At 42.2% G+C, this 47,936-nt stretch carries 41 protein-coding genes (1 of these 41 only partly in view); 11 read left to right on the forward strand and 30 right to left on the reverse strand.

What is annotated here, in order from left to right:
• Positions 1-679: the 3' portion of a glucan biosynthesis protein gene (locus AUR67_RS14020; RefSeq protein ID WP_058585752.1), read on the forward strand. Its footprint begins 1,040 nt before the window's first position; the window shows 679 of its 1,719 coding nt (coding positions 1,041-1,719); the start codon falls outside the window, past its left edge; it ends in the stop codon at positions 677-679.
• A complete protein-coding gene (mdoH, locus tag AUR67_RS14025; RefSeq protein WP_058585753.1) occupies positions 651-2,633 on the forward strand; it encodes a glucans biosynthesis glucosyltransferase MdoH in 1,983 nt (660 codons plus the stop codon). The genes AUR67_RS14020 and mdoH overlap by 29 nt, the downstream gene beginning before the upstream one ends.
• Positions 2,634-2,685: 52 nt before the next feature.
• Here the strand turns inward: mdoH and AUR67_RS14030 are convergent, their stop codons facing one another.
• From AUR67_RS14030 to AUR67_RS14085, 12 genes are all read right to left on the reverse strand, one after another.
• Entirely contained in the window at positions 2,686-3,654 is a 969-nt protein-coding gene (locus tag AUR67_RS14030; protein ID WP_054560880.1) for a PstS family phosphate ABC transporter substrate-binding protein, read from the reverse strand.
• A gap of 91 nt (positions 3,655-3,745) precedes the next feature.
• Positions 3,746-5,077 (reverse strand): phosphate regulon sensor histidine kinase PhoR, encoded by a 1,332-nt coding sequence (phoR, locus tag AUR67_RS14035; RefSeq protein ID WP_058585754.1) that lies wholly within the window; start codon positions 5,075-5,077, stop codon positions 3,746-3,748.
• A gap of 56 nt (positions 5,078-5,133) precedes the next feature.
• A complete protein-coding gene (phoB, locus tag AUR67_RS14040) occupies positions 5,134-5,823 on the reverse strand; it encodes a phosphate regulon transcriptional regulator PhoB (protein WP_054551169.1) in 690 nt (229 codons plus the stop codon).
• 146 nt (positions 5,824-5,969) lie between these two features.
• Positions 5,970-6,920, reverse strand: coding sequence for a porin (locus AUR67_RS14045; RefSeq protein ID WP_058585755.1), 951 nt, complete (start codon positions 6,918-6,920; stop codon positions 5,970-5,972).
• A gap of 402 nt (positions 6,921-7,322) precedes the next feature.
• Positions 7,323-8,387, reverse strand: coding sequence for a class II fructose-bisphosphate aldolase (gene fba, locus AUR67_RS14050; RefSeq protein WP_058585756.1), 1,065 nt, complete (start codon positions 8,385-8,387; stop codon positions 7,323-7,325).
• Between the two features lie 197 nt (positions 8,388-8,584).
• Positions 8,585-9,760: a phosphoglycerate kinase gene (locus AUR67_RS14055; protein ID WP_058585757.1), complete on the reverse strand. Its 1,176-nt coding sequence runs from the start codon at positions 9,758-9,760 to the stop codon at positions 8,585-8,587.
• Between the two features lie 42 nt (positions 9,761-9,802).
• The gene (gene epd / locus AUR67_RS14060; protein ID WP_054551164.1) at positions 9,803-10,819 is read right to left on the reverse strand and encodes an erythrose-4-phosphate dehydrogenase; all 1,017 of its coding nucleotides are present in this window, start codon (positions 10,817-10,819) and stop codon (positions 9,803-9,805) included.
• A 222-nt stretch (positions 10,820-11,041) separates the two neighbouring features.
• Complete coding sequence (locus tag AUR67_RS14065; RefSeq protein WP_058585758.1) at positions 11,042-11,503, reverse strand: methyltransferase family protein; 462 nt, start codon at positions 11,501-11,503, stop codon at positions 11,042-11,044.
• Complete coding sequence (locus AUR67_RS14070; RefSeq protein WP_058585759.1) at positions 11,500-12,123, reverse strand: 3'-5' exonuclease; 624 nt, start codon at positions 12,121-12,123, stop codon at positions 11,500-11,502. The genes AUR67_RS14065 and AUR67_RS14070 overlap by 4 nt, the downstream gene beginning before the upstream one ends.
• 8 nt (positions 12,124-12,131) lie before the next feature.
• Positions 12,132-13,970 carry a DUF294 nucleotidyltransferase-like domain-containing protein gene (locus AUR67_RS14075; protein ID WP_058585783.1) on the reverse strand — a complete coding sequence of 613 codons (1,839 nt, stop codon included), beginning with the start codon at positions 13,968-13,970 and terminating at the stop codon, positions 12,132-12,134.
• Between the two features lie 119 nt (positions 13,971-14,089).
• A complete protein-coding gene (locus AUR67_RS14080) occupies positions 14,090-15,814 on the reverse strand; it encodes a sodium:solute symporter family protein (protein ID WP_058585760.1) in 1,725 nt (574 codons plus the stop codon).
• A 10-nt stretch (positions 15,815-15,824) separates the two neighbouring features.
• Positions 15,825-16,088, reverse strand: a complete 264-nt coding sequence (locus AUR67_RS14085; protein WP_054551160.1) for a DUF4212 domain-containing protein — start codon at positions 16,086-16,088, stop codon at positions 15,825-15,827.
• A 387-nt stretch (positions 16,089-16,475) separates the two neighbouring features.
• On the opposite strand from AUR67_RS14085, the gene AUR67_RS14090 reads away from it, so the two are divergent.
• Positions 16,476-19,916, forward strand: a complete 3,441-nt coding sequence (locus AUR67_RS14090; protein ID WP_058585761.1) for a PAS-domain containing protein — start codon at positions 16,476-16,478, stop codon at positions 19,914-19,916.
• A gap of 9 nt (positions 19,917-19,925) precedes the next feature.
• Here AUR67_RS14090 and AUR67_RS14095 read toward each other — a convergent pair whose 3' ends face one another.
• Positions 19,926-22,529 (reverse strand): DUF2339 domain-containing protein, encoded by a 2,604-nt coding sequence (locus AUR67_RS14095; protein WP_058585762.1) that lies wholly within the window; start codon positions 22,527-22,529, stop codon positions 19,926-19,928.
• Between the two features lie 105 nt (positions 22,530-22,634).
• A complete protein-coding gene (locus AUR67_RS14100) occupies positions 22,635-23,996 on the reverse strand; it encodes a hypothetical protein (protein ID WP_058585763.1) in 1,362 nt (453 codons plus the stop codon).
• Positions 23,997-24,336: 340 nt separating this feature from the next.
• On the opposite strand from AUR67_RS14100, the gene purU reads away from it, so the two are divergent.
• Entirely contained in the window at positions 24,337-25,167 is an 831-nt protein-coding gene (gene purU, locus AUR67_RS14105; protein WP_058585764.1) for a formyltetrahydrofolate deformylase, read from the forward strand.
• A 52-nt stretch (positions 25,168-25,219) separates the two neighbouring features.
• Here purU and AUR67_RS14110 read toward each other — a convergent pair whose 3' ends face one another.
• Positions 25,220-25,870, reverse strand: coding sequence for a response regulator transcription factor (locus AUR67_RS14110; protein WP_054551155.1), 651 nt, complete (start codon positions 25,868-25,870; stop codon positions 25,220-25,222).
• A gap of 96 nt (positions 25,871-25,966) precedes the next feature.
• Positions 25,967-27,907, reverse strand: coding sequence for an acetate--CoA ligase (gene acs / locus AUR67_RS14115; protein WP_058585765.1), 1,941 nt, complete (start codon positions 27,905-27,907; stop codon positions 25,967-25,969).
• 282 nt (positions 27,908-28,189) lie between these two features.
• Between acs and AUR67_RS14120 the strand changes: the two genes are divergently transcribed.
• The 3 genes from AUR67_RS14120 (at position 28,190) to AUR67_RS20940 (ending at position 32,015) form a co-directional block, all read left to right on the forward strand.
• The gene (locus AUR67_RS14120) at positions 28,190-29,356 is read left to right on the forward strand and encodes a DcaP family trimeric outer membrane transporter (RefSeq protein ID WP_054560892.1); all 1,167 of its coding nucleotides are present in this window, start codon (positions 28,190-28,192) and stop codon (positions 29,354-29,356) included.
• Positions 29,357-29,548: 192 nt separating this feature from the next.
• Positions 29,549-31,672, forward strand: a complete 2,124-nt coding sequence (locus tag AUR67_RS14125; protein WP_058585766.1) for a TonB-dependent siderophore receptor — start codon at positions 29,549-29,551, stop codon at positions 31,670-31,672.
• Positions 31,673-31,727: 55 nt separating this feature from the next.
• Complete coding sequence (locus AUR67_RS20940) at positions 31,728-32,015, forward strand: pentapeptide repeat-containing protein (protein WP_082665645.1); 288 nt, start codon at positions 31,728-31,730, stop codon at positions 32,013-32,015.
• A gap of 79 nt (positions 32,016-32,094) precedes the next feature.
• Here the strand turns inward: AUR67_RS20940 and recA are convergent, their stop codons facing one another.
• Positions 32,095-33,141 carry a recombinase RecA gene (gene recA, locus AUR67_RS14135; RefSeq protein ID WP_054560894.1) on the reverse strand — a complete coding sequence of 349 codons (1,047 nt, stop codon included), beginning with the start codon at positions 33,139-33,141 and terminating at the stop codon, positions 32,095-32,097.
• 58 nt (positions 33,142-33,199) lie between these two features.
• Positions 33,200-33,697, reverse strand: coding sequence for a CinA family protein (locus tag AUR67_RS14140; RefSeq protein WP_058585768.1), 498 nt, complete (start codon positions 33,695-33,697; stop codon positions 33,200-33,202).
• A 21-nt stretch (positions 33,698-33,718) separates the two neighbouring features.
• Here AUR67_RS14140 and mutS point away from each other — a divergent pair, with 21 nt between their 5' ends.
• On the forward strand, positions 33,719-36,292 hold the full coding sequence (gene mutS / locus AUR67_RS14145; protein ID WP_055021014.1) for a DNA mismatch repair protein MutS: 2,574 nt from the start codon (positions 33,719-33,721) through the stop codon (positions 36,290-36,292).
• 86 nt (positions 36,293-36,378) lie between these two features.
• Here mutS and rpoS read toward each other — a convergent pair whose 3' ends face one another.
• From rpoS to AUR67_RS14200, 11 genes are read right to left on the reverse strand one after another with little or no spacing between them, the layout of a single operon-like run.
• Complete coding sequence (gene rpoS / locus AUR67_RS14150) at positions 36,379-37,362, reverse strand: RNA polymerase sigma factor RpoS (RefSeq protein WP_058585769.1); 984 nt, start codon at positions 37,360-37,362, stop codon at positions 36,379-36,381.
• Between the two features lie 60 nt (positions 37,363-37,422).
• Positions 37,423-38,247, reverse strand: a complete 825-nt coding sequence (locus AUR67_RS14155; RefSeq protein WP_055021015.1) for a peptidoglycan DD-metalloendopeptidase family protein — start codon at positions 38,245-38,247, stop codon at positions 37,423-37,425.
• 42 nt (positions 38,248-38,289) lie between these two features.
• Positions 38,290-38,868, reverse strand: a complete 579-nt coding sequence (locus tag AUR67_RS14160) for a YqaA family protein (RefSeq protein WP_054551145.1) — start codon at positions 38,866-38,868, stop codon at positions 38,290-38,292.
• An 11-nt stretch (positions 38,869-38,879) separates the two neighbouring features.
• Positions 38,880-39,518, reverse strand: coding sequence for a protein-L-isoaspartate(D-aspartate) O-methyltransferase (locus tag AUR67_RS14165; RefSeq protein ID WP_058585770.1), 639 nt, complete (start codon positions 39,516-39,518; stop codon positions 38,880-38,882).
• Positions 39,508-40,272 carry a 5'/3'-nucleotidase SurE gene (gene surE / locus AUR67_RS14170; RefSeq protein WP_058585771.1) on the reverse strand — a complete coding sequence of 255 codons (765 nt, stop codon included), beginning with the start codon at positions 40,270-40,272 and terminating at the stop codon, positions 39,508-39,510. The genes AUR67_RS14165 and surE overlap by 11 nt, the downstream gene beginning before the upstream one ends.
• The gene (gene truD, locus AUR67_RS14175) at positions 40,273-41,301 is read right to left on the reverse strand and encodes a tRNA pseudouridine(13) synthase TruD (protein ID WP_058585772.1); all 1,029 of its coding nucleotides are present in this window, start codon (positions 41,299-41,301) and stop codon (positions 40,273-40,275) included. It abuts the gene before it with no gap.
• Positions 41,298-41,780: a 2-C-methyl-D-erythritol 2,4-cyclodiphosphate synthase gene (ispF, locus tag AUR67_RS14180; protein WP_058585773.1), complete on the reverse strand. Its 483-nt coding sequence runs from the start codon at positions 41,778-41,780 to the stop codon at positions 41,298-41,300. Before ispF ends, truD begins: the two co-directional genes overlap by 4 nt.
• Positions 41,777-42,478, reverse strand: coding sequence for a 2-C-methyl-D-erythritol 4-phosphate cytidylyltransferase (gene ispD / locus AUR67_RS14185; protein WP_058585774.1), 702 nt, complete (start codon positions 42,476-42,478; stop codon positions 41,777-41,779). The genes ispF and ispD overlap by 4 nt, the downstream gene beginning before the upstream one ends.
• A complete protein-coding gene (ftsB, locus tag AUR67_RS14190; RefSeq protein WP_054560903.1) occupies positions 42,468-42,758 on the reverse strand; it encodes a cell division protein FtsB in 291 nt (96 codons plus the stop codon). Before ftsB ends, ispD begins: the two co-directional genes overlap by 11 nt.
• A gap of 22 nt (positions 42,759-42,780) precedes the next feature.
• The gene (locus tag AUR67_RS14195) at positions 42,781-43,413 is read right to left on the reverse strand and encodes a hypothetical protein (RefSeq protein WP_058585775.1); all 633 of its coding nucleotides are present in this window, start codon (positions 43,411-43,413) and stop codon (positions 42,781-42,783) included.
• Between the two features lie 59 nt (positions 43,414-43,472).
• Complete coding sequence (locus AUR67_RS14200) at positions 43,473-43,955, reverse strand: DUF2947 domain-containing protein (RefSeq protein ID WP_058585776.1); 483 nt, start codon at positions 43,953-43,955, stop codon at positions 43,473-43,475.
• A gap of 78 nt (positions 43,956-44,033) precedes the next feature.
• Here AUR67_RS14200 and AUR67_RS14205 point away from each other — a divergent pair, with 78 nt between their 5' ends.
• Genes AUR67_RS14205 through AUR67_RS14215 form a run of 3 tightly spaced genes read left to right on the forward strand, consistent with a single transcriptional unit; the run spans position 44,034 to position 46,342 of the window.
• Entirely contained in the window at positions 44,034-44,252 is a 219-nt protein-coding gene (locus AUR67_RS14205; protein WP_055021017.1) for a DUF1653 domain-containing protein, read from the forward strand.
• A 52-nt stretch (positions 44,253-44,304) separates the two neighbouring features.
• Complete coding sequence (locus AUR67_RS14210) at positions 44,305-45,153, forward strand: AAA family ATPase (RefSeq protein WP_058585777.1); 849 nt, start codon at positions 44,305-44,307, stop codon at positions 45,151-45,153.
• 1 nt (position 45,154) lies between these two features.
• Positions 45,155-46,342, forward strand: a complete 1,188-nt coding sequence (locus AUR67_RS14215) for a vWA domain-containing protein (RefSeq protein ID WP_054551134.1) — start codon at positions 45,155-45,157, stop codon at positions 46,340-46,342.
• A gap of 208 nt (positions 46,343-46,550) precedes the next feature.
• Here the strand turns inward: AUR67_RS14215 and AUR67_RS14220 are convergent, their stop codons facing one another.
• Positions 46,551-47,723, reverse strand: a complete 1,173-nt coding sequence (locus AUR67_RS14220) for an NRAMP family divalent metal transporter (protein WP_414858341.1) — start codon at positions 47,721-47,723, stop codon at positions 46,551-46,553.
• Positions 47,724-47,936: the final 213 nt, after the last annotated feature.

Genomic DNA, 47,936 nt, shown 5'->3' on the forward strand with positions numbered 1-47,936 from the left:
AGGCCAATGGATTTGGCGTGCACTGAATAACCCGAAGAAATTGAGCGTGACTTCGTTTAGCTACGAGAACCCTAAAGGCTTTGGTTTAGCACAGCGAGACCGAGATTTTAATAACTACCTTGATACCGAGGCGCATTATCACAACCGCCCGAGCATGTGGATAGAGCCAGTGGGTAATTGGGGTAAAGGGCGTGTTGAGTTAGTAGAGATCCCTACAGATACCGAAACCAACGACAATATTGTTAGCTACTGGGTGCCAGAGCAGCCAATGAAAGCTGGTGACAGCTTAAGCTTTAGTTACAAGCTGTCGACTTTCAATGCCACGCTTGCAACTCAAGATAAAGCGAGTGTGTTAAGAACCCGAATTGGTAGTGCAGCATTACCTGGTGAAGACAATCCACCACCAAAAAGCCACCGCCAATTTACCGTTGATTTTAGTGGCGAAACCATTAATCAACTATCAGCTAATTTTGCTATGCAAGCGGATCTTACACTCTCTGCTGGGCAAATAAGCGATAAAACGGTACAGCAATTACCAAACAATCAAGGATGGCGCGTAGCATTTAAAGTTGCGCCAGAGGGAGATAAGCCTGTTGATATGCGCTTATCGTTAAAACTACGTGATAAAGAAATCAGCGAGGTATGGAGCTATGTCTGGTATCCAAACGACGTCCAATAGTAAAGCATTAAAGGCAACAGCAATGCCATTTAAGAAAACCCGCGCTTGGCTTTTTTCGAGCCTAGCACTTGCCATTACCGCCTATGGCGTGTGGATCATGTTCGATATTTTAAATTCTAACGGCATGACACCGCTTGAGTACGCTTTACTGGCATTATTTACAGTTACCTTCGCGTGGATTGTTACAGCCTTTTGTAGTGGCTGTATGGGCTTCATCCTGCAATTATTTCGTATTGACCCGTTGACCTTAAAACGTCAAAAGCCAATCGAGATTAATCAGCATGCCTTGAGCCAAACTAAAACTGCCATTGTTATGCCTATCTACAACGAAGATACAGAGCGTGTCATCGCCGGTTTTGAAGTAAGTTTACGCTCGCTGGCTAAAACAGGGCAAATGCCGCATTACGACTTTTACTTGCTAAGTGATACGCAAAACCCTGAAATTGCACGTAATGAACTTAAAGCGTGGAATGCACTTACTGAGCGCTTAGGTGATTTAGCAAAGCATACTTTTTATCGTCGCCGTGAAGATAATAAACACCGTAAAGTAGGTAACTTAACTGATTTTTGTGAACGTTGGGGCAGCCAGTACGATCACATGATTGTGCTTGATGCCGATAGCATTATGACAGGTCAGTGTATGCTTGAACTGACTTCTAGCATGATCAACAATCCAAAATCAGGTTTGATCCAAACGATCCCTATTCCGGTTCGCCAAGACACGTTTTTTGGTCGCTTTTTACAGTTTGCATCAATTTTATATAGCCCAATGCTGGCAACTGGTTCTGCTTTTTGGCAAACAAACCAAGCAAACTACTGGGGCCACAATGCGATTATTCGCGTTGAAGCATTCACAAAGTGCTGCGGCCTACCTGTTCTAAAAGGTAATGCCCCATTTGGTGGTGAGATCTTAAGTCATGACTTTGTAGAAGCTTCTCTGCTACACCGCAGTGGTTGGGATGTGTTACTGCTTAGCGATGTTGAAGGCAGTTACGAAGAAGTACCAAGTAACATTCTCGATTACGCGATTCGTGATAGACGTTGGGTGCAAGGTAATATCCAGCATTTAGGTTTACTGCCTAAATCAGGTCTTAAGCTAATGAGTAAAATGCACTTTTTATTTGGTGCCACAGCGTATATTTCATCGTTGATTTGGTTATCTATGCTGGCATTAAGTACCTTAGATGCAGTAACTCGTGCACTTAATAGCGACGTATACTTTAATCATGCTTATCAACTTTTCCCAACCTGGCAAATTGCCAAAACGGATTTAATTGATTCGTTGTTATTTATTACAGCTGTATTGTTGTTACTGCCTAAATTAATGGGCGTAATTGTGACTTTAGTGCATCGTAATAAAGCCTTTGGCGGTACGATGAAGTTAATTACCGGTTCACTCATCGAAACTATTTTTGCGATTGTGATTGCCCCTTTAATGATGGTATTTCATAGCTATTTTGTCGTGTGCGTATTTTTAGGCAAAAAAGTTAGCTGGGATGCACAGCCTCGTGAAGGCAGAATGGTGCCGTGGAAAGAAGCGATTGGTTATACGTTATTTTCGACTATTACTGCGATTATTTGGGGTTCGGTTGCCTACTATTACACCCCGACTTTCTTTTGGTGGTTATCACCTATTCTAGTAGGCCTTATTTTAGCAGCGCCAATTGTACGCTACTCAAGCAGCATCGGCTTAGGTATGAAAATGCGAAAAATGGGTTTATTTTTATGTCCAAGTGAAGTTGAAAACGATGATACCTTAGCGGCACTTCGTGCACATGAACAAGAAATTGGCTTGCCAAAAGATGAGCACGCCGACTTTAGTGTGCCTGCACTACCTAATGCATACCCAACGGTAATGCCTATTCAAAGCTTTAAGGCACCCTCGGGTAAAAAGCGCAAGCAAGTACGTATTGCTCAGCAACGTATTAAAGCCAAGCTCTTTGCCAAAAGCTAAACGAAAAAAAACCGCTCAATGAGCGGTTTTTTCATCTATGTCTGTATGGTTGTTACAGAAGGCCTAGCTTTTTAAGTTCAGCCATTGCCATTTTGCCTGAAAGTGGCACATAACCATCTTTCTCAACAATTTTTTGACCATCTACAGAAAGAACCATTTTTAAGAACTCTGCATCGATTGGTGAAAGCGGCTTGTTAGGGTGCTTGTTCACATAAACGTATAAGAAACGAGATAGTGGGTATTTACCTGTTGCTACGTTTTCTAATGTTGCATCAACAAAGTTGTCGCCTTTCTTAGAAAGTGGAACTGTGCGTACACCTGATGTTTTATAACCAATACCTGAGTAACCAATCGCGTTCACTGAAGAAGAGATTGACTGTACTACAGATGCAGAACCAGGTTGTTCGTTTACGTTGTTACGGAAGTCACCTTTACAAAGAGCTTTCTTCTTGAAGTAACCGTAAGTACCTGATACTGAGTTACGACCGTAAAGCTGGATATCTTTTGCAGCCCAATCACCCTCAAGACCTACTTCGCTCCAACGATTAACTTGTTCACTTGCACCACATTTACGTGTAGAAGAGAAAATCGCATCAACTTGGTCAATACGTAAACCTTTGATTGGGTTATCTTTGTGTACGAATACAGCTAGAGCATCGATTGCAACGCGAACTTCAGTTGGCTTGTAGCCGTAACGCTTTTCGAATGCTTCGATTTCTTTTGACTTCATACGACGGCTCATTGGGCCGAAGTTTGCTGTACCTTCAGTTAATGCTGGAGGAGCAGTTGAAGAACCCGCTGCTTGGATTTGAATGTTTACGTTTGGATAGAAGCGTTTGTACTCTTCTGCCCAGAACGTCATCATGTTTGCAAGAGTGTCAGAACCTACAGATGAGAAGTTACCAGAGATACCACTTGTTTTAGTGTACTCAGGCATATCTTTATCAACTGCAGCTGCTTGTGCTGATACAAATGTTGTTACAGCCACACCCATTGCGGCAACGAGATTTTTGAATTTCATAGGGGTTACTCCGATTTGTTCGTCCCATTTCCTAACTGCGGTCTACTCTAATGACACTAGATGACAGTTAGATTACCCTTAAATGACATTTTTATGACTTTGCAGTTTTTTTGGTATTACCTGCAATACGCACGACTTTTTCGCTACCAAATGCAAACGCAAAGGTCGAGCCTTGTCCTAATTTACTGCTGATATCTAAACGACTATCATGCCTTGTAAGTACATGTTTTGTAATTGCTAAACCTAGCCCAGACCCACCTGTCGTACGGCTACGAGCTTTATCTACACGATAAAAACGCTCGGTTAAACGGTTAATATGCTCTGCGGCAATACCATCACCATTATCAGTCACACTAAATGCGGCTTGGTTATTTTTAAGCTGCCAATCAACCACAATCTTGCCACCTGGCTTGGTGTAATGAATGGCATTAAAAACAAGGTTAGAAAAGGCACTACGTAATTCGTCTTCGGCCCCTTTAATGTCTAAGCTCGCATCAACATTAAAAATAAGCTCATGGCCTTTGTCCTGGTTTAATGACTGTGCTTCGGTTTGAATATAGGTAAGTAGCTGCGGTACATTGACAGGCTTATCGTTATCTTGACGACGTGCCCCTTCAATACGCGACAAAGACAGTAATTGATTGACCAAGCTATCCATACGCTTACATTGCTCAAGCATGGTTGTTTGCGCTTTTTGCCACATTGCAGGAGGTGGTAAGCTATCTGAATCAAGCATCTCTAAGTAACCGGTTACCACAGTAAGCGGTGTTCTCAGCTCATGAGAAACATTGGCCACAAAGTCTTTACGCATCTGCTCAAGTTGCTTTAAGCGAGTAACATCACGCACCACCATCATCAACTGTGAACTTGCATAGGGCATAACACGAAACTCTAAGGTTTGATCGTAGCTGTGGCCACCGTCAAGCTCGAGCGGTTCATCGAAACAGGCTTTATGCATGTACTTTGCAAACTTAGGATCGCGAATAAGATTATCTAAGCGTTGTCCATGATCGGTAGGCCACTGTAACCCTAAAACCTTTAAAGCCAATTGGTTACACCAAATAATGCTAAGATCTTTTTGTAATACGACAACCGCATCAGGCACAGCCTCGGCGCCGTCACGAAAGCGGCGTATTAAGTCTGCCAATTCATTGCGTTTTTTGCGGTTGCGGTGTTGTAAATGATAGATCCCTTCAAAGACTTGTTCCCACGCCCCCTCCCCTTCGGGTGGGTTAAAACTACGTTGATTAAGGAGCCAATCACTGAGGCGATATAATTGATGATAATGCCAAATTAAAAGTGCAAAAGAGCCTAAAAATAAAAGCAAAAAAGGCGCACCTACAAGTACGCCAACTAATAACAAGGGTAAGAAATACATAAACAGGCGTTTTGCTAACGCCTGTTTATTCACTACTCGATACATACACTCACTTTACCTTAAGTATGTAAATTAGCTTGTTAAGGTCATTGCTATGACACTTATAATTTACTTGAAAAACGATAGCCTGCACCGCGAACGGTTTGCACTAAACGGTCATGCCCTAATGGTGCAATCGCTTTACGTAGACGACGAATATGTACATCAACAGTACGGTCTTCTACATATACATTTGTTCCCCATACATGATCAAGTAATTGTTCACGGCTGTAAACACGTTCAGGATGCGTCATGAAGAAATGTAGTAATCTAAATTCAGTAGGCCCCATATCTAATTCACTACCTTCTGATGTTACACGGTGTGAGATTGGGTCAAGGCGTAAGCCATGAACTTCAATGGCTTCTTCTAATGAGGTTGGTGAAACACGGCGAATAACCGCTTTAATGCGCGCCATTAATTCTTTAGGAGAAAATGGTTTGGTTACGTAATCATCAGCACCTACTTCAAGGCCGCGTACTTTGTCTTCTTCTTCACCGCGAGCAGTCAGCATAATGATAGGGATCTGACGAGTATATTCGTTTTGCTTAAATTTCTTAGCAATTTGAATACCGCTACCACCAGGTAACATCCAATCTAATAAAACCATATCTGGGTATGGTTCAACCATAGCTTCAATCGCAGAGTCATAATCTTCTGCTTCAATTGCTTGAAAACCATTTTGCTCTAAAACAAAAACCAGCATCTCTCTGATAGGCGCTTCGTCATCGACGACTAGTACTTTACGTGACATTCCAATTTATCTCTTTCGTTAGCGAACTGGTTTCATTATTATGACTAAGTATGACATTTTTATGAAAGTCTAACGAGTAATTGAAAAAGCGCAAAAGAATCAATGCAAAAATAGCTATTTTTTACGCTTAAATAGTAAATTTCGGATTAAAAGTCATACCTTAAAGTGACTGCAAGATGATCTTCATCATCATTATTATCTAGTGAAAATTGCGTATACCACATATACATACGTGCTTGTTTTGACAGGCTTCGTTCAACCCCAATAGAAGTACCACTCCCTGAATCTTTCAACTTACCAAAGCTGCCATCAGTATCTTGGTATTGCGCCAATAATTTATATTTATCGATTTTGTAAGATGCGCTCACTAAAAAGCCATCTTCTTTATCGGAACCTGTAACTTTTTCGCTTTGTTGATACATACCGCCTAAGGTTAAATCGCCTAATTTACCTTGCGCCGTAAACCGCGTTGTATCATAACCGGCTACTTTACTGTCGTGGGCAACACTAACAAAGTAAGGCGTTTTCTTAAATTTACTATCACCATACATAAATGCCGCAGAAACACCGGTTTCTTCATCCTGTTTGGAGTTATCTTCAGCAATGTAAGTGACCACAAATTGCATATTGCCGACAATTGGCGAACTATAATGAACCACATCGCCAAGGCGATTTTCACCATTGAACAAAGCTTTAACATCACCATTAAAGTCGTTCATTAAATCAACCTTACCTTGCGATTTTTTTAACGCGGTATCGTGTCGACCAAGCACTACCTGCCCATAACTGCCTTGTAGACCAACATATTGATTACGAGCGGTAATATTCTCTTCTGTTTTACCATCGCTATCTTGATCAGCCGCATTTACTGCAAATTCAAACTTATATACGGCTTTTAAACCATCACTTATTTCACCGCTGCCTCTGATCCCCATACGTGAGTTATAGCTCTCAATAGAAGTTTCATTACCATCGCCAGTGTCGCTATTAGCAACCCCTAAATGGGCCCGACCATACACATCTACAGCTTCGGCAGCACTATGAAAAGAAATAATGCACATTGCAAAGCTCGACAACATCATGGCAGGTTTATTCATGGTAGCGATCCTCAATTTAAGCAATAACTTAAAAATCGAACATAAAGGGCTTTTGGTCAAGGCGAGGAGGAGATATTTCACATAAAAATCACGGATCACTGATCTACCAACTTAATCAGATCAGGATCAGGTTTTTACTAAGAAGATCAACTTCAGATCAGTTTTTTACTTAGAGAATAAGATAACTTGTTGATTTAATGTTAAGGCGCTCAGCAATTCGTTTAAAAGATGAGCAAAGAAAAGCCTGTGATCAGTATACAACTAGTAAAATAATGATCCGTGAAAGCTAAGGTTAGTAAAACAGTGATCCTGAAAAACACGAGTAAGTATATCGCTGATCCGCCTTGATCGAATCATATAAAAAAACCGGCATAAAGCCGGCTTTTTTCAATTTACTATCAATTACTTGATTTGTGGATCAAGTTCACCTGATAAGTATTTAAGATGCATATCATCTAAAGAGATAGGCTTGATCTTACCTGCTTGACCTGCCGTACCAAATGCTTCGTAGCGAGCAACACAGATCTCTGTCATTGCTTTCGTTGCTTCAGCTAAGTATTTACGTGGATCAAAGTTAGCTGGGTTTAAAGATAAGTGACGACGAATTGCACCTGTTGATGCTAAACGAAGATCGGTATCGATATTAACTTTACGAACACCATATTTAATACCTTCGATGATCTGCTCTACTGGCACGCCATACGTTTCAGGGATTTCGCCACCGTATTGGTTAATCACTTCTAACCATTCTTGTGGAACAGAAGAAGAACCATGCATTACTAAGTGTGTGTTAGGAATACGCGCGTGGATTTCTTTAATGCGATCAATCGCTAAGATATCGTCTGTTGGTGGACGAGTAAATTTGTACGCGCCATGTGATGTACCACAAGCGATAGCAAGTGCATCAACCTTAGTTTTACTAACGAAATCAGCGGCTTCTTCAGGATCTGTTAGCATTTGATCAGTAGACAATTTACCTTCTGCACCAACGCCGTCTTCTTCACCTGCTTCACCTGTTTCCAGTGAACCTAAAACACCTAACTCGCCTTCAACAGACACACCACAAGCATGTGCCATTTCAACTGTTTGACGTGTTACATCAACATTGTATTCGTAGCTTGAAGGAGTTTTACCATCAGACATTAAAGAGCCATCCATCATAACTGATGAAAAGCCTAACTGGATTGAGCGCTGACATACACCTGGTGAAGTACCGTGGTCTTGGTGCATTACAACTGGGATATGAGGCCATTCTTCAACGGCTGCTAAAATCATATGACGAATAAAAGGGGCACCAGCATAGGCACGTGCGCCTGCTGAACCTTGTACAATTACCGGGCTGTTCGTTTTGTCAGCCGCTTCCATAATTGCACGCATTTGCTCTTGGTTATTAACGTTAAACGCAGGTACGCCGTAACCATTTTCAGCTGCATGATCAAGAAGTTGTCGCATACTGATTAAAGCCATTTGGTATTCTCCAAATTGTATCGACAGTAGTTCCCTACTATCTAGTTTGAACGGATAAGTTATTTTTTTGATGCATCACTGCATCACGAAAAGCTCGCGCCTACCGTAACAGCTGTAAATAAAACGAGGGTGAGAGGTATTTTATTAACAGCTAAACCAGCGTAATTACCTAATAACTACGCTGGCATACGCACTAATTACTTAGCACGTTCTTCAAGCATAGCAACTGCTGGTAATTTTTTCCCTTCTAAAAATTCAAGGAAAGCACCACCACCGGTTGAAATGTAAGAAACTTTATCGGCAATGCCGTATTTATCAATCGCTGCAAGCGTATCACCGCCACCAGCAATCGAGAATGCACTTGAGTTAGCAATCGCATCAGCAATAGCACGTGTGCCGTTACCAAATTGGTCAAATTCAAATACACCAACTGGACCATTCCATACAACAGTGCCCGCATTAGCAATGATTTTTGCTAATTGGTTTGCTGTATCAGGACCAATATCGAAGATCATGTCTTCGTCTGTTACTTCATTCACATCTTTTAATGTTGCCACTGCAGACTCAGAGAACTCATTACCTACAACAACATCAGTTGGTACCGGGATTTCACCGTTATTAGCTTTTGCCGCAGCACTTAATTTATTTGCTTCATCAATTAAATCAGCTTCAAATAAAGATTTACCTACTGGGTGACCTGCCGCTGCGATGAAGGTATTAGCGATACCACCACCCGTTACAAGTTGATCAACCACTTTCGAAAGTGAATCAAGTACAGTTAACTTAGTCGATACTTTAGAGCCACCAACGATAGCAACCAAAGGACGAGCTGGGTTATCAAGCGCTTTACCTAGTGCGTCTAGCTCTGCCGCAAGTAGTGGACCTGCACATGCAACATCAGCAAATAAACCCACACCGTGAGTCGATGCTTGTGCACGGTGAGCCGTACCAAATGCGTCCATTACGTAAACATCACATAATGCAGCTAGTTTTTTAGACAGTGCTTCGTCGTTTTTCTTTTCGCCAGCGTTAAAACGCACGTTTTCGAAAACAACCACTTCGTTATCAGCAACGTCTACGCCTTCTAGGTAGTCTTTTTCAAGACGAACTGTTTGCTCAAGGGCATCATTTAAATAATTAACCACAGGGGCAAGTGAGAACGCTTCTTCATATTCCCCTTCCGTAGGGCGGCCAAGGTGTGACATCACCATTACTTTAGCGCCTTTTTCTAACGCTAATTTGATAGTTGGTAATGCTGCACGAATACGCGCATCAGAGGTCACTTTACCTTCTTTTACAGGCACATTTAAATCTTCACGAATTAACACGCGTTTGCCGTTTAAATCTAAATCTGCCATTTTAATGACCGACATGGACTTCTCCTTAGTTAACGATACTAATATTATATTTATAAATTATTGGCTTACAGCCATCATCGCACGCGCAGTGTCGAGCATACGATTCGCAAAGCCCCACTCATTATCGCACCACACTAACAACTTTATCAGTCGTTTATGACTAACACGTGTCTGAGTGCCATCTATGATACAAGAATGTGGGTCATGATTAAAATCTACCGATACCAATGGCTCTTCTGTGTAGCTTAAAATACCGTCAAGGCGGTCTTTTGCAGCTAACTTAAGTGCTTGATTGACAGTCGCTAAATTCACATCGGTATTCACTGTTACACTTAAATCCATCGCCGTCACATTGATAGTTGGTACCCTAACAGCAATGGCTTCAAAGCGACTATGAAACTTAGGCAAAATACGCTCAATACCACGAGCAAGCTTTGTATCCACTGGAATAATAGACTGGCTTGCAGCGCGAGTACGACGTAAATCATGATGATACGCATCAATCACTTGCTGATCATGCATCGAGGCATGAATCGTTGTAATAGCCCCAGATTCAATCGAAAATGCGTCATCCAGCACTTTAATCACTGGCACAATACAGTTTGTGGTACATGAACCGTTTGAAACAATCGTATGTTCAGCTTTTAGCTCATCATCGTTAATACCATACACAATTGTGGCATCAACATCAGCATCTGCAGGCTGTGAAAACAATACTTTTTTTGCACCAGCAGCTAAGTGTAGTTCTGCATGTTCACGAGAGTGATACACCCCAGTACATTCAAGAACCACATCAACATCAAGAGTTTGCCAAGGCAGTTCTGCAGGGTTTTCTTCTGCAAATAAGGCTATAGAGTCGTTAGCAACCGTTAAAGTATCTTCGCCAAGATTAACTGGAAATGAAAAGCGGCCGTGAGATGTATCGTATTTAAGGAGATGGGCAATGCCCTTAGGGTCGGCTAATTCGTTAATAGCGACAATTTTGATTTGATCTTCAAGCCCTGATTCATACAGAGCACGGACGATATTGCGCCCGATTCGACCAAAACCATTAATTGCAAGTTTGATTGCCATGAAGAAGAAAATCCACTCTATTTGCTTGCAGATAAAGGCAGCTGCCTTTTAGATGGCGGTATTGTAATCGACCTGAAGAGTTTTTATAAGAGGTCAGCCAAAATAAAAATTGCTTAGTATGTTTTAGATGGCGCAGTTTTGGTAATCGACCTTAGACATTTTTATAAGAAGGCAAGGTAAGTAAAACTGCTTTAGCGACCTCATATAGCTTTCTGTATTCCTTTATAGCCAACGACGAACAGATTTTTGGTATTGCTGGTAAGCTGACCCAAACTTCTCTGCCATAAACGTTTCTTCTGGCATAATTTGAAATCGGTTCATATAAATAATAAATACCGGCAGCATAATAAAACTCGCAATATTACCAAGATAAATTCCCCAACCAACTAGCATTAATAACATACCGACATACATTGGGTTACGGCTAAATTGATAAACACCACTTGTAACAAGACTCGCTGACTTTTCAGGAATTCGAGGGTCAACAGTCGTACCTTGCTTACGAAATTGATAAACACCTAATAAAGCAAACACCACACCTAAAAATGCAATGAGTAGTGCTACAAAAGATGATGCGAAAAACGAGAGGCTAAAACTCATAAACAAGTCTGCTATGCCCCACATCATCAACGCAATGATCAACAGCAGCGCGACAGGAGGAATTTTTAATTCTAACTGATTCACAATAGCTCCCCTACTTTCAATGCCTTACCACGACTAATTTGATGACATTGGGCTAAAAATAACTCGGCCGTTGCCATGGCATCAGTAAGGGCATGGTGCGAGCTGTAATGCGGTAAGTTGTAGCGTTTACGGCATTCGCTAAGTGTTAAATCATCGTGGCCAATTTCGTGGCCTTGCTGGTGCAGGCGTTTTTTTTCAATAACAAAGGTATCAAGAATTAAACGCGCTTTTGCATCTAAGCCAAGCGTTCTGCACGCCTGTTTTAAAAACCCCCAATCAAGTGCCGCGTTATGAAACACTAAAATACACTCACCAAAATGCTGATGCAGCTTACCAAGAATCCTTTCGAGGCTTTCACCTGTATCTATATCTTGTTTTGCAATACCGTGATAAATCGGGCTTTGCTCTAAGCTTTGCACGTCTTTATTTATTAAGTGCTGCGCACCGCTGAGCTTAATGCACTGATCTTCAATCATTACCCACGCCACCGAGACAATTTCGTGCTGACGAGGGTCAAGGCCCGTTAATTCCATGTCTATCACTACGTAGCGCTCTTTATAGGCATCGGCTGCCAAAAGTTGCTTACGCGCTAAATACCGACTTAACCAGCGTTTAACCATCACGCCTCCTATAAACTACCACGAGCAAACTTAAATGCGGCCGCTTGCTGTGCCTGTTTAACCAAATAAAATGCTTCTTTTAATTGATGTCGCTCCAATGAATTCAACGCATTTGGGTTAATACAGTTGCTAGGCAATCCCTCTTCGTTAATTTGCGTACCTAAACGCAGCTGGGTTAAAAAACGCCAACAGTCTTTTAGGTTATATAAGTCATCTTTGTTGAGTAGCGAAAATTTCATTAACGCATCAATACGCTCTTGCGTATTAGCGCGCTGAATACCCGCTTTAAGGGAATATAAACGTACTATGTCGTTGATGATCACCACACCACGTTTTTTTAAGTCGAGGTACTTATGCTGTTTTTCGTCAGTTTCTAATTTAAATTGATTAAACAAACCAATGGGCACTGGCGTATTTTTAATGTCGCTGGCCATAGCTGCATAGAATAAGTCATTTTTAGAAATGCGCTTTAGCTGCTCACAAAAGCGCGCATATAAGGTGGTTGAGCCTTCAATAAAGCGTAAATCAAAAAATATCTTACAATTGAGCATCGCCTCAGGTGTAGGTGAGGTGATCCACTTATGAAACTTTTCTGTCCAATCGTTAATGCCCATTCGACACGCTGCATTGCTCGCCATAATATTGCCAGGGCAACGTTTTATACCGCACTCAATTAAATGCTCACAGACGTACTCGCCCATGCGCTTAAAGTAATCTTGTTGTTCTTCTGTTAAATCATCAGGTAGCAACAGGCCATTATCTTGGTCTGAATGCAGCGTTTGCTCTTCCCTTGCTTGTGAACCAAAACAAATAAAACTAAAGCTTGTTGGTGCCGCGCCATTATCTTCTTGAAACAAACGGATCAAACGCGAAGTCAGTGCATCAGTTAAGCCACTTAATAATTTACCAATCAAAGAGATATCATCAATATTGTTTGAAAAGCCTTTTAACAAGCCAGGTATCTCTTGCGAATATCGCTTTAAATCAACCACGCTGTGCGCTTTGTATATTCGCCCAATCAATTGTACTGGGTCGCTTTTTTGCTGACGCAGTAAATCAGTACTGGTGAGCATACCAAGCGGTTTGTGATGTTCATCAAGCACTGGTAAATGGTGAATATTGTGCTTAAGCATTAAGTGCAGCGCCGAAAACACGCGGTTATTTTCAAAAATAAACTTGGGTTTACACGTCATGATGCTACTAACTGACTCTTGTGGGTCAACCTCATCGGCCAATACGCGATTGCGCAAGTCTCTGTCGGTGACAACCCCAACGAGGCGATCATGTTCAGTTAGCATAATCGACGAAACACCCTGTTGTTTCATTTTTTTAGCGGTTTGACGAATACTTGCATCTGGTGCCAAGGTAACGGCTTTGCGATTCATCAATTCGCAAATTTTCTTCTCCGACCAACTGTCGTTTTGACTTTTATAATGAGACGACAATAAACGGTTTTTGTGGGCGCGAACAAAGTATTGCTCAAACACTTTATACTCACGGCGTAAGTAATCAAATGCCGCTTGGTTTAGCATGTAAACAATGCCTTCCTTTTGCACTGAAATGCTATTTTGAATCGCTTCGCCAGTTAACAGTGAAGGAAAACCAAAGTAATCACCACTCGATAACTTAGTGATCACATCGCCTTTTGGGTCGACTAAATCATAATCGCCAGAGCGAATTAAAAATAATCTTAGATTATCCGAACTTAACCACTGATTTTGATTCTCACGGGTTAGGTAAATAATATCGAGATGGTTTACAAAATACTCACTAGCAGCGCCATCTAGCTGATTAAATGGCGTTTGCTGCATCACAAATTGGGCGACTTCCTGTTGCTCGGTATTCATGGTCATTCTCGCTATAAAATAGAGACAATATCTACACTACCCCTGTTTGAAATAAATAAAAAGCCCGACTTAAGTCGGGCTTTTGAACTTCAAGAGTGTGTTCTTATAAAATGGTTTTATTAGTGCGCGTGTGCTGCGCTCGAACCTTTAGGGTTACGGATACCTTCAACCATTTCTTGGATTTCAACTGGTGTTTCAGCCGTTAGTTTAAGTACGATAGCTGCAACCACAAAGTTAACAATCATACCGACTAGACCGATACCCTCAGGTGAAATACCAAATAACCAGTTTGCAGGTGCATTCAATTCAGGGCTTACGAACTTGAAGTAGATAATATAAGCCGCTGTGAATGTAATACCTGTCACCATACCCGCAATCGCACCTTCTTTATTCATCTTCTTAGAGAAGATACCCATAATGATGGCTGGGAAGAAGCTCGCCGCTGCTAAGCCGAAGGCGAAGGCAACAACCGAAGCCACGAATCCTGGCGGGTTAATACCAAAGTAAGCTGAAATCACAATCGCTATCATCGCAGCTAAGCGCGCTGCAAGTAGCTCTTGTTTGTCACTTATATCTGGTTTTAAGGTACGTTTTAATAAGTCATGCGATACCGAGGTCGAGATCACCAATAGTAAGCCTGCTGTTGTTGATAGCGCTGCTGCGATACCACCTGCTGCTACTAATGCAATCACCCATGCTGGTAAGTCTGCAATCTCTGGGTTTGCAAGTACCATGATGTCGCGGTCAACTTTAACTTCGTTTGCGCTGTTTGGATCATCAATCTTACCTGCTGAGTAGAACATTTTGCCGTCACCATTTTTATCATTAAAGGTGATTAGGCCTGTTCTTTCCCAGTTTTTAACCCAAGCTGGTGCTTCTGCGTACTCTGTACCGCTACCGTCTTTACCGTTAATTGTATCAATCATGTTTACACGAGCGAATGACGCTACAGCTGGTGCGGTTGTATAAACAACTGCAATGAAAACAAGTGTCCATGCAGCTGAGATACGCGTGTCTTTAACACGTGGAACAGTGAAGAAACGAACGATTACGTGCGGTAAACCTGCAGTACCAACCATTAGCGCGCCTGTGATTGCGAATACATCAATCATGCTCTTCGAGCCTTCGGTGTACTGCGCAAAGCCAAGCTCCGTACTGAGCCCATCTAGTTTATCGAGTACAAACTGTCCTGAGCCATCGCTAAGCGTTGCACCAAAACCTGTTTGTGGGAAGAAGTGACCTGTCATCATCATTGAAATGAAGATTGCTGGAACAAGGTAAGCAAATACTAGTACACAGTACTGAGCTACTTGCGTGTAAGTAATCCCCTTCATACCGCCTAATACAGCGTAGAAGAATACAATCACCATACCAATGTAAACACCGGTCTCAATATCTACTTCTAAGAAGCGAGAGAAAACCACACCTACACCACGCATTTGACCTGCGATATATGTGAAACAGATAAAGATGGCACATAAAATTGCAACAATACGTGCAGCTTGTGAGTAGTAACGGTCACCGATGAAATCTGGCACCGTGAACTTACCGAACTTACGTAGGTAAGGAGCTAAACAAAGTGCAAGTAGTACATAACCACCTGTCCAACCCATTAGATATACACCACCGTCATAACCCGCAAACGAGATAATACCCGCCATTGAGATAAACGATGCCGCACTCATCCAGTCAGCAGCGGTTGCCATACCATTTGCTAGCGGCGGTACACCACCACCAGCAACATAGAATTCATTTGTAGACCCAGCACGAGCCCAGATTGCGATGCCGATATAAAGCGCAAAGCTTAAACCGACGATAATAAACGTGAGTGTTTGAACATCCATTGCTTAGCTCCTATTCGTCTACGCCGTATTTTTTATCTAACGTATTCATTTTGAAAACGTAAACAAAAATCAAAGCAACAAAGGTGTAAATAGCGCCTTGCTGGGAGAACCAGAAGCCGAGTTTAAACCCAAAGAAACGTATCTCGTTAAGTACGTCTACCAGTAAAATGCCGAAGCCAAATGACACGACAAACCAAATTGCTAATAATTTAAATAGCAGTGCGAGGTTTTCCGCCCAATAAGCTTTTGCTTGTTCTTCATCTTTAAAAGCCATTTTTTATCCCCTTATGCATTACAAGAAAGTAATGAGTGGTATTAGTTGTCATTAACTAAGTTAGCAAGGGTTCTGATTTATGGAATTGAGACCATAGTCGTAACAGCCAGCTTACGTTTACGTAAACTGCAAAACACCATTTGTTAACAGATGGTAAAAAACAATATTTAACAATAACTTAACCTACAAAGATAAATTTACGAAATAACGAAAATAGTAAAAACGAATGATCTGCGACATTAGTCTAATAAAGATGCATAAAACACCACTATTTATTAATTATCAATAACTTGCGTTTTATTAATTATTATTGCAAAAAATCTTGCCATCGAAATCGCGCATAATTCTGGTAAGGTAGTGTTATTACAATAATTACTGAATTTAAACATGACAGCTGCGCTTTTATTTGTTGCACTCGCCTATATTGGCGTGTTGTTTTGGTTGGCAAATTGGGGAGACAAAACCACTCCTCTTGCTAAAAGAATTAGTCACCACCCATTTGTTTATTCTTTTTCATTAGGGATTTACTGTACGTCTTGGACCTACTATGGTTCAGTTGGTACAGCAGCCACCAGCAGTTGGAATTACTTACCTATTTTAATTGGCCCTGCGTTGCTTTTTTTCTTCGGCCAAGGGTTTTTACGTAAATTAGTACTGGTCAGTAAAAAGCAAAATATCACGACCATCGCCGACTTTATTTCAGCTCGCTATGGTAAACGGCAAACCACCGCCATTATGGTGACAATTATCGCTTTATTGGCGACTATTCCTTATATCGCACTGCAATTAAAAGCACTGAGTAGCAGCTTCTTACTGCTACAAAACGACGATCGTATTTCTGGCTCTATGTTGGCCCTTTCGGCGACACTCATTATGGCGATGTTTGCGATATTCTTCGGTACTCGTAAAGTCGATGTAACCGAATATCGCTCAGGGCTAATGCTCGCTGTCGCCTTTGAATCTATGATTAAGTTACTGGCTTTGGTGGCCGTTGCTGGGCTTGCTTTATACACATTATTTAATTTAACTACGGTGCAAACCGAGCAGCTAACGGGCTCTATTTGGCAACATTGGCAGAACTTCGACTTTTTTAGCTTTAACTTTATCGGCCAGTCATTAATGGCAGCAGCAGCCATCATCTGTTTACCAAGGCAATTCCACGTAACTGTGGTCGATAACCAAGATAAACGACACCTTTATACAGCCCGCTGGGCATTCCCCCTGTATTTGTTACTAACTGCAGCAATGATTTTCCCTATTGCAACGGCAGCTATTCACCCAGGCATTGGCAGTGGCTTCTCACCAGATAGTTTTGTATTAGCCCTACCGCTGATGCACGAAAACGCCTTTTTAACGACCTTTGTATTTATCGGCGGTCTATCAGCGGCTACGGCAATGATTGTTGTAGCCACACTCACGCTCAGTACCATGATTTCAAACGATGTAGTGTTGCCGTTAATGCTGCGTCGTAAGTTTAAACGTAACCTCATTACTAGCAGCTATAAGTCGCAAATCCTGTTAGTGAGACGCTTCACAATTGCTGGCATTTTGATTTTGTCGTATTTCTACCAGCAATGGTTTGGCCATGGTAAAGCACTGGCTAGTATGGGTTTAGTGGCCTTTTCTTTGGTATCGCAATTACTCCCAGCTATTGTTGGCGGCTTATACTGGCGAAAAGGCCATGCTTATGGGGTTTATGCCGGGTTATTAGCAGGCTTTATTTGCTGGATCTTATTCTTAATGCTGCCAATTTTAGATGCAGGCAATACCTTAAATGCAGAGCTGCAACAAACACTTATTACTCGTGGTACTCTAATCGCCTTATTTGCCAATATTGGCTGTTACATAAGTTTTTCGCTCGGTGCAGATGAACGTTTAATTGATAAAATTCAAGCAGCTGCCTTTGTAAATCCAAAAGAGCAAGCGGTATTCGCCAGACGCTTAAATAAAAACGTAAAAGCCACTGTTTACGACTTTAAAGTACTGCTACAAACCTTTCTAGGTGTTCAGCGCTCGCAGCAAGTACTTGCTCATTTTGCGTTATCGCATAACTTAGATGATAACAACGCGCACCCAGAACCCGAGTTTATTGCTTATTGTGAGCGCGCCTTAACCGGTGTACTTGGCGCTTCTTCAGCACAAGCGCTGATCCACACGGTTGCCTCAGGTAAACGCATGGCCTTTGAAGAAGTGGTTAACTTTTTTGATGAAACCACACAAGCCCTGCAATTTAATCAAAACTTATTATTTACCTCTCTCGAAAACCTCAGCCATGGTATTTCGGTTGTTGATAAAGAGCTTAATTTAGTGGCGTGGAATAAGCGCTACGCAGAGATGTTTGCTTACCCAGATGACTTTCTCGAAGTAGGCCAACCAATTGAAGATGTACTTAGATATAATGCCGAGCGCGGGGAGTGTGGCCCGGGCGAGGTTGAACGTCATGTAGAAAAGCGTGTACAGCACCTTAAAAACGGTACGCCCCATCACTTTATTCGCCACCGCCGTAATGGCCAAGTGTTCGAAATGATTGGTAACCCACTGCCTGATGGCGGCTTTGTGACAAGTTTCTCTGATATTACCACGCATATCGAAACGCAAAATGCGCTTGAAGAAGTAAACATGGATCTTGAAAACCGCATTGAAGCACGTACTCAAGAAATCCGTACTATCAATAAAGATTTACAAGCACAAATCGATAGCCGAGTACAAACTGAGCAAGCACTTACTTTAGCGAAAAAAGAGGCAGAACAAGCTAATGACAGTAAAACGCGATTTTTAGCCTTAGCAAGCCACGATATTTTACAACCGCTGAATGCGGCGCGCCTATACCTTGCAGCTATTGATGATAAAACCCTTTCGAGCAACAACTTAAATAACTTTGAAAAGCTGGGTGCAAGCTTAGATTCAACGGTGCATTTGATGTCGGCGCTGTTAGAAATTGCCAAGCTCGAGCAAGGGGCAATGACCCCTACCCCACGTCACTTTAGTATTGATGACATACTTGCCCCACTGAAAAATGAATACGCCATTATGTCGAGCGAAAAAGGCTTAAAACTGACAGTGCGCTCAAAAGGAGTTATCGTTCACAGTGATATCACTTACTTACGACGAATTATTCAAAACTTGGTGTCAAATGCGGTTAAATACACTGATAGTGGCCGAGTTTTAATTGCTTGTCGCAAACGCAAACATCATTTACGGATTGAAGTATGGGACACAGGCCCCGGCATTACAGAAGTAGAGCAAGCGAAAATCTTCAATGACTTTTACCGTATTGAAGCCGGTGATAACAAAGGGGTTGGCCTTGGCTTAGGAGTTGTAAAACGAATGGCCGACTTACTCTCTTTACGTTTAGATGTAAGTTCAACGCCTGGCAAAGGTAGTCGCTTTAGTATTGAAGTACCTTATGGTGAAAGCCAATTTATTCAACAAAAAGAGGCACCTAAAAAAGGGGTTGAGAATCGAAGTGCGATGAACATTATTGCAGTGGATGATGACCCTGAGAACCTTAATGCCATGGCAAGCCTATTGCAAAAGTGGCAGGCCAATTATCAGCTCTTTGATCAAGTTGAAACCGTGATGGCCTATGCCAAAGAGCACCGAGCGCCCGATGTGATCTTAATGGATTACCAGTTGGGTCATGATTGCGATGGCATAACGCTTATTAAAACCCTAAGAGAAATTTGGCAAAGCCCAGTGCCAGCCATTTTAATCACAGCGGTGCGTGATGAAGCCCTAAAACAGCAAACCAAAGAAGAGCAAATTCATTACCTTAGTAAACCCGTTAAGCCCGCAAAACTCAAAGCACTGCTTAACCACAGTGCTTAACAATACCACTTAAGGCAAAGCTGCAGGCTTTGCCTTAAATTTTTGGAACAACCAGCTAAGTGCCACTAACGACAAGCCTAAGCCGATAAACGAAATAGCTCGAAGTAATCCAGTTAAGTTTGCCATATCAATCAAGAACACTTTTAACACCACCAGCGCCAATAAACCAAGGCCGAACTTTTGTAATACCGTAATGGTTCTTAACTGCCCCACCACAACCACCAAGGCACCTATAACAAGCCAAACTAAAGAATAACTGTAAAGCTCGGCATCTGAGGTTGGCAAAGCAATATTTATAAACTCGCCTTGCCAGTTATGGCGAATTTCCGCATTGATATATAAAACACTCATCACAGCTGCAAGTGCTGTAAACAGCTTTTGTAAATAGTGCTGAGATTTAGTCAGTTGGCTTGCCCAAATTGCAATACAGGCGGGGACTAACCAAAGTAATAGTAACCAGTTAATAATCGGCCAACTGCCTATATTTATCGGCTCAAAAAACGGATTTACAGCGGTAAAGCTTTTAAGTACTAGTAAGCCACTCAATGTTAATAACGCAAAACCTGCTACTTGATAGAGCTTAGCTAATTGCGCAGTAAAGCGTGAACGCAGTAAATAAACACAACCTAATATACCCCAGTTACAGGTTAATAAAATATGCTCATACACAGACAAGTTCTCAAAGTCTGGGTAGTGCCCCACCAACTGATAGCTCGTCTCTGTGGTAATAAATAAAGCAATGCAATGAAGCGTTGCACCTTCTAACCACACCCGAACAGATTGCTGCTGCCAGTGCCTCGCTGCCAAGTAAAATAAGCAAGCGCATACTGGGTACACAACCAAACTCCAGTGCACACCGAGCAGCAACGCATCACTGTAATCAGCTGACCAAGGTGCAAAGCTTAACCTAACAAGTAAAGCGCCAACTAAACCCTTAATCGGCCAAGTAGGAATGCTGAGTGACTGTTTATTGACATAAAAACTGATCAACAGCACTTGCGCAGCAAGCGCCAAGGTTAAACTGCTACCTTCTAATAGCATGGTTAACGCTAAGCTAATATTGGCATTGCCGCCAAGCCAGTAACTAAATACCCGCATTGGATTTGTGCTATTGACTGATAACTTAAATAACCAAGCAGACAGAGCCAATAATACAAAGCACCAAACCGGATACGCCGTCATCAAGGCATGATCGGGAGTGATGACATATAAGCAACTAATAATCACAAAACTTGAAAGTGAAGCGAGTAAAGCAAAACCTAAGCGTTTGGGGTATTTACGACCAAACAAAAACCCATAACCCGCAAACAAAGCAATAAAAAACAGCCCTGCTCCATAATTTTGCCGAAATACAAAAAGCTGCTCAGAGTAGTCAACAGCATTATATTGCCCTGTAAGCAAACACATTACACTGACGACAGCTAGTATCAGCCAGTGATCCCATGCACTGTTTTTTAATACCAAAAATAACAGTAAAGCCACTAACGACAATATACTAAGCTGCCAAGTAAGCAGATCATTATGACTGATGAGTAAAAGGTAAAGTGGCACGACTACAGCTATCAACAGAGGGTTGTCGGGCAGTTTTTTCAGTAGCGTTTTAAAGCGGTGTGGGCGGTGTTCAATTTGCTTAATACTCAGTCCGAGACGCGGAATCGCAATTAACAATACGATGCTAAATAGAGCATAAAGATTAATAAACCAATGCAGGTTTTTAGCTGCACTCATCGCAACTAAGTAATACCAGCCTAAATGACCTGCCCATAACAGATACCACAACCAATGCCGTTTTACGTAATGCGCGACTAGCGAAGCCGATACACTGACAAACGCAACATAGGTTAGCAGTGCTATAAAGTCATTGCTCCCGGTATTGACCCAAACCGGCACACTGTAGGCGCCAATAATACCAATGACCGCAAGCACAGGACCAAAACGCAGTGCCATCCAGCTGGCTGCTATAGAAACTAAGGTTAAAATGCTAAATGCAGGTAAAGCCTGCAGTAAGCCATAATGGCTGTAGGCCAGCAAAGTCAATGCAAAACAACTAATAAAGCCGCCACTTGCCAGCGCCGCGGGAATATAGTTGCTAAACCCATCAAAAATAATACCTTTACGATGTAAAACCTCCGCCGCAACAATTAAGCTCAAACCAAAAATAGCGCCAAGCGTGAGTCGCATGGTTTCGGATAATAAGCCTGCCTCCAGTGAATAGCGAGCTAAAAAGATACCGCCAAAGGCAAGTGCAACCGCTCCTACCCAAGTTAACCAATTGGCTTTGATTTGTGTAACGAGTTGGCTTACTAGCGGATTTAAAGTCGCAGGCTTGGGTTTTGTTTGCTCTGGCTTTTTAGGGATAGCCTCTATCGGCTTACTAATGATTACAGGCTCTGGTTCAAATTTTGCTGTGTCAGTCAGATCGTCGTTTGAATTATCAAACTGGTTTGCAGGATTTGCTTGTGGATGATGACTATATGTCGCGTTAAGTTTGACTCGAAGAGCAGCTACTTCTCGCTTTAAACTAGAGAGTTGAAAAAAGGCAAAAATACCCGCAATTGAGCCACCTACAACAACTAGTGCTAGTAATACTAGTAACGCAATACCGCCATCCATACTCTCTCCTTGTGTACGCTTTAAACAAAAAAGCAAAAGCCTTAATTGTTTATACAATAAACACTTAGCAAGAGTAAATAAACAACGATATTGCGTTTTAGCCAGTTAAGACTGTTCAGTCACCGTACGCTCTAAGGTCATTTTAAAACCTGAGTCTGTGGTTTCATCGTGTTCAATCACTAAGATATAGTTACCTTCTTCGGTAAAATCCATATCGCTTTGTTGCAAGAGCACAATCTGTTGACCATTGTCTTCATAGACCACATAGGTTGTATAAACTTCGTTATCAACCACCTGTTCTTGTTGGTCGTATTGATCTAACCCTTCAACAACATTGCTGGTATCTTCAACCGTTTCACCATTGAGGGTGAAGTACACATCAACTTCGTCAATCTCTTGCCCTGCATAACTATCAATTAAGTTAACCACAGTAACTGCGTGGCTGTAGCTGCTTGGAGTTAGGTTTTCTTCAATGGTCATCATACGAGGCCCGTAATCTTTATCATTGTAGAAAAGACCAACCGCACTTTGCTCACGCTCTAATGTCATTAAGAAGTTATCAACAATCGTGTCACCCGCTTCATCTAACATAGCGACGCTATAACTATTTGGTGACATGCTCATATATTCAGAGTAACTATCGTTGCTAACAACTTCGGTGTTGGTCGCCGTTGTGCCTCGGGTTACTTTAAACTGGGTTTGCGTGTAATCATCGATGGTATTGATAAAACGCAGCTGACCTTGCGCGTCCTGGTGGTTTAGTTGTGTTACTGAGCTACTAGCCGTCACGACATCAAGCGTAATGCCATCTTCTTCTGTTGCATAACTTGGGCGGATCATCGCCATGTACGTTGCTTCATCATTAAAGTACACGGTTGGTGATTCAAAAATCACATCAGTGCTGCCGCTAGCGGTAATATAAATAGTGTAATAACCTTCCTCAAGCGTCGCTAATTCTGGCTCAACGAGGTATTGCGAAGTCATTAATAGCTCAGCGGTATCAAATAACCCGTCATCAGTAGCAACGTATACATCGTAAAGGTTATCTTCACCAACGATATTAAAAAAGCCAACATTGAATTCATCTTCATCGCTTGACGTCGGCACACTGAGCTCAGTAAAAATTGGTTCAGCAAAATCACCATTCATTACTAGCAACTGAGTTTGATCATTTTTAATTTTGATGGTTTCTTCGTCGATGGTGATATAACTATCGTTGGCATCAACATATTCAAAACTGAGATCATACTCCCCCGAACTGTAGTTATGACGAGTTGATACATCACCAAAATCTGCCCCCGAACGTTCAGTGTCATCAACAAATAAACGCGTGTATGGGCTGTTGTAAGAGCCGTTGTACAGTTGCACATAGCCACTGTTGCTACTGCTACTGTCATCGCTTGAACAGGCAGCCAGTACCGAAAGCAAACTTGAGGCAACAATTGTTTTAAGCAGAGTGCTTTTCATGGAATTTTTTCCTTATTGTTTGTAATACCCCATTCTGACTCGAATAGTGCGAAAAAATTCTATGTTTTACAAACTATTACCTTCACTTACAGTTACTTACGATAAGGTTAAAAAGTGTAGGAAATGATGTAGAAAAGCACTTAATTAATCATAATTATGGACAGAAAATCACATTTATAGTGAAAGCAGCTTAATTTTACACGAAAAGTAAATAATGATTACATTTTAGGCGCTTATACAATCAAATCAGATAAATTATTAGATAGTTAAATTTGCGCTATGCAGCACAAAAAAATTAGCAAATAATGGTGTTCACACAAACGGGATTAGAATGAGGACTATGAACACGATTTTAACCACACAATGCGATGATGATGTTGGTCTAATTGCCAAGATCACCGGCCTTTGTCATCAGCATAATTTAAACATTACACGTAATAACGAATTTGTAGATAAAGATGCTAAACGCTTTTTTATGCGTACAGAGTTAAGCGGCGTTATTTCAGAGGACTTTTTACCAAGTCTTGCTGAGCTACTTCCTGATGGCGCAGAGCTTGCCCTGCACAACAGCGAAAAAACGAAAGTGGTATTGCTTGCCACCAAAGAAGCGCACTGTTTAGGTGGTGTATTACTAAAGCAATTCGAAAAAGCCTTAAACATCGAAGTACTGGCTGTGATTGCCAACTACGCCGACTTAGCGCCACTGGCTGCAGGCTTTGATGTGCCATTTCATGTGGTATCGCACGAAGGCTTAAGCCGTGCGGAGCATGATCAACAAGTTGGTGATTTAATTGCCAGCTACCAGCCTGATATCATCGGCCTTGCTAAATATATGCGTATTTTAAGCCCTGAATTTGTGGCGCGCTTTGAAGGTAAAATTATTAATATTCACCATTCATTTTTGCCTGCCTTTATTGGTGCAAAGCCTTACCATCAGGCATTTGAGCGCGGTGTAAAAATTATTGGTGCGACCGCTCACTTTGTTAATAATGAGCTCGATGAAGGGCCGATTATTTTACAAGATGTGACGCATGTCAGTCATGCTGATACCGCAGAGATGATGGCAAAAATGGGTAAAGATGTTGAGAAAACAGTGTTCTGCAAAGCGCTGCAACTCGCATCTGAACATAAACTGTTTATCAATGGTAATCGAACCGTGGTGTTCGCTTAAACAATAAAATGAAGAGGCTGAATGGCCTCTTTATTGTTTTTATTATCTTTTGTTATGCCGACTCAATAGGCTCTAATTGTAACTTAGAGGCAATTAATACCGCTTGAGTACGGTTATACACACCTAGCTTTCTAAAAATTGCTGTAATGTGTGCTTTGACTGTTGCTTCAGAGATATGTAACTCGTAAGCAATCTGTTTGTTTAACAAGCCTTCGTGTAAGTATTGCAACACCTTGTATTGCTGCGGCGTCAGTGAAGCCACTTGCGCTGCAATTTCCTTGTCTTCGCCATCTACGGCAGCCACTTTATCTTTAAGCTCAAGTGGAAGCCAAACATCGCCTTCAAGAATGTGGTTAATTGCTAGCGCAATATCATCTGATGAAGATGATTTAGGAATAAATCCCATCGCACCATAACCCATTACTTTAGAAACTACATTGATGTCTTCGCTGCCAGAAACAACAGCTATTGGTAAGCTTGGATAGTCTTCGCGAATGCGAATAAGGCCGTATAAATCGCCATTACCTGGCATGTGAAGGTCTAGTAGTAAGATATCAAGATCTTCTTGCTCGCTCAGCACCTGCAAGGTGGTATCAAAGTTTTCCGATTCAAACACTTCTAAATCAGCGAACTTAGCACTCAATGCCCCTTTCAGCGCTTCACGAAATAACGGATGATCGTCCGCTATTAAAAACTGACTCATGGTTCACTCCTAATAAATTCGGCTGACACCTATTTCTAAGTGACAGCCGATATACTACGTTTAGAATCAACTTCTAATCAAGTTTTTAACGCGATTTTAACGATTTAATCGGTTTTCGATTAGCTCATCAACAACGCTCGGATCGGCTAATGTAGAAGTATCTCCAAGCTGTTGGTGCTCATTTGCCGCAATTTTACGTAAAATTCGACGCATGATCTTACCAGAACGAGTTTTCGGTAAACCTGGAGACCATTGGATCATATCTGGTGAAGCAATTGGGCTTAATTCTTTACGAACCCAGTTACGTACCTCTTTTGTTAGTTCATCGCTTACTACAATCCCCTCATTTGGAGTGATGTAAACATAGATGCCCTGACCTTTAATATCATGTGGGTAACCTACTACTGCAGCTTCTGCTACTGCTTCGTGAGCAACCAATGCACTTTCGATTTCTGCAGTACCTAGGCGGTGACCTGATACGTTAAGTACGTCATCTACACGGCCTGTGATCCAGTAGTAGCCATCTTCATCACGACGACAACCATCACCTGTGAAGTACACGCCTGGGTATGCTGAAAAATAGGTTTGTTCAAAGCGTTCATGGTCGCCATAAACTGTACGTGCTTGTGATGGCCAGCTATCTAAAATAACAAGGTTACCGTCAACCGCGCCTTCTAGTGTATTACCCTCAGCATCAAATAGTGCTGGTGCAATACCAAAGAATGGACGTGTTGCTGAGCCAGGCTTCATATCTGTCGCACCTGGTAATGGTGTGATCATGATGCCACCAGTCTCTGTTTGCCACCAGGTATCTACGATTGGGCAGTTTTCGTTACCAATATGCTCGTAATACCATGCCCACGCTTCTGGGTTAATTGGCTCACCTACAGAACCCATAACACGAAGGCTGTTACGAGTTGAAGTCGCTGTTGGCTCATCGCCTTTCGCCATTAAAGCACGAATAGCAGTTGGTGCTGTGTAAAGGATAGTCACGTTGTGCTTATCAATCACTTCACCCATACGACCCGCTGTTGGGTAAGTTGGTACACCTTCAAATACGACTTGCGTGCAGCCATTCACTAATGGGCCATAAGCAATGTAGCTGTGACCTGTGATCCAGCCCACATCGGCACTACACCAGAAAATATCGTCTTCTTTAAGATCAAACACATATTCATGTGTCATCGATGCATAAACAAGGTAACCACCGGTAGTATGAACCACACCTTTTGGTTGACCCGTTGAGCCTGAAGTATAAAGAATGAAAAGTGGATCTTCTGCATTCATTGGCTCTGGTTCGCACTCAGCCGGTAAGTCAGCGACAAGCTCATGCCACCAAACATCATGACTATTCCATTCAACTTCACCACCCGTAAGCTGATGAACAATAACGTGCTCAACGGTGGTTACTGAGTCTTGTGATACCGCTTCATCAACATTTGCTTTAAGTGGTACGCAGTTGCCAGCACGGCGACCTTCGTCTGAAGTAATTACCACTTTAGCGCCTGAGTCATTAATTCGGTCAGCAATCGCTGATGGAGAGAAACCACCAAATACTACAGAGTGAATAGCACCAATACGCGCACACGCTTGCATAGCGTAAATAGCCTGCGGTGTCATTGGCATATAAATAGCAACACGGTCACCTTTTGATACGCCTAATTTTTTAAGGCCGTTGGCCAGTTTAGCTACTTCGTCGTGAAGCTGTTGGTAGCTAATATTTTCGTTGTGTTCAGGGTTGTCGCCTTCCCAAATGAGGGCTGTTTTATCGGCTTTAGTGGCAAGGTGGCGGTCAATACAGTTGTAAGATGCGTTAAGTTGGCCGTCTTCATACCAGCGAATACTGATATGACCTTTGTCGAATGAGGTGTTCTTTACTTTGTTATAAGGAGTTGACCAATCAAGGCGTTTACCGTGCTCTCGCCAAAATCCTTCAGGGTCATCAATAGATTGCTTGTACAGTGTATTATACTTATCGTTATCAACTAGTGCTGCATTCTTGATATGCGCTGGTACTGGATAGATACTTTCTGACATTGTTGTCGTCTCCATTTTAATTACTTGCCTACGGCCTGCTTCAAGGATCACTCAGCAAAGCCCCTGAAAGTATTAGACCTTAGTTGTATATCTTGTCATTTAACAAAAAACTTCGAAATTGCCTTCTATAATCTAGTCCAATGTTAGGTTAGATGCGATTTAACTACCCATTCCACCTTAGTCTAATAGACCAATAGATAATTGAGAGAAGTCATTTCTTAAACAACAGTGATACAACAACATTAATGCAATCAACAAGTAGCTTCGACAGGAATACACATTATGACAACAACAAAAGTAACCGCATTAAAAACACTCACAGCTTCAGCTGTTTTATGTGCACTTGCAGGTACCGCTAACGCCGCAACCATTGGTAACACTGACGTCTCTTATGGTGGCTATGTAAAACTTGATGCTATGTGGAGTGATTACTCAGCAGGCGTACCAGCTGGCGGCAGCATTGGCCGTGACTTCTATGTACCAGGTACAACACCGGTAGGCGCAGACAGCGACAGCGATGCAGTATTTGACATGCATGCACGCCAATCTCGCTTTAACCTAGGTACAGCAACAAAATTAGACGATGGTAAAACCATCAAAACTAAAATTGAAATAGACTTTATTGCTTCAGCGCCAGGCGGTAACGAGCGTGTTAGTAACTCTTACGCGCCTCGTATTCGTCAAGCATTTGTGACTTATGATGGTTGGTTATTTGGTCAAGCTTGGTCAAACTTTCAAAACGTAGGCGCATTACCAGAAACACTCGACTTCGTTGGTCCTGCAGAAGGTACTGTGTTCGTACGTCAAGCACAGGCACGTTACACTACCGGTAATTGGTCATTCTCTATCGAAAATCCAGAGAGCACAGTCACAGTTGGCGGCGCACGTGTAGCTACTGATGATGCATCAATGCCTGACTTTACAGCACGTTACGCACATAAAGCTGACTGGGGTGAATTAGTATTTACCGGTCTTGCTCGTCAGTTAACTTATAAACAAAATGGCATTGATGCAGATACATCATCGTTCGGTATCAGTGCATCTGGTAAAGTAAATTTTGGACAAAATAACCTTAAATTTATGCTAACTCAAGGCACAGGTTTAGGCCGTTATGTTGGTTTAAATGTCGCTCATGGTGCTGTGCTTGACGGTGATGATTTAGATGCAATTGATTCAACATCAGGTTTCATTGCCTATCAACAACACTGGAACAGCCAATGGCGCTCAACTTTCCTTTATTCATTCTTTTCAGCAGATAACAACACAGATTTACTAGCTGTGACTGGCGACCCTACAGAAATGAGCCAAAGCTATAGTGCCAACCTATTATATTCGCCTGTTAAAAAGCTTACATTTGGTGTTGAGTTTAAACATGCTGAGCGTGAGTTAGAAAGCGGTGCTGACGGCGATATGGATCGTCTACAATTCTCTGCAAAATACGTGTTTTAAAATTTAAACTTATTTTACTTCCTGAAGCGGCTTCGGCCGCTTTTTTTATATCTCCTTTTTATATTTCTGTGCCCTTTAAACTTTTTTGCAAACAATTACTCACCAAAACAGCAAGACCTAATTGCAAATTATTTTCATTTAGATTAAATTACGCATTAATTTCACTATTCATTGAACTAATTGGAACTTTGCATGTCATCAACAAAATTTTTGCGCTTATCTCAATTAAGCCTTGTGACCTCAGCACTTTTAAGTGGCCACGCTTTTGCAGAACAACAAAAAGAAGAACAAGCAATTGAAAAAATTGCCGTGTATGGCCAGCATCATAAAAACTACATCACTGAAGAAGCACAGTCAGCAACCAAATTAGGGCTAACAATTAAAGAAACACCACAGTCAATCTCTGTTGTTTCACGTGCGTTGATGGATGACTTCTCACTCGATAATCTAAACGCTGTACTTGAAAGCACACCGGGTGTCACTGTTGAGCAAATCGAAACTGACCGTACTTATTTTAAAGCTCGTGGTTTTGAGATCACCAACTTCCAAGTTAATGGCATGGGTATGCCGCAAGACAACGGTTCAATCCAAGGTACTCTAGATACTTCTATTTTCGATAGTGTTGAAATTGTACGTGGTGCCAATGGTTTAATGACAGGTGCTGGTAACCCATCAGCAACAGTCAACATGGTTCTAAAGCGCCCTACTTATCAAACGCAAGTAAATGCGTCTGTATCGTATGGTTCTTGGGACAATAAGCGTTTAGAGCTTGACGCTTCAACTGCTATCAACGAAAACCACGCTGTACGTGCGGTATTTACCAAGCACAAAACTGAGTCATACCTTGACCGCTACGAGCAAGATAAAACAATTTATTACCTAGCCTACGAAGGCCAGCTAACTGACAGCACAGTAGTAACTGCAAACTATGTAAATCAAAAGAAAGATGCTGATAGCCCACTGTGGGGTGCCTTACCGCTTTATTACAGCGATGGTTCAGCAACAAACTTTGACGCTTCAACTAGCACAGCGTCTGATTGGTCTTATTGGAATAACACAACTGAGCAGCTGTTCTTATCAATTGAGCAAGCAATCACCAATACTTGGTTCTTAAAAGCAAGCTACGCGCACTTAGAAAATGAGCAAGATTCTGAGCTTTTCTATGTTTACGGCACACCAGACAGAGAAACAGGTCTTGGCCTAACTGGTTATGCCAGTGAATATGACCACAAAGATAAGCACGACATTTTAGATATCTACGCAACAGGTAAATTTGATTTATTTGGTATGGAACATGATCTGTCATTTGGTGTAAACCAAGCAGATATGGATAACAAAGATAAATCATTATATGACTACACTACAGGCAATGGTTTTCCTGCAATGCCTGAGCTAGGTGGCTGGGACGGTGTTGCGCCAGTACCAACACTTACTGATGGTTTAACAGGAGCTGATATCACTAGTCGTCAACGCTCAGCGTATATTTCAACTCGCATTCGCGCAACTGACGCATTCAGTATTTTAGCAGGTGTAAGCCAAGTTAACTGGGAAACTGAAGGTGCCTCTTACGGCGTTGCTAAAGACAAAGACAGCGACCAGACAGTGCCATACTTCGGTGCTGTGTATGATATCAACGAAAACTTCTCAACTTATGCAAGCTACACAGAAACCTTCGTACCGCAAACAGAGCGTGACATCAATGGTGATTACTTAGATCCAATCACAGGTAAAAGCAGTGAAATTGGTGTGAAAGCACAGCTACTTGATGACGACTTATTTGTAACAGTTGCTTACTTTGACGCTAAACAAGTTGGCCTTGCTGTTGCTATCCCTGATTCATTACCTGATGACACTCGCTACTATGGCGCAGATGGCATTAACAGCGACGGTATTGAAGTAGAACTTAGTGGTCAAATCAACGAAACACTGAGTGCGAGCTTTAGCTACAGTAACCTAAACATTGATGGTGATGAATTAGTAAAAAACTACACGCCTGAAAACCAATTCAAACTTGCTGTAACTCACAAAGTGCCTGAGATTGATGGTTTAACCTTTGGCTTAAACTATCGTTGGCAAGACGATACAAAGCGCGTACAAGTGCGTGATGCGGCTACGAATGCTGCACTTATCACCACAACGCAAGATGCGTACGGCCTATTAAACCTAATGGCAACATACGATATTAACGACAATATGAGCGTTAACTTAAACGTTAATAACGTGACCAACGAAAAGTACATCCACAGTCTTTTCTGGGCTCAAGGTTATTACGGCGCACCGCGTAACTACTCAGTGTCTTTCAACTGGCAGCTGTAAGCTTGAGCTCGAAGCTGTAAATTTTAAGCTTTAAGTACATTAAAAGCCGCATTATATGCGGCTTTTTCATGGAAGAGTTGCAAGAGTAAAGTTTACCTTTTCTAACTTTACCCTCGCTAACTTTACCCTTACTAACTTTACCCTTGCTAACTTTACCCTTGCTAACTTTACCCTTGCTAACTTTACCCTTGCTAACTTTACCCTTGCTAACTTTACCCTCGCTAACTTTACCCTCGCTAACTTTACCCTCGCTAACTTTACCCTCGCTAACTTTACTCTCACTAACTACACTCTTTCTAACTTTACTCTTTCTAACTTTACTCTCGCTAACTTCCACCCATAAAAAAACCGCTAACTGTGTAGCGGTCTTTTTTGTGTTAAGTGCGGGTCAAATCACGCTTAACTGTACTCTTTTGAGGTGTTTATAGCTCGTCTTCAGCTAATAGGCCTGCATCTTCACCATCTTCTGGTTGTTCAGTTGCCTGAAGTAATAGCATCTCACGTAACTTACCTTCGATCTCATCTGCGATCTCTGGGTTGTCTTTTAAGAACTTAATTGAGTTTGCTTTACCTTGACCAACTTTGCTGCCATTGTAGCTGTACCAAGCACCTGATTTTTCAACAATCTTATGCTTAACACCTAGGTCAATTAACTCGCCTTGTTTAGAAATACCTTCACCATACATGATGATGAACTCAGCTTGTTTAAACGGCGGAGCAACCTTGTTCTTAACAACTTTAACGCGAGTTTCGTTACCAACAACCTCGTCGCCTTCTTTCACAGAACCAATACGACGAATATCGATACGTACTGAAGAGTAGAATTTAAGTGCGTTACCACCTGTTGTTGTTTCAGGATTACCAAACATAACACCAATTTTCATACGGATTTGGTTGATGAAAATACATAGTGTGTTTGAGCGCTTGATGTTACCTGTAAGCTTACGTAAAGCTTGTGACATTAAGCGAGCTTGTAGACCCATGTGTGAGTCACCCATGTCACCTTCGATTTCAGCTTTTGGTGTTAAAGCTGCTACCGAGTCAACAATCACAACATCAACAGCACTTGAACGAACTAACATGTCACAGATTTCTAATGCTTGCTCACCAGTATCTGGTTGAGAAACAAGTAAGTCATCAATGTTTACACCCAATTTTTGTGCGTATACAGGATCTAGAGCGTGCTCAGCATCTACGAATGCACACGTTTTACCTTGCTTTTGAGCTTCAGCGATAACTTGTAAAGTAAGCGTTGTTTTACCTGATGATTCAGGACCATACACTTCAACAATACGACCAGTAGGTAAACCACCAATACCTAGTGCGATATCGATACCTAGTGAACCTGTTGAGATTGCTTCAATATCTAGGGCTTTATTGTCGCCCAATTTCATAATTGAGCCTTTACCAAATTGACGCTCAATTTGTGATAAAGCAGCGTCTAAGGCTTTTTGTTTGTTATCGTTCATTCTGTTCTCCAAATCCGGCTAATGCAGACAGTATACTGTATGAAATCACAGTATCAAGCTAATTTTCAGATTTTATCAATTCAATTATATTTTTTAATGAATAAACAATAGCTTGCATTCTAACTTCAGCTCGATCGCCAGAGAAAACTTGCTGACTTGGGTAGTTTTGACCAGCAAAATGAATGCAAAACCATACTAATCCCACAGGTTTATCCAGTGTTCCACCACCGGGGCCTGCTATTCCCGAAATAGCTATTGCGATATCGGCGTTTGCTGCTTTTGCCGCCCCCGATGCCATTTCAACAACGGTTTGCTCACTCACCGCACCAAAGCTGTTTAAGGTTTGCTCGCTAACTCCAATGAGCTCATGTTTTGCTTGGTTACTATAAGTGACAAACGCTCGGTCAATATAATTAGAACTGCCTGGGGTATCGGTTAGTGCATAACTTACTCCACCACCAGTGCATGACTCTGCGGTAGTGATCCATAAGCGTTTATCCGTTAAAATAGCTCCTAATTTCGCAGCAAGTGTTTTAATCTCTTGATGTAATTCCATATTCAGCCTTTGGGTAAATACATGTCGTTTGATCTTTATGCACCGCACACTATAAAACAACAAACCCCTATGATGCAGCAGTATCTAAAAATAAAAGCCGAGCATCGGGATATTTTATTGTTTTATCGTATGGGCGACTTTTACGAACTTTTCTTTGATGATGCCAAGCGTGCAGCGCAACTTCTTGATATTTCTCAAACCCATCGAGGTAAAGCCGGTGGCGATCCCATTCCAATGGCGGGCGTACCCTATCACGCAGTCGAAAACTATTTAGCTCGCCTTGTACAAATGGGTGAGTCAGTAGCTATTTGTGAACAAGTTGGCGACCCAGCAACTAGCAAAGGCCCTGTTGAGCGTAAAGTTGTACGTATTGTTACACCGGGCACAATTTCTGACGAAGCGTTATTACAAGAACGCCAAGACAACCTGCTAACCAGTGTATGGCAAAACAAACAAGGCCTATATGGTATTGCCTACTTAGATATTAACTCTGGCCGATTCAATGTGTTAGAAGTTAATACCGACGAAGCATTTAGCTCAACATTACAGCGTTTAGCACCTGCTGAGCTGCTTTACAGTGAAACATTTGCAAATGTGCACTTAATTGAACATATCAAAGGCGCGCGTCGTCGCCCAGAATGGGAATTTGATCTAGATACTGCGCAGCATTTACTTTGCGACCAATTTGGCACCAAAGATTTAGTTGGTTTTGGAGTAGACAAAGCACACGCAGCTTTAGTGGCTGCAGGCTGCTTAATGCAATACGTAAAAGACACTCAGCGCATAGCCCTGCCGCATATTCGTGCAATCACCCTTGAGCAAAACGAACACGCAGTGATCTTAGATGCAGCAACTCGTAAAAACCTTGAACTAACGGTTAATTTATCGGGCGGTTACGAAAATACACTTGCACAAGTACTTGATAAAACAGCCACAGCTATGGGTTCACGCTTATTAAAGCGTCGTATTCATACCCCTGTGCGCAGCAAAACAGAGCTCAACTCTCGACTAAACGCAATTAGCGCAATTATCGATGCGCAATTATGTGGTGAGCTACAAGAGTCATTAAAGCAAATTGGCGATATTGAACGTGTTATCGCCCGTTTAGCGCTTTGCACAGCTAGGCCCCGAGATTTAACGCGCCTGCGTAGCGCACTGCAAGCTCTCGCGCCACTTCACGAACTATTACTAGATGCTAACGATCCGCGTATTAGTCAAATTATTGCAAAGTCGCAACAGTTACCTGAGCTACAAGACTTACTAGAGCGTGCTGTAATCGAAACCCCACCGGTGCTTATTCGTGATGGGGGTGTAATTGCACCGGGTTACAACAGCGAACTTGATGAATGGCGCGCCCTAAGCCAAGGTGCTACCGATATTCTCGAAAAGCTTGAAGAACGTGAGCGTGAACGCACTGGCATTAGCACCTTAAAAATAGGCTATAACAAGGTGCATGGCTTTTTTATTGAAGTAAGCCGCGCTAATTCACATTTAGTTCCTGCGGATTATATTCGCCGCCAAACGCTAAAAAATAATGAGCGCTATATTATCCCAGAGCTTAAAGAGCACGAAGATAAAGTACTTGGTAGCCAGTCAAAAGCGCTAGCGCTTGAAAAACAGCTTTACGAGCAACTCTTTGAGTTTATTGCTCCGCACATTGAGCAGCTACAAACAATGGCAGCTGTTCTAGCTGATTTAGATGTACTGAACAATTTAGCCGAACGTGCGCAAGCGCTTAATTATGCTAAGCCAACTCTGTGCGATAACGATAATATCAGTATTAAGCAAGGTCGCCACCCGGTAGTAGAGCAGGTAATGAAAGACCCGTTTATAGCTAACCCTGTGGAGCTTAATAACGACCGTAAAATGTTGATTATCACAGGTCCAAATATGGGTGGTAAATCGACCTATATGCGCCAAACTGCACTTATTGTTCTAATGGCTCACATTGGTTGCTACGTTCCTGCTGATAGTGCAGAGATTGGTAATATTGACCGTATCTTTACGCGTATTGGCGCAAGTGATGACCTAGCATCAGGGCGCTCAACCTTCATGGTTGAAATGACCGAAACAGCAACAATTTTAAATAACGCTACAGCGCAATCACTGGTACTGATGGATGAAATTGGTCGCGGTACTTCGACTTATGATGGTTTATCGCTTGCCTATGCAACGGCTGATTATTTAGCATCAAAAATTGCCGCTAAGACCTTATTTGCAACCCACTATTTTGAGCTAACCGAACTGGCCGAGCAAAAAACGGGGTTAGTTAATGTGCACCTAGATGCCATTGAGCACAACGACACCATTGCCTTTATGCATACCGTGCTTGAAGGCGCAGCAAGCAAGAGCTTTGGTTTACAAGTTGCTGCCTTGGCTGGTGTACCAAAAGCGGTGATCCAACAAGCAAAACAAAAGCTTAAAATGCTTGAGAATCACCAACCTGTTACTGCTCCTATTGAGCAGCAACAGCAAACGTTAAGTTTTGATGATGAGCCTTCTGAGCTTGAATTAACCTTAAAACAGCTTGATCCAGACAGCTTAACGCCAAGACAAGCACACCAACTACTGTATCAATTAAAAGATTTACTGTAGTGCAATAAAAGAGGTATAAAAAAAGCTGACGTAATGTCAGCTTTTTTGTGTGTTCTAGACCCGAAGGCCTATGTATTGTTGTCAAATTAGGTGAATTGGTCGAATAGGCTATCTGTACTTAACCCTTCGTGTTGCAAAATGTCTTTTAAGCGACGTAATGCTTCAACTTGTATTTGTCTTACACGTTCACGTGTTAAGCCAATTTCACGACCAACATCTTCAAGGGTTGATGGCTCATAGCCTAGTAAACCAAAACGACGAGCAAGCACTTCACGCTGTTTCGGGTTTAACTCTCCAAGCCAATCAACAATGTGCTTGTTAATGTCATTACTCTGTACTTCGCCCTCTGGACCATAGTCTTTTTCATCGGCGATAATATCTAATAACGCTTTGTCATTTTCACCACCGATAGGTGTATCCACCGAGGTGATTTTTTCGTTTAAACGCAGCATCTTAGTAACATCTTCAACCGGCTTATCTAAGCACTCTGCAATTTCTTCTGCGGTTGGTTCATGGTCAAGTTTCTGCGTTAATTCACGAGCTGTTCTTAAATAAACATTCAGCTCTTTGACCACGTGGATAGGTAAACGAATCGTACGTGTTTGGTTCATGATGGCACGTTCGATAGTTTGACGTATCCACCAAGTTGCATAAGTTGAAAAACGAAAACCTCGTTCTGGGTCAAATTTCTCAACGGCTCTAATAAGGCCTAAATTACCTTCTTCAATAAGGTCTAGTAGCGCAAGGCCACGGTTGTTGTAGCGGCGGGCAATTTTCACCACTAAACGTAAATTACTTTCAATCATTCGCTTGCGAGAGGCTTCGCAGCCTTTCAGTGCTTTTCGAGCAAAATAAACTTCTTCTTCTGCGCTTAGCAGCGGAGAAAAACCAATCTCACCAAGATACAACTGTGTGGCATCAAGATTTTTGGTAACTTCTTCTTTCGCAAAAATTTCATCTTCGTTGTCGACTTCTTCTAGTAACTCAGAAGATTGTTCTTCAACTACCGTGTCATCAAATTTATCGTCAATCGCGTCAGTTTTTTTCTCTAGTTTTGCTGTGTGACCCATAAGCGTCCTCCCGAGCAAATATGTGATTGAGCTAAATCACTTTATCAATACCCTAAATGGCTAAGGTAGATACTTAGCAGGATTGACTGCTTGACCCCGATAACGAATTTCAAATCTCAAAGCCGTAACCGAAGAGTCTGAACTGCCCATTTCTGCTATTTTCTGCCCTGCCTTTACTTCCTGTTTTTCCTTTACAAGCAACTTTGAATTGTGCGCGTAAGCGCTTAGGTAATCATCATTGTGTTTCAATATGATTAAATTACCGTACCCCCTCAATGCGTTGCCCGCGTATACCACAGTTCCATGTGCAGCAGCTAAAACAGAAGCCCCTTGTTTATTAGTGATCTGTAATCCTTTAAAGCCGTTCTCTTTATTAGAGAAGCGTTTTGTGACTTTACCTTTTGCAGGCCAGCCCCATACAACTTTGGCATTAGAATTACGCTTTTTTTCACTAATTATTTTGTTGGCTTGTTTCTGAACATACTCTCGTTGTTTTGGCTGATCAAGCCCTTTCTTTAATTTTTTGTTATTTTTTTGTATAGAAACAGTAGACTTTTTACTCGAATTCGTATATTTTTTCGTCTTTTTTGATTTTTGTGCCGATTTTGTGAGCGAAATACTCTGTCCGGGGAAGATGGTATAAGGTGCTGGAATATCGTTTATTTTTGCAAGCGTTCGAAAATCTTGCTGAGCGCTAAAAGCAATTGAATACAAAGTATCGCCCTTTTTGACTACATATTTTGAGCCAGAGATATTTACTTTGCGAGTGGCGGGTTTAACTTTATTATCTAAACTACTAACCGGTGCCGGTGCTTCGCGAGAAGTACAACCAAAGAGCAAAATACTAAGAAACAAAGTAACATAGACTGTTAACTGCCTGCTCATCGTAAAATGCTCCTTATCGTACTAGTTTAATGGTTTTACGGGTTATCGTAGTAAAAAGTACGCAACCACAACTAAAACAACTAATCCCCAGCCAAGCGCTTCAACATATTGACGTAATTTTTGCTCCATTTTAACGCCGCCCCACTTCATTAAAGCCGACACTAAGAAGAAACGCGCGCCACGACCTATTGCCGAGGCAATTAAAAATGGCAAGAATGCCATTTGCATCAAACCTGCACCTATGGTGAAAACCTTATAAGGTATAGGAGAGAAGCCCGCTAAAAACACCACCCATACACCATAGTTTTCAAACCAACTTAGCGCTGTGTCAAATTTAGCTTGCCAACCCATTTGCGCAATCAGCGGTTCAACTACCGGTTCGAATAACCAAAAGCCAAGTAAGTAACCTAAAATACCGCCAATCACAGAAGCAATAGTAGTAAAACTGGCAAAGCGCCATGCTTTATCTGGCTGAGCAAGCGACATAGGGGCTAGCATGACATCCGGTGGCACCGGAAAAAAGACAGATTCAGCAAAACTCATCCCTGCTAAATAACGCTCCGCATGACGATGTTTAGCCCATACCAGCGCCATATCATATAACTTAGTAAACAACTTCAAAGTATAACGTCCTATTCAATATCACCAGGTACCAAAGGTACAAATCTTACTGGTGCAACTTTATGTTCTGTAAATGTATCGCCATTTCTAACGACCATCATTAATTGCTGATCTTGCTCACCGATAGGTGCAATCATAACGCCCCCATCAGCAAGTTGTGCCAGAAGTCCTTGTGGCATAGTGGCCGCTGCTGCTGTGACAATAATCCCCTCAAACGGAGCTTGCGACTGCCAGCCTTGCCAACCGTCACCATGTTTCATGGTGACATTATATAAATCAAGCTTGTGCAAACGGCGTTTTGCTTGCCATTGCAATGCTTTTATACGCTCTACCGAGCACACTTTAGTGAAGGTTTTTGCCAATATTGCTGTTTGGTAGCCAGAGCCTGTGCCAATTTCGAGCACTTTATCACGTACACCCGCTAAGCGGAGCAGCTCAGTCATACGTGCGACAATATATGGCTGCGAAATCGTTTGTCCTTGACCGATTGGCAGTGCAGTATTTTGATAAGCTTTGTGTTGCAAAACATCATCAATAAAAATGTGTCTGGGTGTTGAGGCTATCGCTTCAAGCACAGAACTATCTTCTACACCCTCGCGTTTTAATAGTTCAGCTAATGCCAGTGCACTGCGATTATAATTAGTCAGCACTATTAATCTCCATATTTGCTAACCAGCTATCGACGGCTTGTAAGCTCTCTTTCGCCGTCATATCAACACTAAGCGGGGTCACTGATGCATAACCATTATTAATGGCATAAAAATCAGTACCTTCACCTGCATCACTTTCAGCACCAAGGGTACCATACCAATAAATGTCACGGCCCCATGGATCTTGTTGTTTCGTCATGGTTTCAGCTTTATGACGCGAACCTAAACGGGTTACCTTAACTCCTTTTAGCTCTGTAAGCGGAATATCTGGCACGTTTAAGTTGATGATTTGATCTTTCGGTAATGGGTGCGATGCCAACTCTTTGATAATACTCACCGCAACCGCAGCTGCAGTTTCAAAGTGATTTCCTTCTTTAGAGCATAACGACACAGCAATCGCTGGCAGTCCTAAGTGGCGCCCTTCAGTGGCAGCTGCTACTGTACCTGAATACAAGGTATCATCACCTAGGTTGGCGCCGTGGTTTATTCCTGCAACCACTAGATCTGGCTGCTGCTCGACTAATTCATTAACTCCCAAATGCACACAGTCAGTCGGCGTGCCATTAATCGAAAGAAAGCCATTATCAAGGGTGGTTGCACGCAATGGGTTCATGAGCGTTAATGAATTACTTGCGCCACTACAATTACGATCTGGCGCGACTAAAGTCACATCTGCTATTTGCGTCAATGCATGATACAAAACCGCAATCCCTTTAGCATGTACGCCATCATCATTGCTCAATAAGATTTTCATTTACGCATCCTTTTGTTTTTGTTCTCTGGGGCTTGCATCTTGATAGTCCACCAGCTCACGCAGCAAGGCGGTAGCAAAACAGCCTTTTGGTAAACCAAAACTTAACTTTAAAGTAGTTTCGTCAATTGTTTCAACAGTTAATGAATCAGGAATAAGTCGTAACATTCTACGCTCATTCTTAAGGCCAAGTTCGCTAAGGCCATTTATCCAAGACTGATAAGGTTCGAGCCACACTTTTTCGGTTTCGGTCAGGCCTTTTTCGCCTTTACCAACCATAGGGGCCGACATCACAATATCGCCAGACGCTAAGCGCGCAATATTGTCATCACTAATATTGTCTTCAAAAAATGCATTACTGCCGCTGAGCATAAACACTTCGCGGTGCATTGTTTTCGCAAGGCCATGCTCGGCAACCCGCATACTCACGATTTCATTAAATACATAAGAGCGCGCAGCTGAAATAACTAAGCCACGCAATTTTTTATCGCGGATACGCTCACCAGCAAACATGCGCTTTGCCATTTCAAGGTTGTGACCACCATGGCCAAAGCGCTGCTCACCAAAGTAATTAGGCACACCAGCACGCACCGCGTTGATACGGCACAAAATATCCAGCGGCTCAGTTACATTACGTAATGTAATGGTAAAGCGATTGCCTTTATGGCAGCCAGTTCTGAGCTTACGGTTATGGCGCTGTTGCGATATTACAAAAAACTGCTCGTTATTCAGTTCGCTAAATTCTATGTGCTTTTTAATTGGAACTGGCACGCTAAACCATTGGGTACACACGCCATGACGGTCTTTTAAGCCTGCATAACTCACATCACGTGGAGATACCCCTGCTTTTTCGGCAATACGTTTCGCAATAAACTGAGTATTTTCACCTTTTTTTACAACCTGTAAGCAAACATGTTCACCAGAACCGGTAAACTCAATACCTAAGTCTTCATCAACCATGAAGTCTTCGGCGTGAGTTTTAAAGTCGGCCTTAGAAAGAGGTTTGCCATATAGGTAGTTTAACTCACTCATGCGCTTTGTTTACTCATAATCACCACAGCGTGGCTTGAGATACCTTCTTTACGACCTTCAAACCCAAGCTTCTCAGTGGTCGTTGCTTTCACATTAACTTGTGACATATCAGCTTCAAGGTCTTGGCATAAGTTTTCACGCATAGCTTGAATATGTGGCAACATTTTTGGGGCTTGCGCAACAATCGTGACGTCGGCATTGCCAAGTACATAACCTTGCTCTTTAGCAAGCCCAACCACGTGGCGTAGTAAAATTCGGCTATCAATATTTTCGTATTCGCTCGCAGTATCAGGGAAATGCTTGCCAATATCACCCATTGCCAATGCACCTAAAATGGCATCACACAATGCGTGAATGGCAACATCACCATCTGAATGTGCTAAAAAGCCTTGTGGGTAATCTATTTTTTCACCACAAATTACCAACGGGCCTTCGCCGCCAAATTTATGTACATCAAAGCCATGGCCAATTCGAATCATGAGATACTCTCGTTTTGTTGTTTTTGCAGTAAAAATGCTGCTAAATCTAAATCTTCCGGGGTGGTAATCTTAATATTGTCACTGCGACCTGCAACCAGCTTAACAGGCTGCTTAGCCCATTCAATTGCCGATGCTTCATCAGTGATAGTCACACCATTTTTAAGGGCGCTTGATAGCGCATTAGTCAGCGCTTGGTAAGGGAAAAGCTGAGGGGTGAGTGCCTGCCATAAATCATCACGTGGCACAGTTTGCTCACTGTGGGTATGACCGCGCTTAATGGTGTCTTTTACTTTTGACGCTAAAATACCGCCTTCATTAGCAGCGATACATTCCGTTATTAAACGCCGAATATCAGCCAGACACACTAACGGCCTTGCCGCATCGTGAACAAGTACCCAATCAGGTGGGTTGTCAGCAAGTGATAGCAAGGCGTTAAGCACAGAATCAGCGCGCTCTTTACCACCAGACACACGCTCAATACGCTTATCTATATGTGGTAAATCAGCAAAGTAGCCGTCATCATCGCTAATTGCTACTTTGATGGTGTTTAATTCGTTAAGTTCTGCAAGTTTACTTAGGGTATGTTCTAAAATAGTTTTACCCGCAAGTTCAATATACTGCTTTGGCGCCGAATGTTGCATTCGACTCCCTACTCCCGCAGCGGGAACAATGGCGGTGATAGTTTGCTTAGTGTTCATTTTGCTGTTGACCTGGTAATACGCGAATAAAGGTTTCGCCAGGTTTAATCATTCCTAATTCATTACGCGCCCGCTCTTCGATGCCCTCTTGACCGAGTTTTAAGTCTTCAATATCGGCTTTGAGCACTTTATTGCGCTTTAATAATTTCGCATTGGTGTCTTGATGAGAGGTAACCGCTTGTTTTAAACGAGTGTAATCTTGCACCCCATTATGCCCAAACCATAAGCGGTACTGAATAAATAAAGCCAAACACAACAAGGCGAATTGAAAAACCCGCATTGAACACTCCTTCGCGGTTAAATTAAGTCAAAGGGCGTTTTAAATTACGCCAATTTATATTGCTTGCTAGTAGCATTTCTCTTAATGACAAACGCTTAGGTGTGATGCGTTTATTAAATTGCCATTGATGACCGCAACACGCAGCTGCCATCACCGCCTTTGCAGGCTTAAGTAATTGAATATGCGTGTTTTCTAGCGATTCACCGGAAGTATCAAACCAACCAAGCTCGTTGCAATGTACCTTATTGTCGCTTACTTGATCTAAGCTGTCTATGCGCACGGTTGTACATTGCTCGTCATTAATTAGCACGGGAACAATTAACCCGCGCTTAGCATGTTGACTATAAAAGTCTTTTGAGTCTTTTTTATTATAAACAGGCGGCGTTGTTTTTTGTTTTTCAAGCCAACTGCCATTTTGTGAATCGAGCTGTAGTGGCGCATCACCACTGACAATACGTATAGCTAAACGCTCAATATAGTAAGGCAGGCTTGCTAATAAACGTTTTAGCCTTGCTGTATCAGGTTCATCAACTAAACGCGGGATCTCACGAGCATAAAATGCATTACATAACTGCGCATACAAAGCTCGCTCGGCATCAGTTTGCCAAATTTCGGCTTGTTGCGAGTGTTCGCTCTGTGAAGTTGGTTTAGACAATGCGCGCTCTTATAAAACAATTGCTTGACTGTTTTATAGCATAGAGCGTTTATTGAGCGCTACTTTACTGCGCCTTTTTTACCCAATTTTGCGTTACCTGTTTCTAAAAACTGCACCACTGCATCACGCTTTTTACCTAACAACAAACTACCATCAGCTAAAAACATAAAGTTTTGCCAACAACGTTTAAAAACAGCAAAGCTGGTTTCAATGATGTTGTCACGAGCCATGCAAAAATAGACCGTCGTGTTTGCTTCCCACGCTAAGTGGTTAAGGATTTCTTCTGGTAACTGTTCGTCGCCCGCTTCCCATGCACTTTCCCAGTTAATGGTCTCTGAAAAGCTGTCGTCTTTGCCGCACCAATCTGTTTTATCAAAAAAGTCAGGGTGATCATGCTCGCGGCTCACCATAGTAGTCCATAAAACCGCAGCGCGTTCAGCGCTCATTGGTTTAATTTGTGCTGCGTCTTCGCTGCTTATCGGCATATCTTTATGACGAAAAACCCAGGCTTTTTTGTATTCATCTAACGAAATATAATTCATAGTTTAGGCAGTTTGTTTCAGCGTAAAATGTGCAAACTGCAATTATACCCAAATGACTCCAAGATGCGAGATAAACACATGACAATCAAACCCGGTATTTACCAACATTACAAAGGTCCAAAATACAAAGTTGAATATGTTGCCACCCACAGCGAAACGAATGAGCCATTAGTAATTTACCAAGCTCTATACGGAGAATTTGGCATGTGGGCACGCCCGCTTAGTATGTTTACAGAAACCGTCACTGTAGAGGGTAAAACGATACCGCGTTTTGCATACCTTTCAGACGCCGACTAACTGTGGCATCATGACGTTATTAATCACTGCTCAGACCAGATAAGGTGACATCGTGCTTTTTAATTCAACCGATAACTACATTGCCAGTAACTCATTAAAACAAGCGGTTAACGCAGCGATCTTGCTCGAAAAGCCGCTGCTAATAAAAGGTGAGCCCGGCACAGGTAAAACCATGCTGGCCGAGGAGCTTGCAAAAAGCTTAGACACCACACTAATTCAGTGGCACATCAAATCAACCACTAAGGCGCAGCAAGGCCTGTATGAATATGATGCGGTATCGCGCCTTCGCGACAGCCAGTTAGGTGACGAGCGAGTGCACGATATCAGCAACTACATTGTAAAAGGGAAATTATGGCAAGCCTTTACCTATGGTGAGCAACATAACAAACGCCCTGTATTATTGATTGATGAAATCGACAAAGCCGATATTGAATTTCCCAACGACTTGCTATTAGAGCTCGATAAAATGGAGTTTCATGTTTATGAGACGGGCGAGCGCGTGGTTGCAAAGCAGCGTCCGATTGTGATCATTACGTCGAATAACGAAAAAGAGCTGCCAGATGCCTTTTTACGTCGTTGTTTTTTCCATTACATTGATTTTCCAAGTAGTGAAGAAATGGCGCAAATTATCGATGTGCATCACCCTCACGTTAAACAAGACCTAGTTCGCCAAGCACTTGAGGTGTTCTTTAATCTACGTGAAGTTAATGGCATTAAGAAAAAACCATCAACCAGCGAATTGCTTGATTGGTTAAAGCTACTGATGGCCGAAGATATAGACGCTAAAACACTGCATGATAAAAGCCAAAAAGGCGGCTTAATGCCAATGTTTGGCGCACTATTAAAGAACGAGCAAGACATTAGCCTAGTCGAAAAACTTGCGTTTATGAGCCGCCGTTAAGATGTTAATTGCGTTTTTCTTTAAGCTTCGCGAATACCGCTTACCTGTTAGTTTGCGAGAGCTACTTGATTTGATCAATGCGCTCAAGCAAGGGGTTATTTTTGCCGATGTTGACGCGTTTTATTACTTAGCGCGTACCATCATGGTCAAGGATGAAACCCACTTTGATCGTTTTGATAAAGCCTTTGCAGATTACTTTAGTGGCGTAGCCGACCTTGATCTGCTCGAAAGCTTAAAACAGCAACATGCCTTGCCTGATGATTGGCTACGCAAAGAGTTTGAAAAACACTTAAGCGAAGAAGAAAAGGCGCAATTACAAGCCATGGGCGGCCTTGATAAACTCATGGAAACCCTCAAGCAACGCCTTGAAGAGCAGCAAAAGCGCCATGCTGGAGGTAATAAGTGGGTAGGTACCGGTGGCACTTCGCCATTTGGTGCCTATGGTTATAACCCTGAAGGTGTTCGCATAGGCCAAGACGGTAACCGACATCGCCGTGCCGTTAAAGTATGGGATAAACGCAGCTACCGAAACCTTGATAGTGACCGTGAAATTGGCTCACGCACCATTAAACTCGCTCTAAAAAAACTGCGTAAATTTGCCCGTACTGGTGCAAGCGATACTCTCGATTTAACCGAAACCATTCGCGCAACTGCAAAACAAGGCGGCATGCTCGATGTAAAAATGGCACCAGAGCGCCATAATGCGGTAAAAGTATTGATGCTGTTTGATATCGGCGGTTCAATGGATGATTACATTCATACCTGCGAAGAGTTATTTAGTGCCGCCCATAGTGAATTTAAGCACCTTGAGTTTTACTATTTTCATAACTGTTTGTATGAGCATGTTTGGCAAGACAACGAACGTCGTCACTCTAACGTAATTGATACCATGACCTTGATTAACAAGTTCACCAGCGACTACAAGGTGATCTTTGTTGGCGATGCCACCATGGGCCCTTACGAAATCGCCTACCCAGGTGGCAGCGTTGAGCATTGGAATGAAGAACCCGGCAGCGCTTGGTTAAACCGCATAACCAATCACTTTGATAAAGTCGCTTGGCTCAACCCACAACCCGTTGAACACTGGCGCTATTATCAATCGATAGATTTTATAAAGCAGTTAATGGACAACCGCATGTACCCACTCACGCTAGATGGGATTAGTAATGCGATTAGGGAGTTGAGTTAGAAAGTTAGAAAGTTAGAAAGTTAGAAAGTTAGAAAGTTAGAAAGTTAGAAAGTTAGAAAGTTAGAAAGTTAGAAAGTTAGAAAGTTAGAAACTCTAAACTTGCCACTATCTAAGTCAAGCAGCTCGAAAACTTTACTCTTCCCCTAGTAACTCGCTAACTGTCAATCTGACAGCTCTAACTTTACTCTTTCCCCTTGTAACTCGCTAACTAAGCGAGTTTCCAAACCAAAAACACTAGCGCAAAGCCCACCAAATAAGCTAAGCCTAACCAACTCAATATGCGAAGTAAGGTTGAGTGATGAATGCTGGGTTCTGAGCGCACTAAACTAAAGTTCAGCCATGCAAATACAGGAGTGGTTACAAAAGCGAGGGTCATAGCAAAAGTAAGCATTGGGCCAAGGGCTGATTTAAAGAATAAAATCACTGCCATGCCAGCAAATGCTTGTAGTAATAACCACATGTTTAAACTGTGTTTAGATTGTTTAATCGGTAGCAGTTTATGCGACTCATTTAATGTTCTGGCGTAGCCATCAAGCACTGTTAGCGTGGTGCCAAACATACATAAAAAAGCAATACCTGAAACCAGTGGCCTTGCCCACTCGCCCATAGTGAAGGCGTACATATCAATTAGCTGCTTCGCAAAGGCGACTCCACCTAATTGCACAGCCTGTGCTTGGCCATATTGCACTAACACACCTAATGAAAAAAACACTAAAGCAAGTGCTGCGGTAAGCCAGTAGCCCAAATTAAAATCAAACAAGCCTTGTTGCTTTGTCACAGCTTGTTGATGCTGCTTTTCTTTTAGCCACAGTGAGCTGATTGCTGATATTTCGATAGGAGCAGGCATCCAGCCCATGAGCGCGACCATAAAGCCAAGCATGGCAAGCTCATACGGTGACGGGCCCACATAGTCAACCGGTGCCATTGGGCCATTGTTAATAGCGACAACTAGCGCAGCTAAGGTGGTAACCGTTAGCAAGCCCATAATGAGCTTTGAGACATTATCGAGTGCCTTAAAGTGCCCCAACAACAAAATAAGCAAACACACAGCTAAAATCAGCCAGCATAATAAAGTTACAGAAACAGTGACAGGTAATGCATAGTGCAGCAGACTGGCCGTTAATAATAAAACCCCCGCAGTATTTACTACCGCAGCGACAATATTAAGCGCAATAAAACTATAGAAATACCCCGGCCCTTTTTGCTTGTAGCCTTCAACTAAACTTTGTTTGGTCGCAAGGGTGTACTCCATACCAAATCGAAAGAATGGGTACTTCAATACGTTTACTACAATGATTAGCCAAAATAGCTGCCAGCCGAATAACGATCCTGCTTGTGTTGATGCTACTAGATGTGAGCCACCAATGGCGGCTGTAGCCATTAAAATTCCCGGCCCTAATGCATTTAATTTAGATTGCCAATTTGATACTGCTGATTGCATAAGTTGTGCGTGTTTTATTCTTAGTAACAAGCAACTTACAGCGTTTTGTATGAGATTGGAAGCAGAGCAAGTTAGCAAGTTAGCAAGTTAGCAAGTTAGCAAGTTAGCAAGTTAGCAAGTTAGCAAGTTAGCAAGTTAGCAAGTTAGCAAGTT

The organism is Pseudoalteromonas sp. XI10, from assembly GCF_001469895.1.
In the GTDB taxonomy this organism is placed as follows: Bacteria; Pseudomonadota; Gammaproteobacteria; order Enterobacterales; family Alteromonadaceae; genus Pseudoalteromonas.

Excerpts from the sequence above, each read along its gene's own strand:
- AUR67_RS14155 (WP_055021015.1), bottom strand. The coding sequence starts at position 38,247 with ATGAGCAGGCAGTTAACAGTCTATGTTACTTTGTTTCTTAGTATTTTG.
- AUR67_RS14110 (WP_054551155.1), bottom strand. The coding sequence starts at position 25,870 with ATGAGTCAGTTTTTAATAGCGGACGATCATCCGTTATTTCGTGAAGCG.
- AUR67_RS14125 (WP_058585766.1), top strand. The coding sequence starts at position 29,549 with ATGTCATCAACAAAATTTTTGCGCTTATCTCAATTAAGCCTTGTGACC.
- AUR67_RS14095 (WP_058585762.1), bottom strand. The coding sequence starts at position 22,529 with ATGGATGGCGGTATTGCGTTACTAGTATTACTAGCACTAGTTGTTGTA.
- rpoS (WP_058585769.1), bottom strand. The coding sequence starts at position 37,362 with ATGGGTCACACAGCAAAACTAGAGAAAAAAACTGACGCGATTGACGAT.
- truD (WP_058585772.1), bottom strand. The coding sequence starts at position 41,301 with ATGAGTGAGTTAAACTACCTATATGGCAAACCTCTTTCTAAGGCCGAC.
- ftsB (WP_054560903.1), bottom strand. The coding sequence starts at position 42,758 with ATGCGGGTTTTTCAATTCGCCTTGTTGTGTTTGGCTTTATTTATTCAG.
- epd (WP_054551164.1), bottom strand. The coding sequence starts at position 10,819 with ATGGCAATCAAACTTGCAATTAATGGTTTTGGTCGAATCGGGCGCAAT.
- mutS (WP_055021014.1), top strand. The coding sequence starts at position 33,719 with ATGTCGTTTGATCTTTATGCACCGCACACTATAAAACAACAAACCCCT.
- AUR67_RS14215 (WP_054551134.1), top strand. The coding sequence starts at position 45,155 with ATGTTAATTGCGTTTTTCTTTAAGCTTCGCGAATACCGCTTACCTGTT.
- AUR67_RS14100 (WP_058585763.1), bottom strand. The coding sequence starts at position 23,996 with ATGAAAAGCACTCTGCTTAAAACAATTGTTGCCTCAAGTTTGCTTTCG.
- AUR67_RS14205 (WP_055021017.1), top strand. The coding sequence starts at position 44,034 with ATGACAATCAAACCCGGTATTTACCAACATTACAAAGGTCCAAAATAC.
- phoR (WP_058585754.1), bottom strand. The coding sequence starts at position 5,077 with ATGTATCGAGTAGTGAATAAACAGGCGTTAGCAAAACGCCTGTTTATG.
- AUR67_RS14140 (WP_058585768.1), bottom strand. The coding sequence starts at position 33,697 with ATGGAATTACATCAAGAGATTAAAACACTTGCTGCGAAATTAGGAGCT.
- AUR67_RS14075 (WP_058585783.1), bottom strand. The coding sequence starts at position 13,970 with ATGAATACCGAGCAACAGGAAGTCGCCCAATTTGTGATGCAGCAAACG.
- AUR67_RS14085 (WP_054551160.1), bottom strand. The coding sequence starts at position 16,088 with ATGGCTTTTAAAGATGAAGAACAAGCAAAAGCTTATTGGGCGGAAAAC.
- ispD (WP_058585774.1), bottom strand. The coding sequence starts at position 42,478 with ATGAACACTAAGCAAACTATCACCGCCATTGTTCCCGCTGCGGGAGTA.
- AUR67_RS14080 (WP_058585760.1), bottom strand. The coding sequence starts at position 15,814 with ATGGATGTTCAAACACTCACGTTTATTATCGTCGGTTTAAGCTTTGCG.
- purU (WP_058585764.1), top strand. The coding sequence starts at position 24,337 with ATGAACACGATTTTAACCACACAATGCGATGATGATGTTGGTCTAATT.
- AUR67_RS14070 (WP_058585759.1), bottom strand. The coding sequence starts at position 12,123 with ATGGTTAAACGCTGGTTAAGTCGGTATTTAGCGCGTAAGCAACTTTTG.
- ispF (WP_058585773.1), bottom strand. The coding sequence starts at position 41,780 with ATGATTCGAATTGGCCATGGCTTTGATGTACATAAATTTGGCGGCGAA.
- AUR67_RS14200 (WP_058585776.1), bottom strand. The coding sequence starts at position 43,955 with ATGAATTATATTTCGTTAGATGAATACAAAAAAGCCTGGGTTTTTCGT.
- recA (WP_054560894.1), bottom strand. The coding sequence starts at position 33,141 with ATGAACGATAACAAACAAAAAGCCTTAGACGCTGCTTTATCACAAATT.
- AUR67_RS14220 (WP_414858341.1), bottom strand. The coding sequence starts at position 47,723 with ATGGCTACAGCCGCCATTGGTGGCTCACATCTAGTAGCATCAACACAA.
- AUR67_RS14045 (WP_058585755.1), bottom strand. The coding sequence starts at position 6,920 with ATGAATAAACCTGCCATGATGTTGTCGAGCTTTGCAATGTGCATTATT.
- AUR67_RS14120 (WP_054560892.1), top strand. The coding sequence starts at position 28,190 with ATGACAACAACAAAAGTAACCGCATTAAAAACACTCACAGCTTCAGCT.
- acs (WP_058585765.1), bottom strand. The coding sequence starts at position 27,907 with ATGTCAGAAAGTATCTATCCAGTACCAGCGCATATCAAGAATGCAGCA.
- AUR67_RS14090 (WP_058585761.1), top strand. The coding sequence starts at position 16,476 with ATGACAGCTGCGCTTTTATTTGTTGCACTCGCCTATATTGGCGTGTTG.
- AUR67_RS14030 (WP_054560880.1), bottom strand. The coding sequence starts at position 3,654 with ATGAAATTCAAAAATCTCGTTGCCGCAATGGGTGTGGCTGTAACAACA.
- AUR67_RS14055 (WP_058585757.1), bottom strand. The coding sequence starts at position 9,760 with ATGTCGGTCATTAAAATGGCAGATTTAGATTTAAACGGCAAACGCGTG.
- mdoH (WP_058585753.1), top strand. The coding sequence starts at position 651 with ATGTCTGGTATCCAAACGACGTCCAATAGTAAAGCATTAAAGGCAACA.
- AUR67_RS20940 (WP_082665645.1), top strand. The coding sequence starts at position 31,728 with ATGCGGCTTTTTCATGGAAGAGTTGCAAGAGTAAAGTTTACCTTTTCT.
- surE (WP_058585771.1), bottom strand. The coding sequence starts at position 40,272 with ATGAAAATCTTATTGAGCAATGATGATGGCGTACATGCTAAAGGGATT.
- phoB (WP_054551169.1), bottom strand. The coding sequence starts at position 5,823 with ATGTCACGTAAAGTACTAGTCGTCGATGACGAAGCGCCTATCAGAGAG.
- fba (WP_058585756.1), bottom strand. The coding sequence starts at position 8,387 with ATGGCTTTAATCAGTATGCGACAACTTCTTGATCATGCAGCTGAAAAT.